This is a genomic window from Pseudomonas atagonensis (assembly GCF_011369485.1).
GTDB classification, from domain to species: domain Bacteria; phylum Pseudomonadota; class Gammaproteobacteria; order Pseudomonadales; family Pseudomonadaceae; genus Aquipseudomonas; species Aquipseudomonas atagonensis.
In genome coordinates, this window is the sequence record NZ_VXCA01000023.1 from 112,419 (window position 1) to 154,851 (window position 42,433).

Sequence of the window (42,433 nt, forward strand, 5' to 3'; positions counted from 1 at the left end):
TTTGCGACTGAGTCGCGAGTCATCTGCTTCGATGAATTCTTCGTCTCCGACATCACCGACGCGATGATCCTCGGCACGCTGATGGAAGAGCTGTTCAAGAATGGCGTGACCCTGGTCGCGACCTCGAACATTGTTCCAGACGGTTTGTACAAGGACGGTTTGCAACGTGCGCGCTTCCTGCCGGCGATCGCATTGATCAAGCAGAACACCGAGATCGTCAACGTCGACAGTGGCGTCGATTACCGTCTGCGTCACCTCGAGCAAGCGGAACTGTTCCACTTTCCGCTCGACGAGGCGGCTCACGAAAGCCTGCGCAAGAGCTTCAAGGCACTGACACCGGAGTGCACGGCGGCAGTGGAAAACGATGTGCTGATCATCGAAAACCGCGAAATCCGCGCCCTGCGCACGTGCGACGACGTGGCCTGGTTCGACTTCCGCGAACTGTGCGACGGCCCACGCAGCCAGAACGACTACATCGAGCTGGGCAAGATCTTCCACGCCGTACTGCTCAGCGGTGTCGAGCAGATGAGCGTCACCACCGACGACATCGCCCGACGCTTCATCAACATGGTCGACGAGTTCTACGATCGCAACGTCAAGCTGATCATATCTGCCGAAGTCGAGTTGAAAGACCTGTATACCGGCGGACGCCTGACGTTCGAGTTCCAGCGCACGCTGAGCCGTCTGCTGGAGATGCAATCCCACGAATTCCTGTCGCGGGCGCACAAGCCTTAAACAGCTTTCGGCAAATGAAAAGGGCCTGCAATTGCAGGCCCCTTTTTTATGCGCCGGGTAATCAGGCAGCCTGCTGAAACTGCTGCCGATACTGGTTCGGCGACAGCTCCGTGTGCTGGCGGAACAGCCGCGCAAAGAAGCTCGCATCGTCGTAACCGACCTCGTAACTGATGGTCTTGATGCTCTTGCGGCTGCCGGACAGCAGACCCTTGGCCGTCTCGATGCGCAGGCGTTGCAGGTAATGCAGTGGCTTGTCGCCGGTGGCGGTCTGGAAGCGGCGCATGAAGTTGCGGATGCTCATGCCGTGCTCGCGGGCGACGTCTTCGAAGCGGAATTTATCGGCGAAGTGCTCTTCGAGCCAATGCTGGATCTGCAGGATGATCACGTCCTGATGCAGCTTCTGGCCACCAAAACCGATACGTCCCGGCGAATAACTGCGCTGCACTTCGTAGAGAATGTCGCGTGCTACGGCTTGCGCGACGTTGGCTCCGCAGAAGCGCTCGATCAAGTAGATGTACAGGTCGCACGCCGACGTGGTGCCGCCGGCGCAGTACAGATTGTCGGCGTCGGTCAGGTGCTTGTCCTGATTCAGATAAACCTTCGGGAAGCGCTCGGCGAAGGCGTTGAAGAAGCGCCAGTAGGTGGTCGCTTCCTTGCCATTGAGCAGGCCGGCCTCGGCCAGCCAGAACACCCCGGTGGCCTCGCCGCAGAGCACCGCGCCGCGCGCGTGCTGCTCGCGCAGCCACGGCAGGACTTGTGGATAACGGCCGCACAGCGTGTCGAAATCGTCCCAGAACGCTGGAAGGATAATTACATCGGCGTTTTCCAGACCGCCATCTACTGGCATGACCACGTCACTGAAACTGTTCACTGGTCTGCCGTCGGGGCTGACCAGGCGCGTTTCGAACGCCGGTGTCAGGCCGTGGCCCAGTTGTTTGCCGTAACGCAGGCTGGCCAGATGGAAGAAATCCTTGGCTTGCATGAGAGTGGAAGCGAAAACCCGGTCAATTGCCAGGATGCTGACGCGCCGCAAGGGCGTGGAGACTTGCTTGGACATAATTCAACTTTTGTTTTGTTTTTATAAGGGAAAGTGGTCACCAGACGGCTGGATCGTCTTATTTTTTGTCGGATGTGTCCAGTGTCCTGTATCGGGGGTGGGGCTTAGTCTCTGAAGGTCACATCCCTCCAACAAGAAAGAAAGGTGCCGCATGATCCCCAGAACCTTGTTCAGCCCCGAGCACGAATTGTTCCGCGACAGCGTACGAACCTTCCTCGAGAAAGAGGCGGTGCCGTTCCATTCGCAATGGGAGAAACAAGGCTACATCGACCGCAAACTGTGGAACAAGGCAGGCGAGGCGGGGATGCTCTGCTCGCATTTGCCGGAAGAATACGGCGGGCTGGGCGCGGACTTTCTGTACAGCGCTGTGGTGATCGAAGAGGTCGGCCGGTTGGGCCTGACCGGCATCGGTTTCTCGCTGCATTCGGACATCGTCGCGCCTTACATCCTGCATTACGGAAGTGAAGCGCTGAAGCACAAATACCTGCCGAAACTGGTGTCCGGCGAGATGGTCACGGCCATTGCGATGACGGAACCGGGCGCCGGTTCCGACCTGCAAGGGGTCAAGACCACTGCCGTGCTGGACGGTGACGAGTACGTGATCAATGGCTCGAAAACCTTCATCACCAACGGCTTTCTCGCCGATCTGGTGATCGTCGTCGCCAAGACCGATCCGAAAGCGGGCGCCAAGGGCACCAGCCTGTTTCTGGTCGAAGCGAATACGCCGGGCTTCGACAAGGGCAAGCGTCTGGAGAAGGTCGGGATGAAGGCCCAGGACACCTCGGAATTGTTCTTCCAGGACGTGCGTGTGCCAAAGGAAAACCTGCTGGGGCAGGCCGGCGCAGGCTTCGCCTATCTGATGCAGGAGTTGCCGCAGGAGCGTTTGACTGTGGCGATTGGCGGGCTGGCGTCAGCCGAAGCGGCGCTGCAATGGACACTCGATTACACACGCGATCGCAAGGCGTTCGGCAAGGCGATTGCCGACTTCCAGAACACTCGCTTCAAGCTGGCGGAGATGGCCACTGAAATTCAAATCGGCCGGGTGTTCGTCGACAAATGTCTGGAACTGCACCTGCAAGGTAAGCTCGATGTGCCGACGGCGGCAATGGCCAAGTACTGGGGCACGGATCTGCAATGCAAAGTGCTCGACGAATGCGTGCAATTGCATGGTGGCTACGGCTTTATGTGGGAATACCCGGTGGCCCGGGCGTGGGCAGATGCGCGCGTGCAGCGGATTTATGCCGGCACCAATGAAATCATGAAGGAGATCATTGCGCGTTCGCTGTAGGTTTTCGGCGGCTGTCAGACCGCTATCGCGAGCAGGCTCACTCCTACAGGGGAACGCATTCCAAAAGTAGGAGTGAGCCTGCTCGCGAAGCTTTTAGCGGCTGATCACGGTGCCGGGTTCGGATGATCCTTGTGAATCGCCTCGATTCCCGCCAGCACTTCATCGGAAAGTTTCAGATCAAAACTGGCAATGTTGCTGTCCAGTTGCTCAAGCGTCGTCGCCCCGATGATGTTGCTGGTGACGAACGGTTGCTGAGTGACAAAGGCCAGCGCCATTTGCGCCGGATCCAGACCGTGTTCACGGGCCAGTGCCACATAACGGCTGCAGGCGGCTTCCGATTGCGCGTTGAAATAGCGGCTGAAGCGGCTGTAGAGGCTCAGGCGACCTTTTGCCGGGCGCGCACCACCCTCGTACTTGCCGGAGAGGAAGCCGAACGCCAGCGGCGAATAGGCGAGCAAGCCGCATTGTTCGCGGATGGCGATTTCTGCCAGACCGACTTCAAAGCTGCGGTTGAGCAGGTTGTACGGATTCTGGATCGACACCGCGCGCGGCCAGCCACGGGCCTCAGCCAGGGCGAGGAAGCGCATGGTGCCCCACGGCGTCTCATTGGACAGGCCGATGTGGCGAATCTTGCCGGCCTTCACTTGCTCGTCGAGGGCTTCGAGGGTGTCTTCCAGCGGCGTCAGGTTGGCTTCGATCTTATGCTTGTAGCCCAGCTGTCCGAAAAAGTTGGTGCTGCGCTCAGGCCAGTGCAATTGATAAAGATCGATGTAATCGGTCTGCAGGCGCTTGAGGCTGCCATCGACGGCTTCGGTGATGTGCTGGCGGTTGTGGCGCAGGTTTTTGTCGCGGATGTAGTCGATGGTGTTGCCGGGGCCGGCGATTTTGCTGGCAAGGATCCAGTCGGCGCGGTCGCCGCGACTTTTGAAGTAATTGCCGATGTAACGCTCGGTGGTGGCGTAGGTTTCGGCTTTCGGCGGCACCGGGTACATCTCGGCGGTGTCGATGAAATTGATCCCGGCCTCTTTGGCCCGCTCGATCTGCGCGAAGGCTTCAGCTTCAGTGTTTTGCTCGCCCCAGGTCATGGTGCCGAGGCAGATTGCACTCACGTTCAGGTCGGTACGGCCTAGCTGGCGATAGTCCATCAGGTGCTCCTTGGGCAAAACAAGCATAAAAGCAGGTTGAAATTTTTTTCGCAATCTGCATAATTGCCGACCTCTTTCTGCAGTGGAAGTGATGCGCCGCCGCCGAAGAATCTTGCCGTTGAACGGACGCGCCGACCCGAGCCCCCGAAAGCGTCTGTATCCGGCTGCCTTTGACTTGTCAAAGTACGCACTATTCAGTAAGATCCGCCGTCTTATTTACAGGCGGCCCCTGAGGCTATAAAGAATGAAAACTTTTACTGCTAAACCGGAAACAGTAAAGCGCGACTGGTTTGTCGTCGACGCTGCTGGTCAGACCCTGGGTCGTCTGGCCACCGAAATCGCGAGCCGTCTGCGTGGCAAGCACAAGCCTGAGTACACTCCTCACGTTGACACCGGCGACTACATCGTCGTAATCAACGCCGAGCAGATCCGTGTTACCGGCGCTAAAACCACTGACAAAATGTACTACTCCCACTCCGGTTTCCCGGGCGGCATCAAGTCGATCAACTTTGAAAAGCTGATCGCCAAGGCCCCTGAGCGCGTGATCGAGACCGCGGTTAAAGGCATGCTGCCTAAAAACCCACTGGGTCGCGACATGTACCGTAAGCTGAAAGTCTATGCGGGCGCTGCACACCCTCATACTGCTCAGCAGCCCCAAGAACTGAAGATTTAACGGAATAGTTCATTATGTCGGCGACTCAAAATTACGGCACTGGCCGTCGCAAGACCGCAACCGCACGCGTTTTCCTGCGTCCGGGTACTGGTAACATCTCCATCAACAACCGCTCCCTGGACTCGTTCTTCGGCCGCGAAACTGCCCGCATGGTAGTTCGTCAGCCGCTGGAACTGACCGAGACTGTCGAGAAGTTCGACATCTACGTCACTGTCATCGGCGGTGGTGTAAGTGGTCAAGCTGGCGCAATCCGCCACGGTATCACTCGCGCTCTGATGGACTACGACGAAACCCTGCGTAGCGCTCTGCGCAAAGCTGGCTTCGTTACTCGCGACGCCCGTGAAGTTGAACGTAAGAAAGTTGGTCTGCGTAAAGCGCGTAAGCGTCCGCAGTACTCGAAGCGTTAATTTCGCTTCCACGTTCAAAAAGAACGCCCGATTCCTCACGGAACCGGGCGTTTTTTTATGCCTGCGATTTATCAAAAGAATTGCGCTGTGACAACTTGCCACATTCGTAGACCCCCTATACTGCAAGGCTTGAGGGTAAGAGCTCCGGGTAATTCCCTTGTCAGAATTGGGGCTTTTCATTACCATCTCGGCAAAATTTTTATAAGTAACATTGATTTATTTAGTAGATGCCTGATTTAACAGGCCACAAAGCTGATGGGAGAGGACTGAATGAGCAATGACGGCGTGAATGCAGGCCGGCGTCGCTTCTTGGTAGCAGCCACATCCGTGGTGGGTGCTGCAGGAGCGGTGGGGGCTGCGGTCCCGTTCGTGGGGTCATGGTTTCCCAGTGCCAAGGCGAAAGCCGCTGGTGCACCGGTGAAAGTGAATGTCAGCAAGATCGAGCCAGGACAGCAGATGATTGCTGAGTGGCGCGGCCAGCCGGTATTCATTGTCCGCCGTACTGCGGAAATCCTGGGGAATCTCAAGAAGATCGAGGGCCAGCTCTCCGATCCAACTTCGAAAAACTCCACGCAACCCACCTATGTCGACCCTGAAGTGCGATCGATCAAGCCGGAAATTCTGCTGCTGATCGGGATCTGCACACACTTGGGTTGCTCTCCGACCTTCCGTCCCGAAGTGGCACCTGCGGATCTGGGTAAAGACTGGGTAGGCGGTTATTTCTGCCCTTGCCACGGTTCCCACTACGATCTGGCTGGCCGCGTCTACAAGTCGCAACCTGCGCCTTTGAACCTGCCAGTTCCCCCGCATTCCTATGAGACCGATGACCTGATTGTCATTGGCGTCGATACGGAGAAAGCGTGATGAGCAAGTTCATGGATTGGGTTGATGCGCGCTTTCCCGCCACCAAGATGTGGGAAGACCATCTCAGCAAGTATTACGCTCCAAAAAACTTCAACTTCTTCTACTTCTTCGGCTCGCTGGCCCTGCTGGTGCTGGTCAACCAGATCGTCACCGGCGTCTGGCTGACGATGAGCTACACCCCGTCGGCAGAAGAAGCGTTTGCCTCTGTCGAATACATCATGCGCGACGTCGAGTACGGCTCGATCCTGCGTCTGCTGCACTCGACCGGCGCCTCGGCGTTCTTCATCGTCGTTTATCTGCACATGTTCCGTGGCTTGCTCTACGGTTCGTACCAGAAACCACGTGAACTGGTCTGGGTGTTCGGCATGCTGATCTACCTGGCGCTGATGGCCGAAGCCTTCATGGGTTATCTGTTGCCGTGGGGCCAGATGTCCTACTGGGGCGCCCAAGTGATCATCTCGCTGTTCGGCGCGATTCCAGTCATCGGCAACGACCTGACTCAGTGGATTCGTGGTGACTACCTGATTTCCGGGATCACCCTGAACCGCTTCTTCGCCCTGCACGTCGTGGCTCTGCCAATCGTGATTCTCGGTCTGGTGGTGCTGCACATTCTGGCGCTGCATGAAGTGGGTTCGAACAACCCTGATGGCGTCGACATCAAGAAGCACAAAGACGAGAACGGCATCCCGCTGGATGGCATTGCCTTCCACCCGTACTACACCGTGAAAGACATTGTCGGTGTCGTGGTATTCCTGTTTATCTTCTGCTTTATCGTGTTCTTCTTCCCGGAAATGGGCGGCTACTTCCTCGAAAAACCGAACTTCGAGCAAGCCAACCCCTTCAAGACGCCTGAGCATATTGCGCCGGTCTGGTACTTCACACCGTTCTACGCAATCCTGCGTGCAGTTCCTGACAAACTCATGGGCGTTATCGCCATGGGCGCGGCGATTGCGGTGCTGTTCGTGCTGCCGTGGCTCGACCGCAGTCCGGTCAAGTCGATGCGCTATAAAGGCTGGATGAGCAAAATCTGGCTGGTGGTGTTCTGCATTTCCTTCGTGATCCTCGGCATTCTCGGTGTTCTGGCGCCGACTCCGGAGCGCACGTTGCTGTCGCAGGTGTGTACTTTCCTGTACTTCGCCTACTTCATTCTGATGCCTTTCTACACCAGGCTCGAGAAGACCAAACCGGTTCCGGAAAGGGTGACTGGCTGATGAAAAAGTTATTTTTTGCTCTGATTTTTGCTGCGCTGCCAGTCCTGTCTTTTGCTGCTGAGCATGGTGGTCCGGAACTGGAAAAAGTCGATATCGACGTCTCCGACAAAGCCGCTCTGCAGGATGGCGCGCGTACCTTTGCCAACTATTGCATGGGTTGCCACAGTGCCAAGTTCCAGCGTTACGAGCGTGTTGCCGATGACTTGGGTATCCCGCACGAACTGATGCTGGAAAAACTGGTGTTCACTGGGGCCAAGATCGGCGATCACATGAACATCGGCATGCAGCCGGCCGACGCCAAGACCTGGTTCGGTGCGGCGCCGCCGGATCTGACGCTGGTGGCGCGGGTTCGCGGTACCGACTGGCTCTACGGCTACCTGCGTTCGTTCTACGAAGATCCGGCGCGTCCATGGGGCGTGAACAACAAGGTCTTCCCGAACGTCGGCATGCCTAACGTTCTGGTCGGCCTGCAGGGTCGTCAGGTGGTCGGCTGCAAGCAGGTGCAGATCGTTGAAGATGGCAAGAAGCAATATGATCCGCTGACCGGTACGCCGCTGACTCATGAGGCGTGCGATCAGCTGACCATCGTGCCGAAGTCCGGTGCTCTGAATGCAGAGCAGTTCGATGAGAAGGTCAAGAATCTGGTAACCTTCCTGGCTTACTCGGCTAACCCGGTTAAGCTGCAACATCAGCGCATCGGTACTTACGTCTTGCTGTACCTGGCGTTCTTCTTTGTGTTCGCCTACCTGCTCAAGCGTGAATACTGGAAAGACGTGCACTGATACGCTTCAAGCATTGCTGTTAATCGCGCGCGCCCAAGGGCGTCTCCGATAACGCAGCGTCTGGTCAGCCAGATGTGCGGGAGGCGCCCTCTGGGCGCGCGCGTTTTTCCGGTTCCAATCATTTCAACAAGCGAGGAGGATCGCCATGGGCGTGACCAATCGGTTGGCCTGTTACTCCGACCCCGCCGACCACTATTCCCACCGAGTGCGCATCGTGCTTGCAGAGAAGGGTGTCAGCGCCGAAATCATTTATGTGGAGGCTGGTCGTCAGCCGCCTAAACTGATTGAGGTGAACCCTTACGGCAGTCTGCCCACGCTGGTCGATCGCGACCTGGCGTTGTGGGAGTCGACCGTCGTGATGGAGTATCTGGATGAGCGTTACCCGCATCCGCCATTGATGCCGGTTTACCCGGTGGCGCGTGCCAACAGCCGACTGCTGATTCACCGTATTCAGCGCGACTGGTGTGGTCTGGTGGATCTGATTCTGGATCCCAAGTCCAAGGAAGCTGCGCGTGTCGTGGCGCGTAAGGAATTGCGTGAAAGCCTGACCGGCGTGTCGCCGCTGTTTGCCGACAAGCCGTTTTTCCTCAGTGAGGAACAAAGTCTGGTGGATTGCTGCCTATTGCCAATACTCTGGCGTTTGCCGATTTTGGGTATTGAACTGCCGCGGCCGGCCAAGCCGCTGCTTGATTATATGGAGCGCCAGTTTGCGCGTGAGGCTTTCCAGGCGAGTCTGTCTGGTGTCGAACGCGACATGCGCTAAGGCTTAAGGAGCCGCTATGAACTCCAGTCGACCTTATCTGGTCCGCGCGCTCTACGAGTGGATTGTGGATAACGATTGCACCCCGCACATGCTGGTCAATTCCGAGTACCCGGCAGTGCAGGTGCCACAGGGTTTCGCCAGTGACGGGCAGATTGTCCTGAACATTTCGCCTAGCGCCGTGCGTCACTTGCACATGGACAACGACGTAGTGACCTTCGAAGGTCGCTTCGGTGGCGTTCCGCACAGTCTGTACGTACCGATCGCTGCGATTCTCGGGATCTACGCCCGGGAAAACGGTCAGGGCATGGTGTTTGATCTCGAGTCGCCGATGGATGACGAGGACGAGATCGAGCCGGATGACGACTTGCCGCCACCGGACAGCGAGCCGCCGCGACCAAGCGGCCGGCCAAGTCTCAAAGTGGTGAAGTAATAAAAAAGGCGATCCGGATGGATCGCCTTTTTTGTGTCTGTTCGTTGCGTATCAGTCGATGTACTCGAACAGCTTCACAATCTTCTGCACACCGGAGACGCCCTGAACCAGGTTGGTCGCCTGAGTGGCTTCCTGTTTGGTCAGCAGGCCGAGCAGATAAACGATGCCGTTCTCGGTCACCACCTTGATGCGCGAGCCGGGAATACTGGCGTCGGTGAGCATCTGGGTTTTGATTTTGGTGGTCAGCCAAGCGTCGTTCTGGCGGGCCAGTAGAGAGGAGGGCTGCAGCACTTGCAGTTCGTTGTGCACCTTCTTCACGCGCTGCACGTTGGCGGCGGCCTGTTCGGCTTTGGCCTTGAGGTCTTCGCGCGGGGTCTGGCCGGCCAGCAGCACGACGCCGTTGAAACTGGTGACGACGATGTGCGAATCGTTGTCCAGGGCCGGGTCGGCTTTGGCGACGTTGACGCCCACTTTGGTTTCGATCAGCGAGTCATCGATCTTGCTGCCGAAGGTACGGGTACCGCGGTCATCTTCAATCGGTGCTTCACGGCTGGCGTTTACCACCGAGGTGCAGCCGCTGATGCCCAGGCACAGGGTCAAGGCCAGAAGGCCAAGGCGATTAGGGGTCATTCTTCACTCCCGAACAATTGGCTGTCGATCAGATCGCAGAGGCAATGGATCGCCAGCAGATGGACTTCCTGAATACGTGCAGTGACGTTGGCCGGTACGCGAATCTCGACGTCCTCGGGCAACAGCAGCGACGCCATGCCGCCGCCGTCGCGTCCGGTCAATGCTACGACAATCATTTCGCGATCATGTGCGGCCTGGATCGCTTGAATAATGTTTGCCGAGTTACCGCTGGTCGAAATCGCCAGCAATACATCGCCCGGCTGGCCGAGTGCGCGAATCTGCTTGGAGAAGATTTCGTTGTAGCTGTAGTCGTTGGCGATCGAGGTGATCGTCGAGCTGTCGGTGGTCAGGGCAATGGCCGGCAGGCTCGGGCGCTCGCGCTCGAAGCGATTGAGCAGCTCCGAGGAAAAGTGCTGGGCGTCGCCGGCAGAGCCGCCGTTGCCGCACGAAAGCATTTTGCCCTCGTTGAGCAGGGCGTTGACCATGATCTGGCTGGCCTGCTCGATGTGCGGTGCAAGTACGTCCATCGCCTGTTGCTTGGTGTCGATACTGGCCTGGAAAAGCTGGCGAATTCGGGATTGCATGTCCATCTGTGTGACCTTAAGTAGCGCGGCTGTTCAGCACATGAATGTGCAGCCCGCAAAGCAAAGAGCAAAAGTTGTCGGGTGAAATTGTCCGGATCGGGTGCAGGCGATCAACTGTCGAAAGCATTCTGCAACCAGTTCAGCTGATTCGGATGGCTGTCGATGGCCACCACGTCGAAGCGGCAGGGGGAATTGGCCCAACGCGACTCGCGCTGAAGAAAATACTGTGCAGCGAAAATCAGTTTCTGCTGTTTGCGCTCATCGATGCTAGCGAGCGCGCCACCCCATTGGGTGTTTTTTCTGTAGCGGACTTCAACGAATACTACTGTATCGCCATCAAGCATGACCAGATCAAGCTCGCCGCGTTTGCATAACCAGTTCTGCGCCAGCAGGCGCAGACCCTGGGCTTGCAGATGCTCGAGCGCCTGACGCTCGGCATCCTTGCCGCTTTGCGAGCGTGACCTGTCGGGCATCAGCGAGGAGTGTCCGGCAGGCGCTGAACCTGACCACTGACGAACTGCGCCCAAGGCAACTGACGTACAACGCGCTGGGTCTGGGTCATGCCGAGGCTGCCCGATTCACCGTCAATGCGGCTGTCCGGCAGGGCTTTGAGCTGGCCCAGACGCGGTGCCAGTCGATAGGCGTCCACGCCCATGGCATACAGGCGGCCGAGGCTGCCTGCCGCTTGCGGCCACTGTGCTACCACTTGCTGACGCAGTGGGTCGCTGGTTTCCAGCAGCCATGGGGTTTCGCAGAAGCGAATGCCGTTCATGTCGTTGTACTGGTTCACGTCGCCGCTGGCGCTGTACACGTGGGAGGTCGCGTAAACCGGAACGTCACCGGCGTACTGGAAGTTCAGGGTTGGTTTGATCTGTTGCGCCTGTTGCGGGGTCGCAGCGAGGAAGATGAACTCGATGTCCTGACGACGCGAAGGCTGTGCGGCAACGTTGGTGCCGGCCGCGTTCTGCAGGCTCTTGGCACGGGCTTCACTTTGGCGCAGCTGGAACATGTCGGCGATCTGCTGAGCCAGTTGCACGGGCTGATCAACACGTTCGGTGGCAACGATGCTGCCACCATTGGCTTGCCAGTCCTGGCTGAACGCACGCAACACACGGTCGCCCCATTCGCCTTTCGGCACCATGATGGCGGCGCGGTGCAGGCCATCGGCACGAGCGCGACGGGACACTTCACGAGCTTCGTCTTCAGCGGCCAGGCCAAACTGGAACAATTGCGCCGGGCCTTGATCGCCTTCGCTGTAGTTCAGCGCCAGCGTGGTGATCGGCAATTGCGGACGAGTGCTCAGTTGTTTGACCAGCGGTTTTTCCAGCGGACCGACGACCAGTTGCACGCCATCAGCCTGGGCCTTGCGATAGAACTCGTCCATCGAAGTCAGTTTCGAGCTGTCGTAAAACTGGATGGCTGGCGGTTGCTGACCGGCCTGTTGGGCCTGGTAGTGCGCCGCCATGAAACCTTCGCGCAGCGCTTTGCCGACCGAGGCCAATGGGCCGTCTTGCGGCAGCAACAGGGCGATTTTGCTCAGTGGCTGGCTCGCCAGCTCCTTGAGTTTGGTCAGCGGCAACGGCAGGTTGATCGCGGCCGGGTGCTTTGGATTCTGTTTGCGCCAGTTGTCGATCGCGGCTTGTTGCTGCTCCAGCGTACCAGCCGTTTTCACGGCCATCGCCAGACCCATCCAGCCGCCGAGGTCATCGGTGGTATTGGGTTGCAGTTGATCGGTCGGCAGCGAGGCGATCAGCGTCCAGATCGCTTCGTGGTTCTTGCTCGCGGCTTCGCCTTGCAGCATCGGTGCAATGAAGATGCGCTCGCGGGCGGCAGCCAGTGTCTGGCCATCGGCTTCAAGGGCGCGGGCGTGAACGGTGCCGGTGCGTACTTGCTGCTCTTCAGGCATTTCACCCAAATGTTGCAGGCTTGGGTGGCTCAGCGCCGTCAGCGCTGCTTTCGGCTGGTTGCGGGTCATGGCCAGCTCGGCGGACAGGGTGCTGGCAAAAATCTGCTGGCCGGGCTTCAGTTGCTCCATCGGCACTTGTTGCAGGATTTGCGCGGACTGTCCGGCATTGCCCTGACGATAAGCCAGGTCGGCTGCGCTCAGGCGCAACAGGGCGGCTTTTTCCGGCGTCTTCGCCTGGCTGGCCTGTTCGAGCAGTTGCTCGATGCTGGCATCCGGGGTCCGTGGAAGTTCGCCAAGGCTGGAGGAAGGGGAGCTGGCGCAAGCCGCCAACAGGGCAGCGAGGCAGAGGGCAGTGAACAGCCGCAGGCAAGCGATCATGTAAGTGTTCCTGATACTCGATCAAATTAGCGTGGAATTGTACCCAAGCACTGGCCGGGGCGCGATGTTGCTGGCGTGAATCAGTCAATTTAGCTGGAGTAAATGTTGCGGCGCGGCTGGGTTATGCACAAAACCGGGGTGGCCCGGAACGCATCGCAAGCCTCGTGACGCGTTACAATGCCGGCTTTTACCGTTCATGAGGTGTGCGCTTTGACTGCTCCAGGTCCTTCGAATTCCGCTGCTGGCTCGCTTTATGTGGTGGCGACGCCCATCGGCAACCTGGACGACATCAGCGCCCGGGCACTGAAAATTCTCCGTGAAGTGGCATTGATTGCTGCCGAGGACACGCGTCACTCGGCGCGACTGATGCAGCACTTCGGGATTGCCACGCCGCTGGCGGCTTGCCACGAGCACAACGAACGAGATGAAGGTAGCCGCTTTATTACCCGTCTGCTGGCGGGCGATAACGTCGCGTTGATTTCCGATGCCGGCACGCCGCTGATTTCCGATCCAGGCTATCACCTGGTGCGTCAGGCCCGCGCTGCCGGGATCAATGTGGTGCCGGTGCCGGGTGCCTGCGCGCTGATCGCGGCGCTGTCGGCTGCAGGTCTACCGTCCGATCGCTTTATCTTCGAAGGGTTTCTGCCGGCCAAGTCGGTTGGGCGCAAGGCGCGCCTGGAGGCTGTTAAAGAAGAGCCGCGCACACTGATTTTCTACGAAGCCCCGCATCGCATCCTCGAATGTTTGCAAGATATGGAGGCGGTGTTTGGCGGTGAGCGTCAGGCCTTGCTCGCGCGCGAGATCACCAAAACCTTCGAAACGCTCAAGGGCCTGCCGCTGGCCGAGTTGCGTGCGTTCGTCGAGTCCGACAGCAATCAGCAGCGCGGGGAGTGCGTGGTGCTGGTGGCTGGCTGGACGCCGCCGGAGTCGGAAGATGCGGTCAGCAGTGAGGCCATGCGTGTGCTCAATCTGTTGCTCGAAGAGATGCCACTCAAGCGTGCCGCCGCGTTGGCTGCGCAGATCACCGGTGAGCGCAAAAACGTCCTGTACCAGGTCGCGCTGGATAAACAGAAAGACGTGTAAGCCGTCGCCCATAACGGTCTTGAGGCTATTAGCGCTTGTTCTTCGGCCGCTCTGCCGTTAACCTGCGCGGCGGAGAGTCGATCGGACAGTCGCTGCCCTCTATGAAAATTAGGGGGGGGAGGAAAGTCCGGGCTCCATAGGGCGAAGTGCCAGGTAATGCCTGGGAGGCGTGAGCCTACGGAAAGTGCCACAGAAAATAACCGCCTAAGCGCGCAAGCGCCGGTAAGGGTGAAAAGGTGCGGTAAGAGCGCACCGCACGTCTGGCAACAGTTCGTGGCTAGGTAAACCCCACTTGGAGCAAGACCAAATAGGGTCCCAAGGCGTGGCCCGCGCTGGGACCGGGTAGGTTGCTAAAGATGTCCAGTGATGGCCATCGTAGACGAATGACTGTTCAAGACAGAACCCGGCTTACAGATCGACTCTCCACCTTTTTCTTTCCCTGCTTGAATCTAATGGATCAGGGCTGTGTAATATCAGCAGGCCTGCTCTGAAAGTCCGGCAGCGGCAAATGCAGTAATAGCCATTTCCCACCTTGCTTCAATCAACAGCAGAAGCGCTTTTGTAATACCGAAAAAATCTTACTCTTAACAAATCACTTTAACTTTCGAGCGCAGCTTTCAGTGCTGCATCAAGTTATAGGTCGAAAGTATCCGCCAGATTGTCGTTACTCCTCCTTTTATGCTCCTAAATCTCCGTTCTGTAAGGGTTTTCCTTTAATCCGCGCCTTGACGGTGTGGTGGGCGCATTCCTATAGTGTGCGCAAGTGGCGGAAAGTGGCATGAAGTGGGTTTTTTGAGCTCAAAACGATAAAAATTGGAGAAACGCAGACGTGTTTCGCGGAGCTAACGCTATCAGTCTCGACGCAAAGGGCCGTCTCGCCATGCCGAGCCGGTACCGTGACGAGCTCGATTCGCGCAGTTCCGGCCAATTGATCGTGACCATTGATGCCGTTGATCCGTGTTTGTGTGTCTATCCGCTCGACGAGTGGGAAATTATTGAAACCAAGTTGCGCGCACTTCCTTCGCTTCGCGAAGAGAACCGTCGCCTTCAGCGTTTATTGATTGGTAATGCCGTCGACCTCGAACTCGACGGCAGTGGTCGTTTTCTGGTTCCGCCGCGTCTGCGCGAGTACGCCAAACTGGATAAGCGCGCAATGCTGGTAGGCCAACTGAACAAGTTCCAATTGTGGGACGAGGATGCATGGAACGCGGTATCTGCCGCTGACCTTGCTGCTATTCAACAACCGGGCGCGATGCCTGATGAACTGCGTGATTTGATCCTGTGACTATTGATAGCGGCTTTAACCACATCACCGTACTGCTTGACGAAGCCGTCGAGGCTCTCGCCGTACGTCCTGATGGCTGCTATCTGGACGGTACGTTCGGACGCGGCGGGCATAGCCGGTTGATCCTCAGCCAGCTCGGGCCGGATGGCCGGCTCATCGGATTCGACAAAGATCCACAAGCGATTGCCACCGGGCAAACGCTAGCGGCCGAAGACGGCCGCTTTGTCGTTGTGCAGCGCAGCTTTGCCGAGCTCGGCTCGGTCGTTGCCGAGCGCGGTCTGGCCGGCAAGGTCAGCGGCATCCTGCTCGACCTTGGCGTGTCCTCGCCGCAACTCGACGACGCTGAACGCGGTTTCAGTTTCCTCAACGACGGCCCGCTGGACATGCGCATGGATCCGTCCCGCGGCATCAGCGCTGCCGAATTCGTCAACACTGCACCGGTGGAAGAAATTGCCCGGGTGTTCAAGGAATACGGCGAAGAACGTTTCTCCGGTCGCATGGCTCGCGCCGTCGCCGAGCGTCGTGATATCAAGCCTTTCGAGCGCACCGCCGATCTGGCGGAAGTGCTCAAGGTCGCCAACCCGGCATGGGAGAAGGGCAAGAACCCGGCCACCCGTGCATTCCAGGGGCTGCGCATTCACGTCAACAACGAACTGGGCGATCTGGAAGCCGGACTTGAAGCTGCACTGGACGCCCTGGAAATCGGCGGTCGTCTGGTGGTGATCAGCTTCCATTCGCTGGAAGATCGCATCGTCAAACTGTTCATGCGCAAACTGGTAAAAGGCGAAGCCGACAACCTGCCGCGCAACCTGCCGGTTCGCCACGTGGCGTTCGAACCGAAAATCAAAATCCATGGCAAAGCGCAGACGGCCTCCGACGCCGAACTCAAAGCCAACCCACGTTCCCGTAGCGCTGTCATGCGCGTCGCGGAGAAGTTGCGGTGAGCAAGCTTTTCGCCAAGCCACTGCCCGGCGGCAGCTTTCTGATGCTGCTGCTGTTTATCGGCGTGCTCGTGTCGGCCATCGGCGTGTCTTACAGCGCGCACTGGAACCGGCAGTTGCTCAACACCCTTTATAACGAACTCAGCGTGCGCGACAAGGCACAAGCCGAGTGGGGGCGTCTGATTCTCGAACAAAGCACCTGGACCGCGCACAGCCGGATCGAAGTGCTGGCCACCGAACAACTGAAAATGCACATCCCGGGCGCGGCTGACGTGAAGATGGTGGCGCCATGATGAAACTTGAAGGCGCTCTGTTTCCGTGGCGCTTCCGTCTGATGGTGGCACTGCTCGGTGTGATGGTCGCGGCGATCTGCTGGCGCATCATCGACCTGCAAGTGGTTGACCGTGACTTCCTCAAAGGTCAGGGCGACGCGCGCAGTCTTCGTCACATCCCGATTCCGGCACACCGTGGTCTGATCACCGACCGCAACGGTGAGCCTTTGGCCGTGAGTACCCCGGTGACCACGCTGTGGGCCAACGCCAAGGAAATGCAAACGGCCAAAGAAAAATGGCCGGCACTGGCGGCGGCGCTTGGGCAAGATCCCAAAGCCCTGGCCGAACGCCTCGAAGCGCAAGCCAACAAAGAATTTATTTACCTGGTGCGCGGGCTGACCCCCGAGCAGGGCCAGGCCGTGCTCGATCTGAAAGTGCCGGGCGTGTACGGCATCGAAGAATTCCGCCGGTTCTATCCGGCCGGTGAAGTGACCGCGCATATGGTCGGTTTTACTGACATCGACGATCACGGTCGTGAAGGTGTCGAACTCGCCTATGACGAATGGCTCGCCGGGGTGCCGGGCAAACGGCAGGTCATCAAGGATCGGCGCGGACGGCTGATCAAGGATGTCCAGGTCACCAAAAACGCCAAGGCCGGCAAGCCCTTGGCGTTGTCCATTGACCTGCGTCTGCAATATCTGGCCAACCGCGAACTGCGTAACGCGATCATCGAGAACGGCGCCAAGGCTGGCAGTCTGGTGATCATGGACGTGAAGACCGGCGAGATTCTGGCCATGGTCAACCAGCCGACCTACAACCCGAACAACCGCCGCAACCTGCAACCGGCGATGATGCGTAACCGCGCGATGATCGACGTGTTCGAACCGGGTTCGACCATGAAAGCCATCTCGATGAGTGCCGCCATCGAAACCGGTCGCTGGAAGCCGAGCGATACCGTCGAGGTTTACCCGGGCTCTCTGCAGATCGGCAAGTACACCATCAAGGACGTATCGAAGACCGAAGGTCCGGTGCTTGACCTGACCGGCATTCTGATCAATTCCAGTAACGTCGGCATGAGTAAGGTCGCGTTCGATATCGGCGGCGAAACCATTTTCCGCCTCGCACAGAAAGTCGGTCTCGGCCAGGACACCGGCCTCGGCTTCCCGGGTGAACGTGTCGGCAACCTGCCGAACTACCGTGAATGGCGCAAGGCGGAAACCGCCACGCTGTCCTACGGCTACGGTATTTCCGTGACCGCGATTCAGTTGGTGCACGCCTTCTCGGCACTGGCCAACAACGGTCGTCTCGCGCCGCTGACCCTAATCAAAACCGACAAGCCGCCGCAGACCACACAAGTGCTCCCGGAAGCCGTCGCGAAAACCATGCAAGGCATGCTGACTCAGGTGATCGAAGCACCGCGCGGCGTGTTCCGTGCGCAAGTGCCGGCTTATCACGTCGCTGGCAAATCGGGTACTGCGCGCAAGACGTCGGTGGGCACCAAGGGCTACGCCGAGAATTCTTACCGCTCGCTGTTTGCCGGCTTCGGCCCGATGAGCGATCCGCGTTACGCAATCGTTGTGGTAATCGATGAACCGTCCAAGGCCGGTTACTTCGGTGGTCTGGTTTCGGCGCCGGTGTTCAGCCGTGTGATGTCCGGCACTTTGCGCCTGATGAACGTGACCCCGGACAACCTGCCGACGACACAACAAGCCAACGCCACCCCGGTCGTTCCGCTGAAAGCCAATGGAGGGCGCGGCTGATGTCATTAAGTCTGAACAAGATATTCCCCCACGCCGGCCACGATCTGTTGATCCGTGAATTGGCGCTGGACAGCCGTAACGTACGCGCGGGCGACCTGTTCCTCGCAGTGCCTGGCGGCAAATTCGATGGCCGTGCGCACATTGCCGATGCATTGGCGCGTGGCGCGGCGGCAGTGGCCTATGAAGTGGAAGGCGCCACTGTGCTGCCGATCACCGACGTGCCGCTGATTCCGGTCAAGGGGCTGGCGGCGCAGCTGTCGGACATTGCCGGGCGTTTTTACGGTGAGCCAAGCCATCACCTGAACCTGATCGGCGTGACCGGCACCAACGGCAAAACCAGCGTGACCCAACTGGTCGCGCAGGCACTGGATCTGCTCGGCCAGCACTGCGGCATTGTCGGCACTCTGGGTTCCGGTTTTTATGGCGCACTGCAAAGCGGTCTGCACACCACGCCGAATCCGATTGCCGTGCAAGCGACGCTGGGCGATCTGAAGAAGGCCGGTGCCAAAGCCGTGGCCATGGAAGTCTCATCCCACGGTCTGGATCAGGGCCGCGTCACTGCGCTGGCATTTGAAGTCGCCGTCATGACCAACCTGTCCCGCGATCACCTGGATTATCACGGCACCATGGCGGCGTACGCTGAGGCCAAGGCCAAGCTGTTCGCGTGGAATGATCTGAAGTGCCGCGTGGTCAACCTCGACGACGATTTCGGTCGACAACTGGCCGCTGAAAAACGCGAGTCGCGGCTGATCACCTATAGCCTGCTCGACAGCAGCGCTTACCTGTTCTGCCGCGAAGCGCAGTTCGACGACCACGGTGTGCGCGCCACGCTGGTCACGCCGCAGGGCGAACATCATCTGCGCAGCACGCTACTCGGCCGTTTCAACTTGAGTAACGTACTGGCTGCGGTCGGCGCCTTGCTCGGTCTGGACTACGCGCTCGACGAAATTCTCAAAGTGCTGCCAAAACTTGAAGGCCCGGCCGGTCGCATGCAGCGTCTCGGTGGTGGCACTCAACCTTTGGTGGTGGTCGATTACGCTCACACACCGGACGCACTGGAAAAAGTCCTGACGGCATTGCGCCCGCACGTCAAAGGTCAGCTGCTGTGCCTGTTCGGCTGCGGTGGTGATCGCGATCGCGGCAAGCGTCCGTTGATGGCCGAAGTGGTCGAGCGTCTGGCTGATCAAGTGCTGGTCACCGATGACAATCCGCGTACCGAAGACCCGGCAGTGATTTTCGATGACATCCGTGCCGGTTTTACCGCTGTGGATAAAGTCGCTTTCGTCGCTGGTCGTGGTCAGGCCATCGCGCAATTGATTGCCGGCGCTTCGGCCGATGACGTGATTGTCCTGGCCGGTAAAGGTCACGAGGACTATCAGGAAATCAACGGCGAGCGCCATGCCTTCTCGGATCTGGTCGAGGCCGATCACGCCCTGACCGCGTGGGAGGTGGCCCATGCTTAAGGCTCTGAAACTCAGCGAGCTGACCAACGCGCTCGACGCGCGTCTGATCAGCGGCGATGCCAGCTTCGACGGCGTCAGCATCGACAGCCGGGCGATTCAGCCTGGTCAACTGTTCATTGCCCTGACCGGCCCGCGTTTCGATGGTCATGACTATTTGAATGACGTGGCTGCAAAAGGCGCCGTGGCTGCGCTGGTCGAGCGTGAAGTCGCCGACAGCACCTTGCCGCAATTGCTGGTGAAAGATACCCGTCAGGCTCTGGGCCAGTTGGGCGCCTTGAACCGTGCTGCGTTCACTCAGCCAGTTGCAGCGATTACCGGTTCCAGCGGCAAGACCACGGTCAAGGAAATGCTCGCGAGCATCCTGCGCACGCGCGGTCCGGTGCTGGCGACCCGTGGCAATCTGAATAACGACCTCGGCGCGCCGCTGACCCTGCTCGAACTGGCCCCGGAACACACGGCGGCCGTGATCGAACTGGGTGCCTCGCGTCTGGGCGAAATCGCCTACACCGTAGGCCTGACCAAGCCGCATGTAGCGATCCTCAACAATGCCGGCACCGCTCACGTCGGTGAGTTTGGCGGGCCGGAAAAAATCGTTGAAGCCAAGGGCGAGATCATCGACGGGTTGGCGGCCGATGGCGTCGCCGTGCTCAATCTGGATGACAAGGCTTTCGGCATCTGGAAGCTCCGTGCGGGCGCTCGCAAGGTGCTGACCTTCGCGTTGAGCAATGCGCAGGCTGACTTCTACGCCAGTGATTTGAGCACCGATGCCCGGGGTTGCCCGGCCTTCAATCTGCACACACCTGAAGGTATCGAGCGCGTTCAACTGAACCTGCTCGGCACCCACAACGTCGCCAATGCCATGGCCGCCGCCGCTGCTGCACACGCCTTGGGCGTGTCGCTGTTCGGCATCGCCACCGGGCTTGGCGCCGTGCAACCGGTCAAGGGCCGCACCGTCGCGCAACTGGCGAAAAACGGCATGCGCGTGATTGATGACACTTACAACGCAAACCCCACCTCGATGTGCGCCGCCGTTGATATACTCGCCGGCTTTTCCGGCCGCACCGTCCTGGTGCTCGGAGACATCGGCGAGTTGGGCGATTGGGCGGAGCAGGGGCACCGCGACGTGGGCGAGTACGCCCGGGGCAAGGTTTCCGCGCTTTATGCCGTTGGGCCGAACATGGTTCACGCCGTAAACGCTTTCGGTGAACAGGCGCATCACTTCGGCACGCAAGCCGAACTGATCCAGGCCCTCGACGCCGAGCAGGACACAAACACCACCATTTTGATCAAGGGTTCGCGCAGTGCAGCGATGGAAAACATCGTTGCGGCTCTGTGCGGGTCCAGTCTGGAGAAACATTAATGCTGCTGCTGCTAGCGGAGTATCTGCAACAGTTCTACAAAGGCTTCGCGGTCTTCCAGTACCTGACCCTGCGCGGGATCCTCGGTGTGCTGACCGCGCTGGTTTTGTCGCTGTGCTATGGCCCGTGGATGATCCGCACTTTGCAGAACCGTCAGATCGGTCAGTCCGTTCGTAACGATGGTCCGCAATCGCACCTGTCCAAATCCGGTACGCCGACCATGGGCGGCGCGCTGATTCTGTCTTCGATCGGCGTCAGCACTCTGCTCTGGGCTGACCTGAGCAACCGTTACGTCTGGGTCGTGCTGCTGGTGACCCTGCTGTTCGGCGCCATCGGCTGGGTTGACGATTACCGTAAAGTCATCGAGAAGAACTCCCGTGGCTTGCCGAGCCGCTGGAAGTACTTCTGGCAATCGGTGTTCGGTCTTGGCGCGGCGATCTTCCTTTATATGACCGCGTCCACCCCGGTGGAAACCACGCTGATCCTGCCGATGCTCAAGGACTACAGCATCCCGCTGGGTGCCGGTTTCATCGTGCTGACCTACTTTGTGATCGTCGGTTCGAGCAACGCGGTCAACCTGACCGACGGCCTCGACGGTCTGGCGATCATGCCAACCGTAATGGTCGGCGGTGGCCTGGGCATCTTCTGCTACCTGTCGGGTAACGTGAAATTCGCCGAATACCTGCTGATCCCTTACGTGCCGGGTGCGGGCGAGCTGATCGTGTTCTGCGGCGCGCTGATCGGTGCCGGTCTGGGCTTCCTCTGGTTCAACACCTATCCGGCGCAAGTGTTCATGGGTGACGTTGGCGCACTGGCGTTGGGCGCAGCTTTGGGCACCATCGCGGTGATCGTCCGTCAGGAAATCGTTCTGTTCATCATGGGCGGCGTGTTCGTGATGGAAACCCTGTCAGTCGTCATTCAGGTTGCTTCCTTTAAGCTGACCGGTCGCCGTGTGTTCCGCATGGCACCGATACACCACCACTTTGAACTCAAGGGCTGGCCCGAGCCGCGTGTGATCGTCCGTTTCTGGATCATCACCGTGATTCTCGTGCTGATCGGCCTTGCCACCCTGAAGCTGAGGTAGAACGAGTGTCTCTGATCGCTTCTGACCACTTCCGCATCGTTGTCGGCCTCGGCAAGAGCGGCATGTCCCTGGTTCGCTTCCTGGCGAACCGGGGCACGTCGTTTGCCGTGGCCGATACGCGGGTAAATCCACCGGAACTGGCCACGCTCAAGCGTGACTATCCGCACGTGGAAGTGCGTTGTGGCGAGCTGGACGTCGAATTCCTGTGCCGTGCCGACGAGCTCTACGTGAGCCCCGGCCTGGCGCTGGCGACCCCGGCCCTGCAAGCCGCTGCGGCCCGTGGCGTGAAGCTGTCCGGCGACATCGAGCTGTTCGCGCGTAACGCGCAGGCGCCGATCGTCGCGATCAGCGGTTCCAACGCAAAAAGCACCGTCACCACTCTGGTCGGCGAGATGGCGGCTGCTGCCGGCAAGCGCGTGGCAGTGGGCGGCAACCTCGGCACGCCGGCGCTGGATCTGCTCAGCGACGATGTCGAGCTGTACGTGATGGAACTGTCGAGCTTCCAGCTGGAAACCACCGACCAGCTCAACGCCGAAGTGGCCACCGTGCTGAACATCAGCGAAGACCACATGGATCGCTACAGCGGCCTGCCGGCTTATCATCTGGCCAAGCACCGGATCTTCCGTGGCGCCAAACAGTTCGTGGTCAACCGTCAGGATGCGCTGACCCGTCCGTTGATCGGCGAGGGCCAGCCATGCTGGACTTTCGGCCTGACCAAACCGGATTTCAAGGCGTTCGGTATTCGCGAAGAAGACGGCGAGATGTACCTTGCTTTCGAATTCCAGAACCTGATGCCGGTACGTGAATTGAAGATTCGCGGCGCGCATAACCAGTCCAACGCCCTCGCGGCGCTGGCGCTGGGGCATGCGGTCGGGCTGCCGTTCGACGCCATGCTCGCGGCACTGCGTACCTTTGCTGGTCTCGAGCATCGCTGCCAATGGGTGCGTGATCTCGACGGAGTCGCTTACTACAACGATTCCAAAGCCACCAACGTTGGCGCTGCACTGGCGGCCATCGAGGGTCTGGGTGCGGACATCGACGGCAAGGTCATCCTGATCGCCGGCGGCGATGGCAAGGGTGCCGAATTCAACGATCTGCGCGATCCGGTCGCGGCCAACTGCCGCGCCGTGATCCTGATGGGCCGCGACTCCGACAAGATCGGTGATGCCATCGGCGATGCCGTGCCATTGGTTCGCGCCACCTCGCTGGTCGATGCCGTCGCACAATGCCGCGCCGCCGCGCAACCGGGCGATGTGGTGCTGCTGTCGCCGGCCTGCGCCAGTTTCGACATGTTCAAGAATTACGAAGACCGTGGTCACCAGTTCGTCCGCGCTGTGGAGGATCTGGCATGAGTCTGCGCAATATCATCAAGCCGTACCCGTCGCCGATCATTACCGGGCGTGGCATCGACCTCGACTTCCCGATGCTCGCCGGTTGCCTGGCACTGCTCGGCCTCGGCCTGATCATGATTGCTTCGGCATCGACCGAGGTGGGTGCCGCGCAGTCGGGCAGCGCGTTGTATTACATGACCCGTCACTTGATCTACGTGGTTCTCGGTCTGGGCGCTTGCATCGTTACCATGATGATTCCGATTGCGACCTGGCAGCGTCTGGGCTGGTTGATGTTGATCGGGGCATTCGGGTTGCTGGTGATGGTGATCATCCCGGGCATCGGCCGTGAAGTGAACGGTTCGATGCGCTGGATCGGTTTCAGCTTCTTCAACGTGCAGCCGTCCGAAATCGCCAAGGTATTCGTGGTGATCTACCTCGCCGGTTACCTGGTGCGGCGTCAGAAAGAAGTCCGTGAGAGCTGGATGGGCTTCTTCAAGCCGTTCATCGTGCTGCTGCCGATGGCCGGCCTGTTGCTGATGGAGCCGGACTTCGGTGCCACCGTCGTGATGATGGGTGCCGCGGCGGCGATGCTGTTCCTTGGCGGGGTCGGACTGTTCCGGTTCTCGCTGATGGTGGTGTTGGCGGTCGGGGCGGTGGTCTTGCTGATTCAGATGCAACCGTACCGGATGGCGCGTCTGACCAACTTCGCCGACCCGTGGGCCGACCAGTTCGGCGCCGGTTATCAGCTGTCGCAAGCGCTGATCGCGTTCGGTCGCGGCGAGTGGCTGGGCGTAGGCCTGGGCAACAGCGTGCAGAAGCAGTTCTACCTGCCGGAAGCGCACACCGACTTCGTGTTCTCGGTTCTGGCTGAAGAACTCGGCGCGGTCGGTTCGTTGTGCACCGTGGCGTTGTTTGTGTTCGTGTGTATTCGCGGCATGTACATCGGTCTGTGGGCAGAGAAAGCCAAACAATTTTTCGCCGCTTATGTGGCTTATGGCCTGTCGTTCCTGTGGATCGGTCAGTTCCTGATCAACATCGGCGTGAACGTCGGTCTGCTGCCAACCAAGGGTCTGACCCTGCCATTCCTCAGTTATGGCGGCAGTTCCTTGGTGATTTGCTGCGCCTGTCTCGGTTTGTTGCTGAGGATCGAGTGGGAGAGTCGAACCCACCTGGGCAGTGAAGAGATGGAATTCCATGAGAGCGACTTCGCCGAGGAGCCGAATCATGGGCGCTAACGTATTGATCATGGCCGGCGGAACCGGCGGCCACGTATTCCCGGCGCTGGCCTGTGCCCGCGAGTTTCAGGCGCGCGGCTACACCGTGCACTGGCTCGGCACGCCACGCGGGATCGAAAACGACCTGGTGCCGGCCGCAGGGCTGGAACTGCACCGCATCAACGCTACCGGCCTGCGCGGCAAGGGCAAGCTGTCGCTGCTCAAGGCGCCGTTCATGCTGCTGAAATCGGTGTGGCAGGCGCGGGCGATCATTCGCCGTTTGAAGCCAGTGTGTGTGGTCGGCTTCGGTGGTTATGTGACTGGCCCCGGTGGTCTTGCTGCGAAACTGGCCGGCGTGCCGGTGATCGTTCACGAGCAGAACGCCGTGGCCGGCACCGCCAATCGGTTGCTGGTGCCGTTCGCCGCCCGGGTGTGTGAAGCCTTCCCCGACACCTTTACTCTGTCGGACACCCGCCGTACCACCGGAAATCCGGTGCGCAGCGAGCTGTTCCTCGAAACATCGCGACCGGCTCTGGCCGGCCGCAAAGCGCGTTTGCTGATCCTCGGCGGAAGCCTGGGCGCAGAACCGTTGAACAAGTTGCTGCCTGAAGCCCTGGCCCAAGTCGCTGCCGATTTGCGCCCGGAAGTGTTTCATCAGGCCGGCAAAAACCACGATGAAGTGACTGCAGAGCGCTACCGCGCCGCCGGCGTGGACGCGCAGGTGCAGCCGTTCATCAAAGACATGGCCCAAGCCTATGGCTGGGCTGACCTGGTGGTGTGCCGTGCAGGCGCGTTGACCATCAGTGAGCTGGCTGCCGCCGGTCTGCCCTCGATGCTGGTGCCTCTGCCCCACGCGATCGACGATCACCAGACCCGCAACGCCGATTATTTGGCCCGCGAAGGCGCTGCCTTCCTGATGCCGCAAAGAACGACTGGTGCCGCGGACCTTGCCGCGCGCCTGACAGAGGTCTTGATGCAACCGCAACGACTTGAAGAAATGGCCCAAGCGGCCCGCCGTCTGGCGAAACCCGATGCCACCCGTAGCGTGGTCGATACCTGTCTGGAGGTGGCCCATGGTTGAGAATCAGAAAGCCATGCCACAACCGGAAATGCGCCGTATCCGTCGCATCCACTTCGTCGGTATCGGTGGCGTGGGCATGTGCGGGATCGCCGAAGTGTTGTTGAACCTGGGCTATGAAGTGTCCGGTTCCGACCTGAAAGCTTCGCCGGTGACCGAGCGTCTGGAATCGTTCGGCGCAAAAATCTTCATCGGCCACCGCGCCGAGAACGCCGCCGCTGCCGATGTGCTGGTAGTGTCGAGCGCCGTCAACACGTCCAACCCGGAAGTCGCAACCGCACTGGAGCGCCGTATTCCGGTGGTGCCGCGTGCCGAGATGCTCGCCGAGCTGATGCGCTATCGCCACGGCATCGCCGTTGCCGGCACTCACGGCAAAACCACCACCACCAGCCTGATCGCTTCGGTGTTCGCCGCTGGTGGCCTGGACCCGACCTTCGTTATCGGTGGTCGCCTGAACGCTGCGGGCACCAATGCACAATTGGGTACCAGCCGTTACCTGATCGCTGAAGCCGACGAAAGCGATGCGAGTTTCCTGCACCTGCAACCGCTGGTGGCCGTGGTCACCAACATTGACGCCGACCACATGGCGACCTACGACGGTGACTTCAACAAACTGAAGAAAACCTTCGTCGAGTTCCTGCACAACCTGCCGTTCTACGGTCTGGCAGTGATGTGCCTGGACGATCCGGTGGTGCGCGAAATCCTGCCGCTGGTCAAACGTCCGACCGTGACCTACGGCTTTAGCGAAGACGCCGATGTGCGCGCGATCAATGTGCGTCAGCAAGGCATGCAGACGTTCTTCACCGTGCTGCGCCCTGACCGCGAGCCGCTGGAAGTGTCGGTGAACATGCCCGGCAACCACAACGTGCTCAATTCCCTGGCGACCATTTGCATCGCCAGCGACGAAGGCGTCAGCGACGAAGCCATCGTTCAGGGCCTGTCCGGGTTCCAGGGCGTCGGCCGACGCTTCCAGGTCTACGGCGAACTGCCGGTGGACGGCGGCAACGTGATGCTGGTCGACGACTACGGTCACCACCCGACCGAAGTTGCGGCCGTGATCAAAGCCGTTCGCGGTGGCTGGCCGGAGCGCCGTCTGGTGATGGTTTACCAGCCGCACCGCTACAGCCGCACCCGCGACCTGTACGACGACTTCGTCAATGTACTGGCCGATGCCAACGTGCTGCTGCTGATGGAAGTCTATCCGGCCGGCGAAGAGCCGATCCCGGGCGCCGACAGCCGCAAGTTGTGCAACAGCATTCGTCAGCGCGGTCAGCTCGACCCGATCTACATCGAGCGTGGCGTCGACCTGGCGCCGCTGGTCAAGCCGCTGCTGCGTGCCGGCGACATCCTGCTGTGTCAGGGCGCTGGTGATATCGGCGGTCTCGCGCCGAAGCTGTTGAAAAGTGAATTGTTCGCTGGCGCCGTGGTGGCGTCGGTCGAGGGGAAGTTGAAATGACTGCTGCCTACGCCAACCTGTTCTCCACTATTGCGCCGAAAGACTTCGGCCGCGTTGCCGTGCTGTTCGGTGGCCTGAGTGCCGAGCGTGAGGTTTCGCTGAAGTCCGGCAACGCTGTGCTCACTGCACTGCAAGGCGCGGGTGTGGACGCGTTCGGGATTGATGTCGGCGCGGACATTCTGCAGCGTCTGCTCAGCGAGAAAATCGACCGCGCGTTCATCATTCTCCACGGCCGTGGCGGTGAAGACGGCAGCATGCAGGGCCTGCTCGAAGTTGCCGGGATCCCGTACACCGGCAGCGGCATCCTCGCCTCCGCACTGGCGATGGACAAACTGCGCACCAAGCAGGTCTGGCACACGCTCGGGATTCCGACGCCGCGTCACGCCGTGCTGTGCAGCGAAGCCGATTGTATTTCTGCCGCGACGGAACTGGGCTTCCCTTTGATCGTCAAACCGGCGCATGAAGGTTCAAGTATCGGGATGGCCAAAGTGAGTTCTGCGTCCGAGTTGATCGACGCATGGAAAGCGGCCAGTACCTACGATTCGCAAGTCTTGGTCGAGCAATGGATTCAAGGTCCGGAGTTCACCATCGCCACCCTGCGTGACCAGGTGTTGCCTCCAATCGCCCTGGGTACACCGCACACGTTTTACGACTACGACGCCAAGTACATCGCCAACGATACCCAGTACCGCATTCCGTGCGGGCTGGATGCCGCAAAGGAACAGGAACTCATGGATCTCACGGCCAAGGCCTGTGAGGCACTGGGTATTGCCGGTTGGGGCAGGGCGGACGTGATGCAGGACGCCGACGGGCAGTTCTGGTTCCTGGAAGTGAATACCGCACCGGGCATGACCGATCACAGTCTGGTACCGATGGCGGCCAAGGCTGCCGGCCTGGATTTCCAGCAACTGGTTCTGGCCATCCTGGCAGCCAGTGTCGATGCCGACGGCAAAAAAGAGGCGCGAGGTTAAGACCATGCAAGGCGCACAGCTCAGACATCAGCCACCCGCACCCGGCCGCAAGCCGGTGCCGCGGGGTGCCAGCCGAATGGTGGCCAAAGAGCCGATGTCCGCGCGCCTGCCGAAAGCCAATTTCAGCTTTCTGAAAAGCCTGTTCTGGCCGGTGCTGCTGGTGGTGCTCGGGTTCGGGACTTACGAAGGTGCGCAGCGTTTGCTGCCATACGCCGATCGGCCGATCACCAAGATCGCCGTGCAGGGCGACCTGAGTTACATCAGCCAGCAAGCGGTGCAGCAGCGGATCGCCCCGTACGTGGCATCGAGCTTCTTCACCATCGACCTGGCGGGCATGCGCACCGAGCTTGAGCAGATGCCGTGGATCGCCCACGCCGAGGTGCGGCGGGTGTGGCCTGATCAAGTGGTGATCCGCCTCGAAGAACAACTGCCGGTGGCCCGTTGGGGCGACGAGTCGTTGTTGAACAACCAGGGCCAGGCGTTTACGCCAAAGGAACTGGCGAACTACGAACACCTGCCACAGCTGTTCGGCCCCCAACGGGCCCAGCAGCAAGTGATGCAGCAGTATCAGGTGCTGAGCCAGATGCTGCGCCCGTTGGGCTTCTCGATTGCACGCCTGGAGTTGCGTGAACGCGGCAGCTGGTTCCTGACCACCGGTGCCGGCAGTTCCGGCCCCGGCATCGAGTTGCTGCTGGGACGCGGCAACCTGGTGGAAAAGATGCGCCGCTTCATCGCCATCTATGACAAGACGCTTAAAGATCAGATTACGAACATTGCGCGCATCGATCTGCGCTACGCCAACGGCCTTGCCGTTGGCTGGCGGGAACCTGTAGCGCCGACGACAGCCCAACCCGCTGTCGCAAAGAATTAAGAAGAGGCAGGACCCATGGCAAACGTGCAAAGCGGCAAAATGATCGTCGGTCTGGATATCGGCACCTCCAAAGTGGTGGCGCTGGTAGGCGAGGTCTCGGACGACGGCACGCTGGAAATCGTCGGTATCGGTACGCATCCGTCCCGCGGCCTGAAAAAGGGCGTGGTGGTGAATATCGAGTCCACCGTGCAATCGATCCAGCGCGCGATCGAAGAAGCCCAATTGATGGCGGGCTGCCGCATTCACTCGGCGTTCGTCGGCGTGGCGGGTAATCACATCCGCAGTCTGAACTCCCACGGCATCGTCGCGATCCGTGATCGCGAAGTCAGCTCGGCCGACCTTGAGCGTGTGCTCGACGCCGCCCAGGCCGTGGCGATCCCGGCAGACCAGCGCGTGCTGCACACCCTTCCGCAGGATTACGTGATCGATAACCAGGAAGGCGTTCGCGAGCCACTGGGCATGTCCGGCGTACGTCTGGAGGCCAAGGTTCACGTGGTCACCTGCGCCGTCAACGCTGCACAGAACATTGAAAAATGCGTGCGCCGCTGCGGTCTGGAAATCGACGACATCATTCTCGAGCAACTGGCGTCCGCCTATTCGGTACTGACCGACGACGAAAAAGAACTGGGCGTATGCCTGGTCGACATCGGCGGCGGCACCACCGACATGGCGATCTTCACCGAAGGTGCGATCCGTCACACGGCCGTGATCCCAATTGCGGGTGACCAGGTGACCAACGACATAGCTATGGCGTTGCGCACCCCGACCCAGTATGCCGAAGAGATCAAGATCCGTTACGCCTGCGCCCTGGCCAAACTGGCCGGTGCCGGCGAAACCATCAAGGTACCGAGCGTCGGCGACCGTCCACCGCGCGAATTGTCGCGTCAGGCTCTGGCCGAGGTGGTCGAGCCACGTTACGACGAACTGTTCACCCTGATTCAGGCTGAGCTGCGTCGCAGCGGCTACGAAGACCTGATCCCGGCCGGCATCGTCCTGACCGGCGGTACCTCGAAGATGGAAGGCGCGACCGAGCTGGCCGAAGAAATCTTCCACATGCCGGTTCGTCTGGGCGTGCCGCACGGCGTCAAAGGCCTCGATGACGTGGTGCGCAACCCGATTTATTCCACTGGCGTTGGCTTGTTGATGTACGGCCTGCAAAAGCAGTCCGACGGGGTTTCGTTCTCCGGCATCGGCAGCCGCGACAGCTACAGCAACGACGAGCCACAGGCGCCGTTGCTCGACCGACTGAAGAAGTGGGTCCAGGGCAATTTCTAAAGCTTTACCGCAGCACCGCAACAAACAGCAGTAGGCGAAAAAACTAGAGAATGTAAGGAGAGGGAAAATGTTCGAACTCGTAGACAACATCCCCGCAAGCCCGGTAATCAAAGTTATCGGTGTTGGCGGTGGCGGCGGCAACGCTGTCAACCACATGGTCAAGAGCAACATCGAAGGCGTTGAATTCATCTGCGCCAACACTGATGCTCAAGCGCTGAAAAACATCGGCGCGCGTACCATTCTGCAACTGGGCACCGGTGTGACCAAAGGTCTGGGCGCCGGCGCCAACCCTGAAGTAGGTCGTCAGGCCGCTCTCGAAGACCGTGAGCGCATTGCCGAAGTCCTGCAGGGCACCAACATGGTGTTCATCACCACCGGCATGGGCGGCGGTACCGGTACCGGTGCTGCACCGATCATCGCCGAAGTGGCCAAGGAAATGGGCATCCTGACCGTTGCGGTCGTGACCCGTCCGTTCCCGTTCGAAGGCCGCAAGCGTATGCAGATCGCCGATGAAGGCATCCGCATGCTCTCGGAAAGCGTCGACTCGTTGATCACCATTCCCAACGAGAAGCTGCTGACCATCCTCGGTAAAGACGCAAGCCTCTTGTCGGCTTTCGCCAAGGCTGACGATGTACTGGCCGGTGCCGTTCGCGGTATCTCCGACATCATCAAGCGTCCGGGCATGATCAACGTCGACTTCGCCGACGTGCGTACCGTAATGAGCGAAATGGGCATGGCGATGATGGGCACTGGCTGCGCCAGCGGTCCGAACCGTGCACGTGAAGCTACCGAAGCGGCCATCCGCAACCCGCTGCTGGAAGACGTGAACCTGCAAGGTGCGCGTGGCATCCTGGTGAACATCACTGCCGGTCCTGACCTGTCCCTGGGTGAGTACTCCGACGTGGGTTCGATCATCGAAGCCTTCGCTTCCGAGCACGCGATGGTCAAGGTCGGTACCGTTATCGATCCGGACATGCGCGACGAACTGCACGTGACCGTGGTTGCCACCGGTCTGGGCGCGAAAATCGAGAAGCCTGTGAAGGTCATCGACAACACCGTTCACACCTCCATGGCTTCGGCTCAGGTGCAGCAACCGGCTCCGGCCCGTCAGGAAGCGCCAGCGGTGAACTACCGTGATCTGGACCGTCCGACCGTCATGCGCAACCAGGCTCAGGCCGGTGCTGCGGCTGCCGCGAAGATGAATCCGCAAGATGACCTGGACTACCTGGACATCCCGGCTTTCCTGCGTCGTCAGGCTGATTGATGGAATGTATCAGGGCTATGAAGGTGATTGGTGTTCAGCAAAGGCATGGTCTGCTATCATCGCCAGCCTTTGTTGATACCAGTTCGCAATTTGCGCTGAAGCGGCCCAAGCCATGATTAAACAACGCACACTGAAAAATATTATCCGTGCCACAGGTGTAGGCCTGCACTCCGGTGAGAAGGTCTATCTGACCCTCAAGCCTGCGCCTGTCGACACTGGCATTGTGTTTTGTCGCGCTGACCTCGACCCTGTGGTGCAGATTCCTGCCCGCGCGGAAAACGTCGGTGAAACCACTATGTCGACGACGCTGATTAACGGCGACGTCAAAGTGGACACGGTAGAGCACTTGCTCTCGGCCATGGCTGGCCTGGGCATCGATAACGCCTACGTCGAGCTCTCCGCGTCCGAAGTCCCGATCATGGATGGCAGCGCTGGACCTTTCGTATTCCTGATTCAATCGGCAGGCCTGGAAGAACAGGACGCCGCCAAGAAATTCATCCGCATCCTGCGTGAAGTGACAGTGGAAGACGGCGACAAGCGCGCCACTTTCGTCCCTTTCGAAGGGTTCAAGGTGAGCTTCGAGATCGATTTCGATCACCCGGTTTTCCGGGACCGCACCCAAAGTGCAAGCGTGGATTTTTCCAGCACTTCGTTCGTAAAAGAAGTCAGCCGCGCGCGTACTTTCGGTTTCATGAGTGACATCGAGTACCTGCGCAAGCACAACCTCGCACTCGGCGGTAGCGTTGAAAACGCAATCGTGGTCGATGCCGATGGCGTACTGAACGAAGACGGCCTTCGCTATGAAGACGAATTCGTGAAGCACAAGATCCTCGATGCAATTGGCGATCTGTACCTGCTGGGCAACAGCCTGATTGGTGAGTTCAAAGGCTTCAAGTCCGGTCATGCACTGAACAACCAGCTGCTGCGCAAGTTGATTGAGCAGACAGATGCGTGGGAAGTGGTGACGTTCGAAGACGCCAGCACCGCACCAATCTCTTACATGCGCCCGGTTGCGGCGGTGTAAGTAAAAAACCTCTCTAGTTTTTTGAAGGCCATCCTCGGATGGCCTTTTTTATGCCTGTGGTTTTTGTAAGGGCTGAATCGCCAGTCAGGCAGCCACCACCACGCGATTACGCCCACCTTCCTTGGCCTGATACAACGCCTTGTCCGCCGCAAACAACAATTGCTCCAGCGTCATCACGCTGGCCGTCGTCCAGGAACTGATGCCGATACTCACCGTCATCGGCACCTGCGCACCCTCGACCAGCGGTAGCTGCTCCACCGCTTCACGAATGTTTTCGGCGATGCGTAGCGCGCCCTGACTGTCGGTTTCGGCCAGAATCACCGAAAACTCCTCACCGCCATACCGTGCCACCAGATCCGCTGGCCGTCGCACGCTCGCCGTGATGACTTTGGCCAACTCGCGCAAAGCCTGATCCCCGGCCTGATGGCCATGTTGGTCGTTGAACGCCTTGAAGTGATCGGCATCGATCATCATCACCGACATCGGCAGGCCTGAACGCTGGGCGCGGAACCACTCGTGGCGCAGCGACTGATCGAGCATGCGCCGGTTGGCCACGCCGGTCAGTGCATCGGTGGCCGCCAGTTGTGCCAGTTCGCGCTCGGCCCGTTGGCGCAAACGCAGTTCCCGGGCGAGCAGCCATGTCAGCCACAACAGCCCCAGACACAAGACGCCAGTGGCTCCGCTGATGAGCATCGCGGTGCGACGCCAGGTGGCGAACACTTCATCGCTGGACAACGCCACCATCACGGTCAGCGGTAAATTGCCGACCCGCGAATAGGTATAGAGACGCTGTTGCTGATCCATGCTCGAGGTGCTGGTGAAACTGCCGTTGCCATCCTTGTCGCGCAGGATCCGTATCACGTTGGGCCGGTTGCCGAAACTCTTGCCGATCGAATCACTTTGCAGATAAGGCTTCTGCGCCAGCAGAACACCGTCGTTATCGATGATGTTCAGCGTGCTGTCCTTGCCAATATCGAGGCTGTTGAACAACTGGTCGAAGTAGTCGAGTTTCATCGACGCCACGGCTACCCCGACGAACTCGCCGGTGTCTGAGGACATCCGTCGGCTGAAGCTGATGCGCCACTGGTTGGCCTCATCGCAGTCGCAACGGGTCTTGAACGGGCGACTGATGAACATGCCGACATCGCGGTTGAAAGCGTGGGCGAGGAAGTAGTCACGGTCGGCGAAATTGCCCGGTTTCGGTTCGACCCGTGAAGAGTCGGCAACCACATCGCCGTGCTTGTCGAGCAACAGAATGTCGCCCTTGAAGCGCGCCGTGGTCGAGCGGTCGAACAGCGCCAGATGACGGATCTGCGGCGAGACGTTTTGCAGGTCATCGCGTTGCGCGGCGGCGATCAGGCCTTGCAGCGTCAGGTCGTACAGCTCGACCGTGCGCAGCACATCGGCATCAATCAGTTGGGCGATGGTGGTGGCGCTGCGCGTCGCCGATTCGCGAGCGTTGGCGTGCTCGCGAATCAACAGAAAGGTGACGATGCACACAATCGCAATCACGCTCAACAGGCTGCCGCAAATCAGCAGCAGCTCGGGGCGCCCGGTCTTGCCCGCAACAGGTGGGGTACGGCTCGCGATCATGATGGGGGCTATCGGTTGGAAGGTCTTGTAAGCGTAGTTGGACTGACGCCACTTACCCATGTGGGAGCGGGCTTGCTCGCGAATGCGGAGTATCAGGCAACATGGATCTCGACTGATGGACCGTATTCGCGAGCAAGCCCGCCCACAGGGTACGTCACCCAGTTTGAATCGGGTGTGATAGTGCGGATCTTAGAAGACGTTGATCGGGTAGTCGATGATCACGCGATATTCATCGGTGTCGGTGTCCAGCAAGCCGTAGCCGTTGCCGCCCCGGTTGGTCGCCCATTGCAGGCGTATCGACAGGTCTTTGGCCTGACCGCTCTGTACGACGTACTTCAAGTCGATGTCGCGCTCCCAGTGCCTGGCGTTGTCACCGTCGGCGCTGTACCACTTGGAATACCCCTTGCTGTCCGGGTCGACCTTGCTCAGATCCAGCGTGCCGCGCGAGTAGGACACCGCCGACGTCAGGCCTGGTACACCGACACCGGCAAAGTCGTACGCGTACTTGAGCTTCCACGAACGTTCGTTCGGGCCGTTGAAGTCCGAGTACTGCTGCGAGTTGTCGAGGTAAACGCTGTCGCCCTGGCTGATGTAATCGAACGGCGTGTTGCCGTTGACCCGCTGGTAGGCGGCGGTGACGCTGTGACTGCCGATACCTACAGTGAAATGCAGGCTGTAGGTGTTGTTGTCGATGTTGCCGAGCAGCGCATCGCCGGTGTCCTGGGTGTGATAGAAGTGCACGCCCGGGTTGAGGCTGACCAGTTCGTTCACCTGCCAGGTGTAATCCAGGTCGTAGTAGTACTGGTTCCAGATGTCCTTCAGTTCGGCAGCGTAGAGGTTGCTGGTCAGGCCTTCGACACCGCTCCAGGACACACCAGCCCAGTTCAGGTGCCGGCTCTCGTCGCCATCGGCCAACTCGCCGTAAGAGGTGCCGATACGCGTGCGGCCGCTCTGGTTGTACGGTTTGGTGAAGCTGGCCTGGCCGCCTTCAATCAGCCAGCCATCAAAGCTGTGATTGGTCAGGCTGACGCCGCGAAAGGTCTGCGGCAGCATACGGCTGTCACCGCCGGCGATCACCGGGTTGGTGAGGAATAGATCACCGGCCTTCAACTCGGTGTCGAACGCGCGCATTTTCAGCGTACCACCCGCCGTGGAAAACGCGCCCGGTGCTTTGCCGTTGCCATCGCTGATCGGCAGGATGCTCGAACCGTCCGTGCCGCCACCGCCATCGAGCTTCAGCCCGAGCATGGCGTGGGCATCGATGCCGAAGCCGACCGTGCCCTCGGTATAACCCGACTGGAAGACCCCGAGAAAACCCTGGCCCCACTCAATGTTGTCGTCCGTCTTTTGCAGGCGGTTGCGATTCATGTAGTAGTTGCGGGCGTTGAGGTTGAGGCTCGAGCCTTCGACAAAGCCCTCCGCGCCAGGTTCGTCGGCGTGAACGGCGGGGGCAATCGTTGCGGCAATTGCAATGAACAACGGGGTGAAGCGGACTGGGTAACGCACGTGCGGTAAAGCTCCTTGGGTCAACTGACACTTCAATGTTTTGAGGTGCATGATGTTTCTTGTTGTTACAGACGAACCAAACGGCTTTCACACCACAACGAAAAAAGGCCGCTGAATATCAGCGGCCTGGAATGACGACGGTTGAACGGGAAGAGCCAAACAACCGCGTCGAGGGAATCGTTTGAGCGGTGCGCGACTCAGCTGTCTTTCTCGGCTGCCTGAGCCTGGGAAGTAGCGGCCTGAGGGGCTTGCGTGGCGTCTTGAGCCTTGGCCATCACTTCGGCCTGATGCTGATTGAATGCCTGAGCGCGAGCGACATTTTGCGTCACGAACGCCTGCGATTCTTCAGCCATCGCCATCGGCGACAGGATCAATGAGGACAAAACGAAAACGCTGGCAATACCCATACTGTTGGACATCTTGAAAACCTTCTCGCTTGGCGAGTGCTGTTTGGTGCGGGCAAAGATAAGGTTGCCGGGCGACGGGAAACAGCGCGATTTTCATAAATGACTGTTGCGGGAATGGCAATGATCTCGGTCCTCAGACGGGCAAATGAATCCCGAAGGTGTTCATTCCGCGATCACTGCGCACAAACACATCCCCCCCATGCATCAGCGCAATCGCCTTGACGATCGCCAGCCCCAACCCGTGATTGTTGCCGCTGTTGCTGCGCGACGCATCCACCCGGTAGAAACGCTCGAACAAGCGCGGCAAATGCTCGCTGGCAATCGGCGAGCCGGGGTTGGCCACACCGATACTCACCTGATGTTCCTCGACCGCGATCTGCACTTCGATCACCTGTCCCGGTGCGGTGTGTTGCACCGCGTTGCTCAGCAGATTGATCAGTGCCCGGCGCAGATGAGCGATCTCGATCTGCACCTGCGCATCGCCGCTTACCCGAACCTGGACTTGCGCATCTTCGAGGATGAAGTCGAGGTATTCGAGAGTAGTCGCCACCTCATCGGCCAGCGAGGTCGAGGTCAGTTTGGTGGCCTTGCTGCCCTGATCGGCGCTGGCCAGAAACAGCATGTCGTTGATGATCGAGCGCAGGCGTTCCAGTTCTTCGAGGTTGGATTGCAGCACTTCGAAATAATGCTCGGCAGAGCGCCCGCGAGTGAGGGCGACCTGGGTCTGGCCGATCAGGTTGGTCAACGGTGAGCGCAGCTCATGGGCGACGTCGGCGTTGAAGGATTCCAGCCGTGAATAGGCTTGTTCAACCCGCTCCAGTGTCGAGTTGAACGAGTCGACAAACTGCTCGAGCTCCGGCGGCAGCGGCGACAAACGCAGGCGCCCGGCCCGCAACGGCGGTGCCAAACGCTGGGCTTCGTGGGACAGTTTGATCAGCGGCTTGAGGCCGATCCGCGCCACCCAGTAACCCAAGGCCGAGGCCAGCAGCACGCCGATCACCGCCAGACTGACCAGCGCGATCAGCAACTGATGCTGGGTCTGGTGAAAGGTTTCGGTATCGATGCCGATCATGAAGCGCAGCGGCGGGCGCTGATCCTTGGCCGGCAGTTCGGTCAGCAACACTTTCAGCGGGTAGGGATGGTCGGGCAGTTGCAGATCGCGCATGCCCAGCGGGCCTTGGGCAAACGCGCGGATCAAGGCATCCGGCTCGCCAAATTCGTACCCCGGATTGCCGCTGACCACCCAGAAACGGATGCGTTTGTCTTCTTCGCCGAGCAGCTTGAGCTTGGCGTTGATCTTCACCCAATGCTCGGGGGTGCCATAGCGGTTGAGCGCGGATTCGAGCACGCTGTAACGCGCATCGAGCTCCGCTTCCGGCAGCAGGCCCAGGCCTTTGTCCACTTGTTGATACAGCGCGCCGCCGATCAACAGGAACACCAGCAGCGCCACCAGCGTGAACATGCCGCTCAAGCGCAGGGCGATAGAGTTACTGGACATCACGGCTCTCCAGCACATAACCCATGCCGCGAATGGTATGCAGCAGTTTTTCGTCGAACGGCCCGTCAAGCTTGGCGCGCAGGCGTTTGATCGCGACTTCGACAACGTTGGCATCGCTGTCGAAATTGATGTCCCAGACCATCTCGGCAATCGCGGTTTTCGAAAGGATTTCACCCTGACGCCGCGCCAATACACTGAGCAGCGAGAACTCTTTGGCAGTCAGATCCAGTCGCGTGCCAGCACGGGTCGCCTTGCGGCTGATCAAATCGATCCACAGGTCGGCGATGCTCACTTGCACCGGTTCATGGCCACCGCTGCGGCGGGTCAGCGCTTGCAGGCGTGCGACCAGTTCAAGGAAGGAGAACGGTTTGCCGAGGTAATCGTCGGCACCGTCGCGCAGGCCTTTGATGCGGTCTTCGACGCGCTCGCGGGCGGTGAGCATGATCACCGGGGTTTGCTTGCGCGCACGCAATGCGCGCAGTACGCCGAAGCCGTCGAGGCCCGGAAGCATGACGTCGAGGACGATCACCGCATAGTCGCTTTCCAGCGCCAGGTGCAGGCCTTCGACGCCGTCGCGGGCCAGATCCACGGTGTAACCCTGTTCCGTCAGACCGCGGTGCAGATAATCCGCGGTTTTTTCCTCGTCTTCGATAATCAGAACGCGCATGACCCTGCCTCAGTCTGTGGTCGCCAGTGCCGCTACGGGCAGTGGTTTGGGCCGGTGGAACAGCCGCTCAAGCCACAAGTATATGACTGGAGTGGTAAACAGCGTCAGCATCTGGCTGACCAGCAAACCGCCAACCACCGCGATCCCCAACGGCTGGCGCAGCTCGGCGCCGGTGCCATAACCGAGCATCAGCGGCAATGCGCCGAGCAACGCGGCGAGGGTGGTCATGATGATCGGCCGGAACCGCGTCAGGCACGCTTCGAAGATCGCATCCTGTGGCGCCAGCCCGCGATTGCGCTGAGCCTCCAGCGCAAAGTCGATCATCAGAATGCCGTTCTTCTTGACGATACCGATCAGCAACACCAGCCCGATCAACGCCATGATCGAAAAGTCCTGGCCGCAGATCCACAGCATGATCACCGCACCGAGACCCGCCGCCGGCAGCGTCGAAATGATTGTCAGCGGGTGCACGAAGCTCTCGTACAGCACGCCGAGAATGATATACACCGCCACCAGCGCCGCCAGAATCAGCCACGGCTGACTGGCCAGCGAACTCTGGAATGCCTGCGCCGCGCCCTGGAAATTGCCGCTGATCGCGGTCGGCATGCCGATCTCGGCCTTGGCCTGGTTGAGCAGAATCACCGCGTCGCCCAGCGCCACGCCGGGCGCAAGGTTGAACGACAGGTTGGCGGCCGGGAACATGCCGTCATGGGCAATCGACAGCGGGCCAATGGTCGGTGCATCGAATTTGGCCAGCGCAGACAGCGGCACCATCTCGCCACTCAGCGGCGAGCGCAGGTAGAAATAGTTGAGGCTTTCGGCCTTGCCGCGTTGCTGAGTGTCCAGTTCCAGAATCACGTTGTACTGGTTGACCTGGGTTTGGAACTCGTTGATTTGCCGTTGGCCGAAGGCGTCATACAGTGCTTCATCGACGTCGCTTGCCGTGAGGCCGAAACGCGCGGCGGCGCTGCGGTCGATGCTGATGTGGGTGATGCTGCCGCCCAGTTGCAGGTCGTTGGAAATGTCGCGGAACGCCGGGATGCTGCGCAGTTTCTCCGTGAGTTTCTGGGTCCAGGTGGCGAGAGTCGGCCCGTCGTTGCTCTTGAGCACGTATTGATACTGCGCACGGCTCGGGCCGGAGCTTAAGTTGATGTCCTGGCCGGCGCGCAGGTAAAGGACGATGCCGGGCACTTTCATAAGCTGGGGACGGATGCGGTCGATGAACTGACTGGCCGAGACATCACGGTCGCCGCGTTTTTTCAGTGCGATCCAGAAGCGGCCGTTGGCGATGGTCTGGTTGCTACCGGACACGCCGACCGAGTGGGAGAAGGCTTGTACGGCCGGATCGGCGGCGACGATTTCAGCCATCGCCAGGTGTTTTTTCACCATGTCGCCGTAGGAAATGTCTGCAGCGGCTTCGGTGGTGCCGAGGACGAATCCGGTGTCCTGCACCGGGAAGAAACCTTTCGGGATAAAGATGTAACCGGCGATGGCCATCGCCAGCGACAAACCGAACACGCCAATCATCAGTTTCTGATGGGCGAGGGCGCGACGCAGGCCTTTTTCGTACCAGCCAAGCAGGCGTTCGCTGAACCCCGGTTTGTCGTTGGCGTGATGAACTGGTTTGCGCATGAACAATGCGGCAAGGGTCGGCGCCAGCGTCAGCGACACCACCACGGAAATCATGATGGTCGAGGTTGCGGTCAGGGCGAATTCCTTGAACAGTCTCCCGACCACGCCCCCCATGAACAGCAGCGGAATAAACGCCGCTACCAGCGAGAAACTGATCGAGACCACGGTGAAACCGATTTCGCCCGCGCCCTTGATCGCCGCTTCGCGCATGTCGTCGCCAGCCTCCAGATGCCGGTGGATGTTTTCCACCACGACGATCGCATCGTCGACCACAAACCCCACGGCCACCACGATGGCCACCAGCGTCAGGTTGTTCAGGCTGAAACCGAGGATGTACATCAGGGCGAAACTGGCGACCAGCGACACACCGAGCACTGCCGACACAATCAGCGTCGCCGACAACTGGCGCAGGAACAGCGCCATCACCGCCACCACCAGCAGGATCGCGATCATCAGCGTGATCTCGACCTCATGCAGCGAGGCGCGGATGGTCTGGGTACGGTCAATCAGGGTTTTCACCTGCACCGAGGCGGGCAGCATGGCCTCCAGACCGGGCAGGGCGGTTTGAATTCGGTCCACCGTCTCGACGATATTCGCGCCGGGTTGGCGCGAAATCACCAGGTTCACCCCCGGTTGGTCACCGGCCCAGGCTTGCACGTAGGCATCTTCCGAACCGTTGACGACTTTGGCGACATCACGCAGGTGAACCGGGGCGCCATCCTTATAGGAAACGATGAGTTGGCTGTAGTCCTCGGGATGGAACAACTGGTCGTTGGTCGACAGCGTGGAAATGCTCGATTCGCCGTACAGCGCGCCCTTGGCCAGGTTGAGGCTGGTCTGCTGGATCGCCAGACGAATGTCGGCGAGGGTCAGGCCGATAGCGGCGAGTTTGTCAGCCGAGGCTTGAACACGAATCGCCGGACGTTGCTGACCAGTGATGTTGATTTGGCCTACGCCGTCGATCTGACTGATCTGACGGGCGAGCAGGGTTTCCACCAGGTCACTGAGTTCAGTGCCGGGCATCTGAGTCGAGCTGACACTGAGGATCAGTACCGGGCTGTCGGCCGGGTTGACCTTCTTCCAGGTCGGCAGCGTCGGCATGTCTTTCGGCAGCTTGCCGGCGGCGGTGTTGATCGCTGCCTGGACTTCCTGGGCGGCGGTGTCGATGCTTTTGTCGAGGGTGAATTGCAGGGTCAGCAGGCTCGAACCCAAGGCACTGCTGGAGGTCATCTGGGTCATGCCGGGGATGGCGCTGAATTGCACCTCCAGCGGCGTGGCCACGGACGAGGCCATGGTATCGGGGCTGGCGCCGGGTAATTGTGCGGATACCTGAATTGTCGGAAATTCCGCTTCCGGCAGTGGGGCGATTGGCAAACGCGGGAAGGCAATCGCACCGACCAGCACCAGCGCGATGGTCAGCAGAATCGTCGCAACCGGGTGGTTGATGCACCACGTGGAGACGCCTTTGTGCGCCTTCATGGTTTCGGCTCCGCTTGTACCACTTGCGGCGGCTCACTCATGACCTGCACGGTCGAACCGGGCTTGAGCCGCGACTGGCCGTCGGTGACCAGGACGTCACCGGCCTTCACGCCTTTGATGATGTCCTGGCCGCTGCCCTGATAAACCATCTGCACCTGCACGGCTTCAACCTTGTCGCCGTTGACCCGGTAAACGAAGTGTTGGTCGAGGCCACGTTGTACGACGGTGGGCGGGACGACCAGCGCATCTTTGTCCAGAGCCGTCTGAATTTTTACCGTCACCAACAGACCGGGCCAGAGTTTCTGGCTGGCGTTGTCGAATTCGGCCTTGGCGCGGATGGTGCCGGTGTTGGCGTTGATCTGGTTGTCGATCAGGGTCAGGTGGCCTTCGCCGAGCAGGTTGCCGGTTTCGCCGTCGGTGTCGGCGCCGATGTAGGCCTTGACCTGCGCGCGCTGCGGATCGTTGATCAGGCCTTGCAGGGTCGGCAGCATTTGCTGGGGTAGGGAGAACTCCACGGCAATCGGGTCGATCTGGGTGACGGTGAACAGGCCGGCGGTGTCGGTCATGCGCAGGAAGTTGCCTTCATCGACCGTGCGAATACCGACGCGACCGGTGACCGGGGAGTGAATCTGCGTGTAGGAAAGTTGTACCTGCGCCGCGTCAATCGAAGCCTGATTGCCTTGGGCGGTCGCTTTGAGTTGGTTGACCAGCGCTTGTTGCTGGTCGTAGGTCTGCTTGGAGACGCCGTCGTCAACGCTGAGCAGTTTGTAGCGTTTGAGGTTGACCAAAGCGACTTGCAGTTGCGCCTGGCTTTCGCCCAGTTGGGCGCGGGCCTGGTCGAGGCTGGCGCGGATGGAGCGGTCGTCGATGGTGGCGAGGAGGTCGCCGGCCTTCACCAGTTGGCCTTCTTTGACGAGGATTTTGGTAAGGATGCCGTCGATCTGTGGGCGCACGACAACGCTGTGCAGGGAGAGTACCGAGCCGATGCCGCTGGTGTAGCGGGGGACGTCTTTTTCGCTGACCGCTATGACTCGCACGGGGATGGCGGTGGGGGTGGCGAGTTTGGTT

Annotated in this window: 39 protein-coding genes and 1 other RNA gene (1 of these 40 running past the window's edge); 27 read left to right on the forward strand and 13 right to left on the reverse strand. The window is 59.9% G+C overall.

Translation table 11 applies throughout. The features are described from left to right. On the forward strand, positions 1-735 hold the 3' portion of the coding sequence (gene zapE, locus F2P67_RS14970) for a cell division protein ZapE (RefSeq protein WP_166221250.1). It extends 360 nt beyond the left edge of the window; only the last 735 of its 1,095 coding nucleotides appear in the window; its start codon lies beyond the left edge, outside the window; the stop codon is at positions 733-735. 61 nt (positions 736-796) lie between these two features. Here zapE and F2P67_RS14975 read toward each other — a convergent pair whose 3' ends face one another. Continuing rightward, positions 797-1,693, reverse strand: a complete 897-nt coding sequence (locus tag F2P67_RS14975; RefSeq protein ID WP_178120932.1) for a GlxA family transcriptional regulator — start codon at positions 1,691-1,693, stop codon at positions 797-799. 250 nt (positions 1,694-1,943) lie between these two features. Between F2P67_RS14975 and F2P67_RS14980 the strand changes: the two genes are divergently transcribed. Continuing rightward, positions 1,944-3,080, forward strand: a complete 1,137-nt coding sequence (locus F2P67_RS14980; protein ID WP_166221254.1) for an acyl-CoA dehydrogenase family protein — start codon at positions 1,944-1,946, stop codon at positions 3,078-3,080. A 104-nt stretch (positions 3,081-3,184) separates the two neighbouring features. Here F2P67_RS14980 and F2P67_RS14985 read toward each other — a convergent pair whose 3' ends face one another. Continuing rightward, on the reverse strand, positions 3,185-4,225 hold the full coding sequence (locus tag F2P67_RS14985) for an NADP(H)-dependent aldo-keto reductase (protein ID WP_166221256.1): 1,041 nt from the start codon (positions 4,223-4,225) through the stop codon (positions 3,185-3,187). A 244-nt stretch (positions 4,226-4,469) separates the two neighbouring features. Between F2P67_RS14985 and rplM the strand changes: the two genes are divergently transcribed. The 7 genes from rplM (at position 4,470) to F2P67_RS15020 (ending at position 9,355) form a co-directional block, all read left to right on the forward strand. Then, on the forward strand, positions 4,470-4,898 hold the full coding sequence (gene rplM, locus F2P67_RS14990; RefSeq protein ID WP_003228062.1) for a 50S ribosomal protein L13: 429 nt from the start codon (positions 4,470-4,472) through the stop codon (positions 4,896-4,898). A 14-nt stretch (positions 4,899-4,912) separates the two neighbouring features. Then, complete coding sequence (gene rpsI / locus F2P67_RS14995; RefSeq protein ID WP_007961615.1) at positions 4,913-5,305, forward strand: 30S ribosomal protein S9; 393 nt, start codon at positions 4,913-4,915, stop codon at positions 5,303-5,305. 270 nt (positions 5,306-5,575) lie between these two features. Beyond that, complete coding sequence (petA, locus tag F2P67_RS15000) at positions 5,576-6,169, forward strand: ubiquinol-cytochrome c reductase iron-sulfur subunit (protein WP_003228055.1); 594 nt, start codon at positions 5,576-5,578, stop codon at positions 6,167-6,169. Then, positions 6,169-7,380 carry a cytochrome b gene (locus F2P67_RS15005; RefSeq protein WP_096822842.1) on the forward strand — a complete coding sequence of 404 codons (1,212 nt, stop codon included), beginning with the start codon at positions 6,169-6,171 and terminating at the stop codon, positions 7,378-7,380. Before petA ends, F2P67_RS15005 begins: the two co-directional genes overlap by 1 nt. Further along, positions 7,380-8,162, forward strand: a complete 783-nt coding sequence (locus tag F2P67_RS15010) for a cytochrome c1 (protein WP_166221258.1) — start codon at positions 7,380-7,382, stop codon at positions 8,160-8,162. The genes F2P67_RS15005 and F2P67_RS15010 overlap by 1 nt, the downstream gene beginning before the upstream one ends. Positions 8,163-8,307: 145 nt before the next feature. Continuing rightward, complete coding sequence (locus F2P67_RS15015; protein WP_007961620.1) at positions 8,308-8,925, forward strand: glutathione S-transferase N-terminal domain-containing protein; 618 nt, start codon at positions 8,308-8,310, stop codon at positions 8,923-8,925. Between the two features lie 16 nt (positions 8,926-8,941). Beyond that, positions 8,942-9,355 (forward strand): ClpXP protease specificity-enhancing factor, encoded by a 414-nt coding sequence (locus F2P67_RS15020; RefSeq protein WP_166221260.1) that lies wholly within the window; start codon positions 8,942-8,944, stop codon positions 9,353-9,355. A 51-nt stretch (positions 9,356-9,406) separates the two neighbouring features. On the opposite strand, the gene F2P67_RS15025 is transcribed toward F2P67_RS15020, so the two are convergent. The 4 genes from F2P67_RS15025 to F2P67_RS15040 all read right to left on the reverse strand — a co-directional run bounded on the left by F2P67_RS15025 (position 9,407) and on the right by F2P67_RS15040 (position 12,853). Further along, entirely contained in the window at positions 9,407-9,985 is a 579-nt protein-coding gene (locus F2P67_RS15025) for a BON domain-containing protein (protein ID WP_166221262.1), read from the reverse strand. Further along, a complete protein-coding gene (locus F2P67_RS15030) occupies positions 9,982-10,575 on the reverse strand; it encodes a phosphoheptose isomerase (RefSeq protein WP_166221264.1) in 594 nt (197 codons plus the stop codon). The genes F2P67_RS15025 and F2P67_RS15030 overlap by 4 nt, the downstream gene beginning before the upstream one ends. A gap of 104 nt (positions 10,576-10,679) precedes the next feature. Next, positions 10,680-11,042 carry a YraN family protein gene (locus F2P67_RS15035; protein WP_166221265.1) on the reverse strand — a complete coding sequence of 121 codons (363 nt, stop codon included), beginning with the start codon at positions 11,040-11,042 and terminating at the stop codon, positions 10,680-10,682. After that, positions 11,042-12,853, reverse strand: a complete 1,812-nt coding sequence (locus F2P67_RS15040) for a penicillin-binding protein activator (protein ID WP_166221267.1) — start codon at positions 12,851-12,853, stop codon at positions 11,042-11,044. The genes F2P67_RS15035 and F2P67_RS15040 overlap by 1 nt, the downstream gene beginning before the upstream one ends. A 177-nt stretch (positions 12,854-13,030) precedes the next feature. Here F2P67_RS15040 and rsmI point away from each other — a divergent pair, with 177 nt between their 5' ends. The 18 genes from rsmI (at position 13,031) to lpxC (ending at position 32,583) form a co-directional block, all read left to right on the forward strand. Continuing rightward, positions 13,031-13,936 carry a 16S rRNA (cytidine(1402)-2'-O)-methyltransferase gene (gene rsmI, locus F2P67_RS15045; RefSeq protein WP_166221269.1) on the forward strand — a complete coding sequence of 302 codons (906 nt, stop codon included), beginning with the start codon at positions 13,031-13,033 and terminating at the stop codon, positions 13,934-13,936. Between the two features lie 73 nt (positions 13,937-14,009). Next, positions 14,010-14,363: RNase P RNA component class A (gene rnpB / locus F2P67_RS15050), an RNA gene on the forward strand. A 402-nt stretch (positions 14,364-14,765) separates the two neighbouring features. Next, positions 14,766-15,221, forward strand: coding sequence for a division/cell wall cluster transcriptional repressor MraZ (gene mraZ, locus F2P67_RS15055; protein ID WP_007917012.1), 456 nt, complete (start codon positions 14,766-14,768; stop codon positions 15,219-15,221). After that, positions 15,218-16,165, forward strand: coding sequence for a 16S rRNA (cytosine(1402)-N(4))-methyltransferase RsmH (gene rsmH, locus F2P67_RS15060; RefSeq protein ID WP_166221271.1), 948 nt, complete (start codon positions 15,218-15,220; stop codon positions 16,163-16,165). Before mraZ ends, rsmH begins: the two co-directional genes overlap by 4 nt. Continuing rightward, positions 16,162-16,455, forward strand: coding sequence for a cell division protein FtsL (gene ftsL, locus F2P67_RS15065; RefSeq protein ID WP_085700842.1), 294 nt, complete (start codon positions 16,162-16,164; stop codon positions 16,453-16,455). The genes rsmH and ftsL overlap by 4 nt, the downstream gene beginning before the upstream one ends. Then, on the forward strand, positions 16,455-18,194 hold the full coding sequence (locus tag F2P67_RS15070) for a peptidoglycan D,D-transpeptidase FtsI family protein (RefSeq protein WP_178120934.1): 1,740 nt from the start codon (positions 16,455-16,457) through the stop codon (positions 18,192-18,194). Before ftsL ends, F2P67_RS15070 begins: the two co-directional genes overlap by 1 nt. Next, on the forward strand, positions 18,194-19,657 hold the full coding sequence (locus tag F2P67_RS15075) for a UDP-N-acetylmuramoyl-L-alanyl-D-glutamate--2,6-diaminopimelate ligase (RefSeq protein WP_166221275.1): 1,464 nt from the start codon (positions 18,194-18,196) through the stop codon (positions 19,655-19,657). The genes F2P67_RS15070 and F2P67_RS15075 overlap by 1 nt, the downstream gene beginning before the upstream one ends. Next, entirely contained in the window at positions 19,650-21,017 is a 1,368-nt protein-coding gene (locus tag F2P67_RS15080; RefSeq protein ID WP_166221277.1) for a UDP-N-acetylmuramoyl-tripeptide--D-alanyl-D-alanine ligase, read from the forward strand. The genes F2P67_RS15075 and F2P67_RS15080 overlap by 8 nt, the downstream gene beginning before the upstream one ends. Then, a complete protein-coding gene (mraY, locus tag F2P67_RS15085; protein ID WP_007956769.1) occupies positions 21,017-22,099 on the forward strand; it encodes a phospho-N-acetylmuramoyl-pentapeptide-transferase in 1,083 nt (360 codons plus the stop codon). Before F2P67_RS15080 ends, mraY begins: the two co-directional genes overlap by 1 nt. A gap of 5 nt (positions 22,100-22,104) precedes the next feature. Continuing rightward, positions 22,105-23,451 carry a UDP-N-acetylmuramoyl-L-alanine--D-glutamate ligase gene (gene murD / locus F2P67_RS15090; protein ID WP_166221279.1) on the forward strand — a complete coding sequence of 449 codons (1,347 nt, stop codon included), beginning with the start codon at positions 22,105-22,107 and terminating at the stop codon, positions 23,449-23,451. Further along, positions 23,448-24,665, forward strand: coding sequence for a putative lipid II flippase FtsW (ftsW, locus tag F2P67_RS15095; protein ID WP_103306213.1), 1,218 nt, complete (start codon positions 23,448-23,450; stop codon positions 24,663-24,665). Before murD ends, ftsW begins: the two co-directional genes overlap by 4 nt. Then, positions 24,655-25,725 carry an undecaprenyldiphospho-muramoylpentapeptide beta-N-acetylglucosaminyltransferase gene (gene murG, locus F2P67_RS15100; protein ID WP_166221281.1) on the forward strand — a complete coding sequence of 357 codons (1,071 nt, stop codon included), beginning with the start codon at positions 24,655-24,657 and terminating at the stop codon, positions 25,723-25,725. The genes ftsW and murG overlap by 11 nt, the downstream gene beginning before the upstream one ends. Beyond that, entirely contained in the window at positions 25,718-27,178 is a 1,461-nt protein-coding gene (gene murC / locus F2P67_RS15105) for a UDP-N-acetylmuramate--L-alanine ligase (RefSeq protein ID WP_166221283.1), read from the forward strand. The genes murG and murC overlap by 8 nt, the downstream gene beginning before the upstream one ends. Beyond that, positions 27,175-28,149 carry a D-alanine--D-alanine ligase gene (locus F2P67_RS15110; RefSeq protein ID WP_166221285.1) on the forward strand — a complete coding sequence of 325 codons (975 nt, stop codon included), beginning with the start codon at positions 27,175-27,177 and terminating at the stop codon, positions 28,147-28,149. The genes murC and F2P67_RS15110 overlap by 4 nt, the downstream gene beginning before the upstream one ends. A 4-nt stretch (positions 28,150-28,153) precedes the next feature. Continuing rightward, positions 28,154-29,020, forward strand: a complete 867-nt coding sequence (locus tag F2P67_RS15115; protein ID WP_166221287.1) for a cell division protein FtsQ/DivIB — start codon at positions 28,154-28,156, stop codon at positions 29,018-29,020. Positions 29,021-29,035: 15 nt separating this feature from the next. Continuing rightward, the gene (ftsA, locus tag F2P67_RS15120; protein WP_166221289.1) at positions 29,036-30,295 is read left to right on the forward strand and encodes a cell division protein FtsA; all 1,260 of its coding nucleotides are present in this window, start codon (positions 29,036-29,038) and stop codon (positions 30,293-30,295) included. A gap of 67 nt (positions 30,296-30,362) precedes the next feature. Next, complete coding sequence (ftsZ, locus tag F2P67_RS15125; RefSeq protein WP_016986475.1) at positions 30,363-31,559, forward strand: cell division protein FtsZ; 1,197 nt, start codon at positions 30,363-30,365, stop codon at positions 31,557-31,559. 112 nt (positions 31,560-31,671) lie between these two features. After that, entirely contained in the window at positions 31,672-32,583 is a 912-nt protein-coding gene (gene lpxC, locus F2P67_RS15130) for a UDP-3-O-acyl-N-acetylglucosamine deacetylase (RefSeq protein ID WP_007916984.1), read from the forward strand. 84 nt (positions 32,584-32,667) lie between these two features. Here the strand turns inward: lpxC and F2P67_RS15135 are convergent, their stop codons facing one another. The 7 genes from F2P67_RS15135 to F2P67_RS15165 all read right to left on the reverse strand — a co-directional run. Next, positions 32,668-34,176 carry a sensor domain-containing diguanylate cyclase gene (locus F2P67_RS15135; RefSeq protein ID WP_166221291.1) on the reverse strand — a complete coding sequence of 503 codons (1,509 nt, stop codon included), beginning with the start codon at positions 34,174-34,176 and terminating at the stop codon, positions 32,668-32,670. A 189-nt stretch (positions 34,177-34,365) separates the two neighbouring features. Beyond that, positions 34,366-35,682: an OprD family outer membrane porin gene (locus tag F2P67_RS15140; protein ID WP_166221293.1), complete on the reverse strand. Its 1,317-nt coding sequence runs from the start codon at positions 35,680-35,682 to the stop codon at positions 34,366-34,368. A 197-nt stretch (positions 35,683-35,879) separates the two neighbouring features. After that, a complete protein-coding gene (locus tag F2P67_RS15145) occupies positions 35,880-36,101 on the reverse strand; it encodes a hypothetical protein (protein WP_166221295.1) in 222 nt (73 codons plus the stop codon). Positions 36,102-36,222: 121 nt separating this feature from the next. Next, positions 36,223-37,587, reverse strand: a complete 1,365-nt coding sequence (locus F2P67_RS15150; protein ID WP_102687556.1) for a heavy metal sensor histidine kinase — start codon at positions 37,585-37,587, stop codon at positions 36,223-36,225. After that, on the reverse strand, positions 37,577-38,254 hold the full coding sequence (locus F2P67_RS15155; RefSeq protein WP_166221297.1) for a heavy metal response regulator transcription factor: 678 nt from the start codon (positions 38,252-38,254) through the stop codon (positions 37,577-37,579). Before F2P67_RS15155 ends, F2P67_RS15150 begins: the two co-directional genes overlap by 11 nt. Positions 38,255-38,263: 9 nt before the next feature. Further along, entirely contained in the window at positions 38,264-41,365 is a 3,102-nt protein-coding gene (locus F2P67_RS15160) for a multidrug efflux RND transporter permease subunit (RefSeq protein ID WP_166221299.1), read from the reverse strand. Next, positions 41,362-42,433 (reverse strand): efflux RND transporter periplasmic adaptor subunit (locus F2P67_RS15165; RefSeq protein ID WP_166221301.1); only part of this gene is annotated, 1,072 nt, incomplete at its 5' end. The genes F2P67_RS15160 and F2P67_RS15165, both read right to left, overlap by 4 nt.

Bases quoted from the DNA above. Each gene is read 5' to 3' on its own strand.
- F2P67_RS14980 (WP_166221254.1), top strand. From the start codon at position 1,944: ATGATCCCCAGAACCTTGTTCAGCCCCGAGCACGAATTGTTCCGCGAC.
- F2P67_RS14985 (WP_166221256.1), bottom strand. From the start codon at position 4,225: ATGGACTATCGCCAGCTAGGCCGTACCGACCTGAACGTGAGTGCAATC.
- rplM (WP_003228062.1), top strand. From the start codon at position 4,470: ATGAAAACTTTTACTGCTAAACCGGAAACAGTAAAGCGCGACTGGTTT.
- rpsI (WP_007961615.1), top strand. From the start codon at position 4,913: ATGTCGGCGACTCAAAATTACGGCACTGGCCGTCGCAAGACCGCAACC.
- petA (WP_003228055.1), top strand. From the start codon at position 5,576: ATGAGCAATGACGGCGTGAATGCAGGCCGGCGTCGCTTCTTGGTAGCA.
- F2P67_RS15005 (WP_096822842.1), top strand. From the start codon at position 6,169: ATGAGCAAGTTCATGGATTGGGTTGATGCGCGCTTTCCCGCCACCAAG.
- F2P67_RS15010 (WP_166221258.1), top strand. From the start codon at position 7,380: ATGAAAAAGTTATTTTTTGCTCTGATTTTTGCTGCGCTGCCAGTCCTG.
- F2P67_RS15015 (WP_007961620.1), top strand. From the start codon at position 8,308: ATGGGCGTGACCAATCGGTTGGCCTGTTACTCCGACCCCGCCGACCAC.
- F2P67_RS15020 (WP_166221260.1), top strand. From the start codon at position 8,942: ATGAACTCCAGTCGACCTTATCTGGTCCGCGCGCTCTACGAGTGGATT.
- F2P67_RS15025 (WP_166221262.1), bottom strand. From the start codon at position 9,985: ATGACCCCTAATCGCCTTGGCCTTCTGGCCTTGACCCTGTGCCTGGGC.
- F2P67_RS15030 (WP_166221264.1), bottom strand. From the start codon at position 10,575: ATGGACATGCAATCCCGAATTCGCCAGCTTTTCCAGGCCAGTATCGAC.
- F2P67_RS15035 (WP_166221265.1), bottom strand. From the start codon at position 11,042: ATGCCCGACAGGTCACGCTCGCAAAGCGGCAAGGATGCCGAGCGTCAG.
- F2P67_RS15040 (WP_166221267.1), bottom strand. From the start codon at position 12,853: ATGATCGCTTGCCTGCGGCTGTTCACTGCCCTCTGCCTCGCTGCCCTG.
- rsmI (WP_166221269.1), top strand. From the start codon at position 13,031: ATGCCGGCTTTTACCGTTCATGAGGTGTGCGCTTTGACTGCTCCAGGT.
- F2P67_RS15070 (WP_178120934.1), top strand. From the start codon at position 16,455: ATGAAACTTGAAGGCGCTCTGTTTCCGTGGCGCTTCCGTCTGATGGTG.
- F2P67_RS15075 (WP_166221275.1), top strand. From the start codon at position 18,194: ATGTCATTAAGTCTGAACAAGATATTCCCCCACGCCGGCCACGATCTG.
- F2P67_RS15080 (WP_166221277.1), top strand. From the start codon at position 19,650: ATGCTTAAGGCTCTGAAACTCAGCGAGCTGACCAACGCGCTCGACGCG.
- mraY (WP_007956769.1), top strand. From the start codon at position 21,017: ATGCTGCTGCTGCTAGCGGAGTATCTGCAACAGTTCTACAAAGGCTTC.
- ftsW (WP_103306213.1), top strand. From the start codon at position 23,448: ATGAGTCTGCGCAATATCATCAAGCCGTACCCGTCGCCGATCATTACC.
- murG (WP_166221281.1), top strand. From the start codon at position 24,655: ATGGGCGCTAACGTATTGATCATGGCCGGCGGAACCGGCGGCCACGTA.
- murC (WP_166221283.1), top strand. From the start codon at position 25,718: ATGGTTGAGAATCAGAAAGCCATGCCACAACCGGAAATGCGCCGTATC.
- F2P67_RS15110 (WP_166221285.1), top strand. From the start codon at position 27,175: ATGACTGCTGCCTACGCCAACCTGTTCTCCACTATTGCGCCGAAAGAC.
- F2P67_RS15115 (WP_166221287.1), top strand. From the start codon at position 28,154: ATGCAAGGCGCACAGCTCAGACATCAGCCACCCGCACCCGGCCGCAAG.
- ftsA (WP_166221289.1), top strand. From the start codon at position 29,036: ATGGCAAACGTGCAAAGCGGCAAAATGATCGTCGGTCTGGATATCGGC.
- ftsZ (WP_016986475.1), top strand. From the start codon at position 30,363: ATGTTCGAACTCGTAGACAACATCCCCGCAAGCCCGGTAATCAAAGTT.
- lpxC (WP_007916984.1), top strand. From the start codon at position 31,672: ATGATTAAACAACGCACACTGAAAAATATTATCCGTGCCACAGGTGTA.
- F2P67_RS15135 (WP_166221291.1), bottom strand. From the start codon at position 34,176: ATGATCGCGAGCCGTACCCCACCTGTTGCGGGCAAGACCGGGCGCCCC.
- F2P67_RS15145 (WP_166221295.1), bottom strand. From the start codon at position 36,101: ATGTCCAACAGTATGGGTATTGCCAGCGTTTTCGTTTTGTCCTCATTG.
- F2P67_RS15150 (WP_102687556.1), bottom strand. From the start codon at position 37,587: ATGTCCAGTAACTCTATCGCCCTGCGCTTGAGCGGCATGTTCACGCTG.
- F2P67_RS15155 (WP_166221297.1), bottom strand. From the start codon at position 38,254: ATGCGCGTTCTGATTATCGAAGACGAGGAAAAAACCGCGGATTATCTG.
- F2P67_RS15160 (WP_166221299.1), bottom strand. From the start codon at position 41,365: ATGAAGGCGCACAAAGGCGTCTCCACGTGGTGCATCAACCACCCGGTT.